This is a genomic window from Dysosmobacter sp. Phy, from assembly GCF_054476235.1.
Genome location: NZ_CM136997.1, coordinates 1867281 through 1922867, shown reverse-complemented (window position 1 = coordinate 1922867; position 55587 = coordinate 1867281). Strand labels below are relative to the sequence as shown.

53 protein-coding genes and 1 tRNA gene (2 of these 54 running past the window's edge) are annotated in these 55587 nt (G+C 64.0%); 13 read left to right on the top strand and 41 right to left on the bottom strand.

The genetic code is table 11. The features are described from left to right. The 3 genes in view from ACVDHE_RS09315 to ACVDHE_RS09305 are tightly spaced (at most 26 nt apart) and all read right to left on the bottom strand, a layout consistent with a single transcriptional unit that may run on beyond the window. Nucleotides 1–141: the 5' portion of a helix-hairpin-helix domain-containing protein gene (locus ACVDHE_RS09315; protein ID WP_458884403.1), read on the bottom strand. 114 nt of this gene lie to the left of the window's left edge; the window shows 141 of its 255 coding nt (coding positions 1–141); it begins with the start codon at nt 139–141; the stop codon falls past the left edge of the window. Between the two features lie 26 nt (nt 142–167). Further along, the gene (gene rimO, locus ACVDHE_RS09310) at nt 168–1493 is read right to left on the bottom strand and encodes a 30S ribosomal protein S12 methylthiotransferase RimO (protein WP_458884402.1); all 1326 of its coding nucleotides are present in this window, start codon (nt 1491–1493) and stop codon (nt 168–170) included. Nucleotides 1494–1509: 16 nt separating this feature from the next. Continuing rightward, nucleotides 1510–1743 carry a helix-turn-helix domain-containing protein gene (locus ACVDHE_RS09305; RefSeq protein WP_213039910.1) on the bottom strand — a complete coding sequence of 78 codons (234 nt, stop codon included), beginning with the start codon at nt 1741–1743 and terminating at the stop codon, nt 1510–1512. A 95-nt stretch (nt 1744–1838) separates the two neighbouring features. On the opposite strand from ACVDHE_RS09305, the gene ACVDHE_RS09300 reads away from it, so the two are divergent. Beyond that, on the top strand, nt 1839–2120 hold the full coding sequence (locus ACVDHE_RS09300) for a hypothetical protein (RefSeq protein WP_458884401.1): 282 nt from the start codon (nt 1839–1841) through the stop codon (nt 2118–2120). Here the strand turns inward: ACVDHE_RS09300 and ACVDHE_RS09295 are convergent. The 8 genes from ACVDHE_RS09295 to ACVDHE_RS09260 form a co-directional block, all read right to left on the bottom strand. Further along, the gene (locus ACVDHE_RS09295) at nt 2087–2713 is read right to left on the bottom strand and encodes a regulatory protein RecX (protein ID WP_458884400.1); all 627 of its coding nucleotides are present in this window, start codon (nt 2711–2713) and stop codon (nt 2087–2089) included. The genes ACVDHE_RS09300 and ACVDHE_RS09295 overlap by 34 nt on opposite strands. Then, nucleotides 2703–3809, bottom strand: a complete 1107-nt coding sequence (gene recA / locus ACVDHE_RS09290; RefSeq protein ID WP_213037811.1) for a recombinase RecA — start codon at nt 3807–3809, stop codon at nt 2703–2705. Before recA ends, ACVDHE_RS09295 begins: the two co-directional genes overlap by 11 nt. Nucleotides 3810–3864: 55 nt before the next feature. Continuing rightward, complete coding sequence (gene prmC / locus ACVDHE_RS09285; RefSeq protein ID WP_213037810.1) at nt 3865–4731, bottom strand: peptide chain release factor N(5)-glutamine methyltransferase; 867 nt, start codon at nt 4729–4731, stop codon at nt 3865–3867. Nucleotides 4732–4777: 46 nt separating this feature from the next. Further along, a complete protein-coding gene (locus ACVDHE_RS09280; protein WP_458884399.1) occupies nt 4778–5749 on the bottom strand; it encodes a DUF1385 domain-containing protein in 972 nt (323 codons plus the stop codon). 76 nt (nt 5750–5825) lie between these two features. After that, a complete protein-coding gene (locus ACVDHE_RS09275) occupies nt 5826–7268 on the bottom strand; it encodes an ATP-binding protein (protein ID WP_249539255.1) in 1443 nt (480 codons plus the stop codon). A gap of 266 nt (nt 7269–7534) precedes the next feature. Beyond that, entirely contained in the window at nt 7535–8221 is a 687-nt protein-coding gene (locus ACVDHE_RS09270) for a response regulator transcription factor (protein WP_458884398.1), read from the bottom strand. A 22-nt stretch (nt 8222–8243) separates the two neighbouring features. Continuing rightward, nucleotides 8244–9605 (bottom strand): FG-GAP repeat domain-containing protein, encoded by a 1362-nt coding sequence (locus ACVDHE_RS09265; RefSeq protein WP_325285107.1) that lies wholly within the window; start codon nt 9603–9605, stop codon nt 8244–8246. A gap of 187 nt (nt 9606–9792) precedes the next feature. Next, nucleotides 9793–10167 carry a helix-turn-helix domain-containing protein gene (locus tag ACVDHE_RS09260; RefSeq protein ID WP_256439403.1) on the bottom strand — a complete coding sequence of 125 codons (375 nt, stop codon included), beginning with the start codon at nt 10165–10167 and terminating at the stop codon, nt 9793–9795. A 237-nt stretch (nt 10168–10404) separates the two neighbouring features. Here ACVDHE_RS09260 and ACVDHE_RS09255 point away from each other — a divergent pair. From ACVDHE_RS09255 to ACVDHE_RS09235, 5 genes are all read left to right on the top strand, one after another. Beyond that, nucleotides 10405–10491: transfer RNA gene (locus ACVDHE_RS09255), tRNA-Leu, on the top strand. Between the two features lie 326 nt (nt 10492–10817). Further along, complete coding sequence (locus tag ACVDHE_RS09250; protein ID WP_458884397.1) at nt 10818–11198, top strand: DUF11 domain-containing protein; 381 nt, start codon at nt 10818–10820, stop codon at nt 11196–11198. A 280-nt stretch (nt 11199–11478) separates the two neighbouring features. Next, nucleotides 11479–12090: a hypothetical protein gene (locus ACVDHE_RS09245; RefSeq protein WP_458884396.1), complete on the top strand. Its 612-nt coding sequence runs from the start codon at nt 11479–11481 to the stop codon at nt 12088–12090. Between the two features lie 25 nt (nt 12091–12115). Further along, a complete protein-coding gene (locus ACVDHE_RS09240; RefSeq protein WP_458884395.1) occupies nt 12116–12982 on the top strand; it encodes an MSCRAMM family protein in 867 nt (288 codons plus the stop codon). A gap of 503 nt (nt 12983–13485) precedes the next feature. Next, the gene (locus ACVDHE_RS09235; RefSeq protein WP_458884394.1) at nt 13486–14895 is read left to right on the top strand and encodes an RNA-binding domain-containing protein; all 1410 of its coding nucleotides are present in this window, start codon (nt 13486–13488) and stop codon (nt 14893–14895) included. 79 nt (nt 14896–14974) lie between these two features. Here ACVDHE_RS09235 and ACVDHE_RS09230 read toward each other — a convergent pair whose 3' ends face one another. The 12 genes from ACVDHE_RS09230 to ACVDHE_RS09175 form a co-directional block, all read right to left on the bottom strand. Then, nucleotides 14975–17233, bottom strand: a complete 2259-nt coding sequence (locus ACVDHE_RS09230; RefSeq protein ID WP_418724668.1) for an S-layer homology domain-containing protein — start codon at nt 17231–17233, stop codon at nt 14975–14977. Between the two features lie 13 nt (nt 17234–17246). Continuing rightward, nucleotides 17247–18503: an ABC transporter permease gene (locus ACVDHE_RS09225; RefSeq protein WP_418724667.1), complete on the bottom strand. Its 1257-nt coding sequence runs from the start codon at nt 18501–18503 to the stop codon at nt 17247–17249. Next, entirely contained in the window at nt 18500–19204 is a 705-nt protein-coding gene (locus ACVDHE_RS09220) for an ABC transporter ATP-binding protein (RefSeq protein ID WP_418724666.1), read from the bottom strand. The genes ACVDHE_RS09225 and ACVDHE_RS09220 overlap by 4 nt, the downstream gene beginning before the upstream one ends. 4 nt (nt 19205–19208) lie before the next feature. Then, entirely contained in the window at nt 19209–20894 is a 1686-nt protein-coding gene (locus ACVDHE_RS09215; RefSeq protein WP_458884393.1) for an HlyD family efflux transporter periplasmic adaptor subunit, read from the bottom strand. 263 nt (nt 20895–21157) lie between these two features. Continuing rightward, nucleotides 21158–23206 (bottom strand): TRAP transporter permease, encoded by a 2049-nt coding sequence (locus ACVDHE_RS09210; RefSeq protein ID WP_458884392.1) that lies wholly within the window; start codon nt 23204–23206, stop codon nt 21158–21160. A 128-nt stretch (nt 23207–23334) separates the two neighbouring features. After that, entirely contained in the window at nt 23335–24357 is a 1023-nt protein-coding gene (locus ACVDHE_RS09205; protein ID WP_418724664.1) for a TAXI family TRAP transporter solute-binding subunit, read from the bottom strand. A gap of 254 nt (nt 24358–24611) precedes the next feature. After that, the gene (locus tag ACVDHE_RS09200) at nt 24612–28028 is read right to left on the bottom strand and encodes a pyruvate carboxylase (protein WP_458884391.1); all 3417 of its coding nucleotides are present in this window, start codon (nt 28026–28028) and stop codon (nt 24612–24614) included. A 286-nt stretch (nt 28029–28314) separates the two neighbouring features. Further along, entirely contained in the window at nt 28315–30252 is a 1938-nt protein-coding gene (thrS, locus tag ACVDHE_RS09195; protein ID WP_458884390.1) for a threonine--tRNA ligase, read from the bottom strand. 1073 nt (nt 30253–31325) lie between these two features. Continuing rightward, nucleotides 31326–32318, bottom strand: a complete 993-nt coding sequence (locus tag ACVDHE_RS09190; RefSeq protein ID WP_325285281.1) for an asparaginase — start codon at nt 32316–32318, stop codon at nt 31326–31328. 16 nt (nt 32319–32334) lie between these two features. Continuing rightward, the gene (locus ACVDHE_RS09185) at nt 32335–33432 is read right to left on the bottom strand and encodes a metallophosphoesterase family protein (protein ID WP_458884389.1); all 1098 of its coding nucleotides are present in this window, start codon (nt 33430–33432) and stop codon (nt 32335–32337) included. A gap of 13 nt (nt 33433–33445) precedes the next feature. Next, on the bottom strand, nt 33446–33934 hold the full coding sequence (locus tag ACVDHE_RS09180) for a YbaK/EbsC family protein (RefSeq protein ID WP_213037792.1): 489 nt from the start codon (nt 33932–33934) through the stop codon (nt 33446–33448). 38 nt (nt 33935–33972) lie between these two features. Further along, the gene (locus ACVDHE_RS09175; RefSeq protein ID WP_213037791.1) at nt 33973–34746 is read right to left on the bottom strand and encodes a TIGR00282 family metallophosphoesterase; all 774 of its coding nucleotides are present in this window, start codon (nt 34744–34746) and stop codon (nt 33973–33975) included. A gap of 181 nt (nt 34747–34927) precedes the next feature. Here ACVDHE_RS09175 and ACVDHE_RS09170 point away from each other — a divergent pair, with 181 nt between their 5' ends. Together ACVDHE_RS09170 and ACVDHE_RS09165 are read left to right on the top strand one after the other, a co-directional pair. After that, nucleotides 34928–35815 (top strand): LysR family transcriptional regulator, encoded by an 888-nt coding sequence (locus ACVDHE_RS09170; protein WP_213037790.1) that lies wholly within the window; start codon nt 34928–34930, stop codon nt 35813–35815. A 10-nt stretch (nt 35816–35825) separates the two neighbouring features. Further along, the gene (locus ACVDHE_RS09165) at nt 35826–36467 is read left to right on the top strand and encodes a trimeric intracellular cation channel family protein (RefSeq protein WP_213037789.1); all 642 of its coding nucleotides are present in this window, start codon (nt 35826–35828) and stop codon (nt 36465–36467) included. A gap of 35 nt (nt 36468–36502) precedes the next feature. Here the strand turns inward: ACVDHE_RS09165 and ACVDHE_RS09160 are convergent, their stop codons facing one another. The 4 genes from ACVDHE_RS09160 to ACVDHE_RS09145 form a co-directional block, all read right to left on the bottom strand. Beyond that, a complete protein-coding gene (locus ACVDHE_RS09160; protein ID WP_213037788.1) occupies nt 36503–36826 on the bottom strand; it encodes a hypothetical protein in 324 nt (107 codons plus the stop codon). Between the two features lies 1 nt (nt 36827). Further along, the gene (locus tag ACVDHE_RS09155; protein WP_213037787.1) at nt 36828–37121 is read right to left on the bottom strand and encodes a DUF2089 family protein; all 294 of its coding nucleotides are present in this window, start codon (nt 37119–37121) and stop codon (nt 36828–36830) included. Nucleotides 37122–37255: 134 nt separating this feature from the next. Further along, complete coding sequence (locus tag ACVDHE_RS09150) at nt 37256–38554, bottom strand: M23 family metallopeptidase (protein ID WP_458884388.1); 1299 nt, start codon at nt 38552–38554, stop codon at nt 37256–37258. Further along, on the bottom strand, nt 38499–39032 hold the full coding sequence (locus ACVDHE_RS09145; protein WP_213037785.1) for an RNA polymerase sigma factor: 534 nt from the start codon (nt 39030–39032) through the stop codon (nt 38499–38501). Before ACVDHE_RS09145 ends, ACVDHE_RS09150 begins: the two co-directional genes overlap by 56 nt. 191 nt (nt 39033–39223) lie before the next feature. On the opposite strand from ACVDHE_RS09145, the gene ACVDHE_RS09140 reads away from it, so the two are divergent. Beyond that, the gene (locus ACVDHE_RS09140; RefSeq protein ID WP_458884387.1) at nt 39224–39721 is read left to right on the top strand and encodes a GNAT family N-acetyltransferase; all 498 of its coding nucleotides are present in this window, start codon (nt 39224–39226) and stop codon (nt 39719–39721) included. Nucleotides 39722–39953: 232 nt separating this feature from the next. Here the strand turns inward: ACVDHE_RS09140 and ACVDHE_RS09135 are convergent, their stop codons facing one another. The 11 genes from ACVDHE_RS09135 to ACVDHE_RS09085 all read right to left on the bottom strand — a co-directional run bounded on the left by ACVDHE_RS09135 (nt 39954) and on the right by ACVDHE_RS09085 (nt 50166). Next, entirely contained in the window at nt 39954–41087 is a 1134-nt protein-coding gene (locus ACVDHE_RS09135; protein ID WP_458884386.1) for a TPM domain-containing protein, read from the bottom strand. 587 nt (nt 41088–41674) lie between these two features. Next, nucleotides 41675–42862 carry a toxic anion resistance protein gene (locus tag ACVDHE_RS09130; RefSeq protein ID WP_458884385.1) on the bottom strand — a complete coding sequence of 396 codons (1188 nt, stop codon included), beginning with the start codon at nt 42860–42862 and terminating at the stop codon, nt 41675–41677. Between the two features lie 42 nt (nt 42863–42904). Next, nucleotides 42905–43609, bottom strand: a complete 705-nt coding sequence (locus ACVDHE_RS09125; protein ID WP_213037782.1) for a 5-bromo-4-chloroindolyl phosphate hydrolysis family protein — start codon at nt 43607–43609, stop codon at nt 42905–42907. Nucleotides 43610–43751: 142 nt separating this feature from the next. Further along, nucleotides 43752–44285 (bottom strand): DUF6512 family protein, encoded by a 534-nt coding sequence (locus ACVDHE_RS09120; RefSeq protein WP_213037781.1) that lies wholly within the window; start codon nt 44283–44285, stop codon nt 43752–43754. 94 nt (nt 44286–44379) lie between these two features. Further along, nucleotides 44380–44715, bottom strand: a complete 336-nt coding sequence (locus tag ACVDHE_RS09115) for a branched-chain amino acid transporter permease (RefSeq protein ID WP_213037780.1) — start codon at nt 44713–44715, stop codon at nt 44380–44382. Beyond that, nucleotides 44712–45428 (bottom strand): AzlC family ABC transporter permease, encoded by a 717-nt coding sequence (locus ACVDHE_RS09110; protein WP_458884384.1) that lies wholly within the window; start codon nt 45426–45428, stop codon nt 44712–44714. The genes ACVDHE_RS09115 and ACVDHE_RS09110 overlap by 4 nt, the downstream gene beginning before the upstream one ends. Nucleotides 45429–45512: 84 nt before the next feature. Further along, nucleotides 45513–45782, bottom strand: coding sequence for a GNAT family N-acetyltransferase (locus ACVDHE_RS09105; RefSeq protein WP_458884383.1), 270 nt, complete (start codon nt 45780–45782; stop codon nt 45513–45515). 32 nt (nt 45783–45814) lie between these two features. Further along, the gene (gene argS / locus ACVDHE_RS09100; RefSeq protein ID WP_458884382.1) at nt 45815–47560 is read right to left on the bottom strand and encodes an arginine--tRNA ligase; all 1746 of its coding nucleotides are present in this window, start codon (nt 47558–47560) and stop codon (nt 45815–45817) included. A gap of 289 nt (nt 47561–47849) precedes the next feature. Further along, entirely contained in the window at nt 47850–48290 is a 441-nt protein-coding gene (locus tag ACVDHE_RS09095; protein WP_458884381.1) for a YwiB family protein, read from the bottom strand. Next, nucleotides 48277–49092 carry a glutamate racemase gene (murI, locus tag ACVDHE_RS09090; RefSeq protein ID WP_458884380.1) on the bottom strand — a complete coding sequence of 272 codons (816 nt, stop codon included), beginning with the start codon at nt 49090–49092 and terminating at the stop codon, nt 48277–48279. The genes ACVDHE_RS09095 and murI overlap by 14 nt, the downstream gene beginning before the upstream one ends. Nucleotides 49093–49239: 147 nt before the next feature. After that, on the bottom strand, nt 49240–50166 hold the full coding sequence (locus tag ACVDHE_RS09085) for a DDE-type integrase/transposase/recombinase (RefSeq protein ID WP_418724639.1): 927 nt from the start codon (nt 50164–50166) through the stop codon (nt 49240–49242). Nucleotides 50167–50406: 240 nt separating this feature from the next. On the opposite strand from ACVDHE_RS09085, the gene ACVDHE_RS09080 reads away from it, so the two are divergent. Further along, nucleotides 50407–50817 carry a hypothetical protein gene (locus ACVDHE_RS09080; RefSeq protein ID WP_458884379.1) on the top strand — a complete coding sequence of 137 codons (411 nt, stop codon included), beginning with the start codon at nt 50407–50409 and terminating at the stop codon, nt 50815–50817. Between the two features lie 89 nt (nt 50818–50906). After that, nucleotides 50907–52028, top strand: coding sequence for a DUF362 domain-containing protein (locus tag ACVDHE_RS09075; RefSeq protein WP_213037772.1), 1122 nt, complete (start codon nt 50907–50909; stop codon nt 52026–52028). Between the two features lie 65 nt (nt 52029–52093). Here ACVDHE_RS09075 and ACVDHE_RS09070 read toward each other — a convergent pair whose 3' ends face one another. Then, complete coding sequence (locus tag ACVDHE_RS09070; RefSeq protein ID WP_458884378.1) at nt 52094–52846, bottom strand: DUF4358 domain-containing protein; 753 nt, start codon at nt 52844–52846, stop codon at nt 52094–52096. A gap of 215 nt (nt 52847–53061) precedes the next feature. Here ACVDHE_RS09070 and brnQ point away from each other — a divergent pair, with 215 nt between their 5' ends. Then, nucleotides 53062–54357 carry a branched-chain amino acid transport system II carrier protein gene (gene brnQ, locus ACVDHE_RS09065; protein ID WP_213037770.1) on the top strand — a complete coding sequence of 432 codons (1296 nt, stop codon included), beginning with the start codon at nt 53062–53064 and terminating at the stop codon, nt 54355–54357. 22 nt (nt 54358–54379) lie between these two features. After that, a complete protein-coding gene (locus ACVDHE_RS09060; protein ID WP_325227020.1) occupies nt 54380–54775 on the top strand; it encodes a VOC family protein in 396 nt (131 codons plus the stop codon). Nucleotides 54776–54834: 59 nt separating this feature from the next. On the opposite strand, the gene ACVDHE_RS09055 is transcribed toward ACVDHE_RS09060, so the two are convergent. Next, entirely contained in the window at nt 54835–55587 is a 753-nt protein-coding gene (locus ACVDHE_RS09055) for a hypothetical protein (RefSeq protein ID WP_458884377.1), read from the bottom strand. After that, nucleotides 55584–55587, bottom strand: partial view of an ABC transporter ATP-binding protein gene (locus tag ACVDHE_RS09050; protein WP_325227025.1) — the end only. The gene runs 851 nt beyond the window's last position; the window shows 4 of its 855 coding nt (coding positions 852–855); its start codon lies off the right edge, out of view — the gene reads right to left on this strand; its stop codon occupies nt 55584–55586. Before ACVDHE_RS09050 ends, ACVDHE_RS09055 begins: the two co-directional genes overlap by 4 nt.

Below are 55587 nucleotides of genomic sequence, written 5' to 3'. Positions count from 1 at the left end.
CACGTACAGGGCGCAGCGGTCCTCCTGAAAGCCCTTGAGCAGGCACTCCTGCCGGTACAGCTCCTCCGGGTCCCGGCCCACGAGATCCGACACCTGACGGATGCCCAGGGCCTCCATGACGGCGGCAATCCGCTTCCCCACCCCGGGGATCTCCTCCAGGGGCGACCTCATTCCGCCAGCTCGCCGGTGAGCTCGCCGTCCATGGTGCCGGTGAGGCGCACGGTCACGAAGGTGCCGGGCTCCACCTCTTCCCCGGCGGTGAACCAGATGCGGCCGTCGATGTCCGGGCTCTCGGCGTAGCTGCGGCCGTAGCACATCTGCGCCTGACCGTCGAAGCCCTCGCACAGGACCTCCCGCTCCTCGCCCAGGAGGGACTCGTTGTAGTCGTCGATGATGTCGGACTGGACGTCCACCACCAGCTCCGCCCGGCGGCGGGCCTCCTCGGTGTCCACGTGGTCCATCTGGGCGGCCCTGGTGCCCTCCTCCGGGGAGAAGGGGAACACCCCGGCCCGCTCGATGCGGGTCTCACGCAGGAAGTCGCACAGCTCCTCCAGCTCCGCCTCCCCCTCGCCGGGCAGGCCCGTGATGAGGCTGGTCCGCAGCACCAGGCCGGGGATCCGGGCCCGGAGTTTCTCAAACAGCGCCAGGAGTTCCGCTTTCGTGTCCCGGCGGTTCATGGCCTTCAGGATGGCATCGTTGCAGTGCTGGATGGGGATATCCAGGTATTTGACGATCTTGGGCTCGGCGGCGATGGTGTCGATGAGCTCGTCGGTGATCTCGTCGGGGTAGAGGTAGTGGAGCCGGACCCAGTGGAAGTCCAGCTTGCACAGTTCCCGCAGCAATGCCGCCAGCTGGTGCTCCCCGTTGAAGTCTGTGCCGTAGCGGGTGATGTCCTGGGCAATGACCAGCAGCTCCCGTACCCCGGCGTCGGCCAGCTCCGCGGCCTCGGCCAGGAGCTCGTCCATGGGGCGGCTGCGGTACTTGCCCCGGAGAGAGGGGATGACGCAGTAGGCGCAGTGGTTGTCGCAGCCCTCGGCGATGCGCAGATAGGCGTACCAGGGGGGCGTGGAGAGGATGCGGGGCCCGCCCTGGGGGCAGGTGTGGATGTTGCCCAGGCGGCAGGGGCGCTCCTCCCCCGTCATGACCTCGTCGATGGCGGCGGCGATGTCGCCGTAGCTGCCGGTGCCCAGGATGCCGTCCACCTCCGGCAGTTCAGAGAGTATGTCTGTCTTGTACCGCTGGGCCATGCAGCCGGTGACCAGGATCTTTTTGATCTGGCCCGCCTGTTTCAGCGCCGCCATCTCCAGGATGTTGTCGATGGCCTCCTCGCAGGCGGACTGCAAAAAGCCGCAGGTATTCACCACCGCCACGTCGGCCCCGGCGGGGTCAGCCTGGACGGTGTGGCCCGCCGCGGTGACGGCGGCCATCATCTGCTCGCAGTTCACCTGGTTCTTGGCGCAGCCCAGGGAGATGAATGCAACACGATACTGCAAATAGGGTCCCTTCCCTTCATTCTAGCGGTCCGCCCCGCCAGGCGGGGTCGTCGGTGATGCCCAGGAGATAGTCCGTGGAGACGTGGAAAAACTCTGCCAGCAGCACCAGCTTTTCGATGGTGGTGCCCCGGCTGCCGCTCTCGATGGTGCTGATGGCTTTCTGTGACAAGCCCAGCGCCTCTCCCAACTCCTGCTGATTCAAGTTCATGGATTTTCTGAGGGCACGTACCCGGTCCTTAAAAACAATCATTGTTTTCATATTTACCTCTTGACTTATACCTTTTTGTAGTATACACTCATGTTATCGAAAATACTACAAAAAGGTATATTTAAGGAGGGTTCCACATGAACGATGCGTTCCTTACCCAGCTGTTCTACCTCTCCCTGGACGCGGTCCGGCCCCCGGCCAATCCCTGTATCCAGGCCGCCCGGCGGGAGCTGGAGGATCTGGAGCGCAAGTGGATGCAGACCATGGGCCGGCGCTTCATCGAGCGGTATCAGGCCGCGGAGTACCGGGCCAACAGCTGGCAGGAAGAGGCCCTGTTCCTCCAGGGCCTGCGGTGGGGCGTCCACCTGATGCTCTCGGCGCTGCCTTACAGCTCGCCGTCAAACCCCTCCGCGCCGTAGCGGTTCCAGCCCGCCTTCACGTCGCCCCAGTTGTAGCCCCGGCGCAGCAGGGCGTCGGTGAGGCGCTTTTTCTCCCTCGGGTCCGGAGAACGGCCCTGGAGCTTGGCGGCGAGAAAGCGGTCGATCTGCTCCGCCGCCTCCGGCAGGGCGTCCAGGGCGTCCTCCCACAGCTCCCGGGGCACGCCCTTTTCCCGCAGTTTTTCCTGGACGTACCGGGGGCCGTAGCCCATCTGGCCGTAGTGCCGGACCAGAATGGCGGCGTACTCGGCGTCGTTGAGGGCGCCGATGGCCTCCAGCCACTCCCCGGCGTACCGGGCCTCCGCCTCGCTGGCGCCCTTGTCCCGGAGCTTTTTCTCCAGACTGGCGCGGCTCATGGCCCGCTTGCCGATGAGGTCTGCGGCCGTCGCCTTGGTATCGGAGAGGCCCGCCGCCTCCTTCAGCTTCGTCAGCTGGGGGGCGGAGAGGTCATCCCCGCTGCGCAGGCCGAAGTCCAGCAGCTCCTGCTCCGTGATCTTCAGGCAGGCGCCGTCCTCCAAAAACACCAGCACCCGGCCCTTTTTATGCCTGGACGCTTCGATCCGGTCAATCCGCATCGTTGAAGTCGTCGGCGGACACGTCCACCGCGCGGCCCGCGGCTCTGGCCGCGATCCGGTCCTGGTTGCTCATGAGCTTGTCAAAGTTCTTGCGGATGTCCGCCTCCAGCTGCTCCGCCACCTCGGGATTTTCGATCAGATATTTCTTGGCGGCGTCCCGGCCCTGGCCGATGCGGGTCTCCCCCATGGAGAACCAGGAGCCGGCCTTCTGGACCAGATCCAGCTTTACGCCCAGGTCCAGCAGCTCACCCTCGTGGGCGATGCCCTGGCCGTACATGATGTCGAACTCCGCCTCCCGGAAGGGGGGCGCCACTTTGTTCTTGACCACCTTGGCCCGGGTGCGGCTGCCGATGATCTCACTGCCGTTTTTCAGCGCCTCGATCCGCCGCACGTCGATGCGGACGGAGGAGTAGAACTTCAAGGCCCGGCCGCCGGTGGTGACCTCGGGGTTGCCGTACATGACGCCCACCTTTTCCCGCAGCTGGTTGATGAAGATGACGATGGTGTTGGTCTTGCCGATGGCGCCGGTGAGCTTGCGGAGCGCCTGGCTCATGAGCCGGGCCTGGAGGCCCACATAGCTGTCGCCCATCTCGCCCTCGATCTCCGCCCGGGGCACCAGGGCTGCCACGGAGTCCACCACGACCACGTCGATGGCGCCGGAGCGGACCAGGGCCTCGGTGATCTCCAGGGCCTGCTCGCCGGTGTCCGGCTGGGAGATCAGCATATCCTCCACCTTCACGCCCAGGGCCCGGGCATAGGTGGGGTCCAGGGCGTGCTCGGCGTCCACAAAGGCCACCTCGCCGCCGCGGCGCTGGGCCTCCGCCACCACGTGCAGGGCCAGGGTAGTCTTGCCGGAGGACTCCGGCCCGTAGATCTCCACGATCCGCCCCTTGGGAAGGCCCCCGATGCCCAGGGCCAGGTCCAACGCCAGGGAGCCGGTGGGAATGAAGTCCACGTTCAGCTCCGCCCGGTCGCCGAAGCGCATGATGGAGCCCTTGCCGTACATCTTCTCGATCTGGGCCATGGCGGTGTCGATGGCCTTCTTCTTGTCGTCCGCCGGGCCCGCGCTGGGCAGCGGCGCCTTGTCTCTTGCCATATGTCTCTTCCTCCTGCAAACAATCTCGGTCTATGGGAATGGGCGTCCCCGCCCGTCAGATCTCCGTACAAAGGGTGCCGAACACCACCCGGGGCACGTCCCGCAGGTCCTTGACCACCTGGATGTCCCCGAAGCCCTGGGCGCGCATGATACGAAGCACCGCGTCCGCCTGGCCGATTCCCACCTCGAAATAGAGGCGGCCGCCGGGGACCAGGGCGTCCTTCCACTTCTCGGAGATGCTCCGGTAAAAGTCCAGGCCGTCGTCACCGCCGTCCAGGGCCAGGTGGGGCTCATAGTCCTTCACGGACACGTCCAGCCCGGCGATGTCGCCGCTGGGGATGTAGGGGGGATTGGAGACGATACACTGAAACTCCCCCAGGGATTTCTCCGGCTTTTCCCGGGCGTCGGCCCCCATGGGCACCACCCGGGCGGAGAGGCTGTTGCGGCGGATGTTCTGGCGGCAGATGCGCAGCGCCCCGTCGGACCACTCCCCCAGCACCACCCGGGCCTGGGGCGCCTGGGCGGCCACGGCCAGGCCGATGCAGCCGCTGCCGGCGCACAGGTCCAGCACCCGGCACTCTCCCAGCGTCTTGACGTAGCCGATGGCCTGCTCGGCCAGCACCTCCGTGTCCGGCCGGGGGATCAGCACGTCGGGGGAGATATCCAGGGGCAGGCCGTAGAACTCCCACTCCCCGATCAGGTACGCCACCGGCTCTCCGGCCAGGTGGCGGTCCACCAGGTCCCGCACCCGCTTCTCCAGCTCCGGCGAGGCGTACAGCCCGCCGTCCCGGACCAGCTGCTCCCGGCTCTTGCCGGTGCCGAAGCACACCAGCTCCCGGGCCTCCAGCGTGGCCTCCTCGATGCCGGCGCGCCGCAGCTGCTGGCGGATATCCAAATACAGATTGTTATAGGTAATGGCCATAATTACGCCTCGTTGTCGTTTTCTGTCTGCAAAAGCGGCCGGGCCGTCACCACGCGTCCTTGCCCTTCTCCCCCGGCAGCACCAGCTCCAGGGAGCGGATGGCCACCTCGATCATGGAGTCGTCGGGCTCGTTGGTGGTGAAGTTCTGCATCCAGAGGCCCGGCTTGGTCAGGAACTTGGCCAGGCCGCTGTCCTGCACATGGCGGCCCACCCAGCGGTTGAACTCGTAGGTGATACCCACCACCAGGGGCAGCAGCACGATGTGGGCCGCCGTCCGCAGCCACACGTTGGTGATGGGCCAGATGCCGAACACCACGCTGGACACCAGGATGGACACGAAGATCACCACGAACAGGAAGCTCGTGCCGCAGCGGGGATGGTGCCGGGGCTGGATGCGGACGTTCTCCACCGTCAGCGGCAGGCCCGCCTCGTAGCAGAAGATGGTCTTGTGCTCCGCTCCGTGGTACTGGAACACCCGGTAGATGTCCTTCTGTTTGGAGCAGAAGATCAGGTACAGCAAAAAGATCAGGACTTTCAGCACGCCCTCGATCAGGTTCCGACCCCACATGGGAAAGCCGGGGAAGAAGTGCAGCAGTCCGCCGGTGAGGAAGGTGGGCAGCACCATGAACAAAAACACGGACATTCCCACACCCAGCACCACCGCCAGGGCCACGATGGCGCTCTCCAGCTTCTTGCTGGTGAGGTGCTTTTCCAGCCACAGCTCGAATTTGGAGGGCTGGGCCGCCTCCTCGTCGGGGTAAAAGTCGGCGGAGTACATCAGAGCCTTGACGCCGTTGACCATGGCGGAGAGGAAGTTGACGGTGCCCCGGATCAGGGGCACGCCCAGGATGGGATAGCGGTCCTTGATGAGCCGCAGCTCCTCCACCTTTTCCACCAGCTGCCCCTCCTGGTCCCGGACCACGATGGCCTGCTTTTCCGGGCCCCGCATGAGGATGCCCTCGATCAGCGCCTGTCCGCCGATGCTGGTGCGGAAGGCGCAGGATTTCTGTTCTGCCATGAAAATTCCTTTCTAACGATTGAAGTATATCACAGACATTCGCAAAAAGCAAACATTTGTTCGATTATTTTCCGTCTTATTCCTGGATGGGCAGGCGGATGGTGACCTCGGCGCCGCCGCCGATGGCATTGCCGATGGTGAAGGTGCCGTTGTGGAGCTTGATGATCTCGTCGCACACGGCCAGGCCGATGCCGCTGCCCCGGGCCTTGGAGGAGCCCTTGTAAAACTTCTGCTTGATGAAGGGCAGCTCCGCCTCGGGGATGCCGGGGCCGTAGTCCCGGACCCGGACCACGGCGTCGTCCACCTCCCGGGTGACGGAGGTGGAGATCCGCTTGCCGGAGCCGCCGTGCTTGGCGGCGTTGTCCAGCACGTTGCAGAACACCTGCTTGAGCCGCTCCGGATCCCCCTGGATCATGGGCAGCTCCACGGTGCCGGTGCGGTACTCCAGCTCGATGCCCTCCTGCCGGAACAGCTCCCGGTAGGTGAAGATGGCATCCTCGAACTCCGCCTGGAGGTCTACCTCCTCGATCCGCAGGGTGAAGTGGCCGTCCTCCATCTTGGAGAACTCCAGCAGCTCCTCCACCATGGTGGAAAGGCGCCGGGACTCGTTGAGGATGATGCGGATGCCCCGGCGCAGCTGCTCCGGGTCGCCGGTGGGATCCTCCAGGATCGTCTCGCCCCAGCCGTTGATGGCGGTCAGAGGCGTGCGCAGCTCATGGGACACGGAGGAGATGAACTCCTGCTTCATCTTCTCGTTGCGGCCGATCTTCAGCGACATATCGTTGATGTTGTCTACCAGTTCGCCCAGCTCGTCCGGATATTTGTTCTCGATGCGAATACCGTAGCTGCCCGCCGAAATCCGCTTGGCGGCGTCGGTGACCACCGCCACCGGCTCCACCACATTGTTGATGAACAGCAAATTGGAGATGACCACCAGGGCCATGCAGATCACGGCGATGGCCAGAATGGCCATTACCGCCATGATGATCTGACGGTTCACCGCCCGCAGGGAGGTCACCAGCCGCATGACGCCCACCACCTTGCCGTTGAACAGCAGCGGATAGGACACGGAGAGGATGTTCTCCCCGGTCTCCGGATCCCGGCCCTGATAGGGCCGCATCTCCCCGTCCTGGATGGCCTGGCGGATGTCGCTGGTACCGGGGAAGGTGCCGGCCTTGAGGCCGGAGGTGGAGGTCTGGACGCTGCCGCTGCTGTCGATGAACTGCAGCTCAATGCGGTCCTTGTCCTCAAAGCTGTCGGTGGTCTGGACCGCCATCTGGTAATATTCCGTATAGCTGGTCATGAAATAGTCGTTGAAGGCGCCGGCCATGGCCTGGGCCTGTTTCTCCAGGCCGTCCCGGACGCTGCTGTAATAGTAGCTGGAGACGCCCGCGGAGAACAGCGTCACGATCAGCACCAGCAGCACCAGCACGGGCATGATGGTGTTGACGATCCAGCGCTGACGCAGGCCCCGGATCCGCAGGGCCTTCCATTTTTTCGTCTTTTCGTCCTCTGTCACGGCCTGTCCTCCTCTCTGTCGTGATCCAGCTGCGCCTCAGCGGCGGCTCAGAACCCCCACTTGTAGCCGTAGCCCCACACGGTGGTGATGTAGGCGGGGTTCTGCGCTTCCCATCCCGCGCTGCGGGACGGGAGCCCTGGTTTACCTGCGCGGCGGGAATGGATCCCGCCTGGCGCCAAGGTTTCCGCCTCCGGCGAAAACGCTTGTACGGGCCTGACGGCCCGCCCCGCTTTGCGGGGCCCCGGACAACGTGGGGTGAGCCTTATTCAGAATCCCCACTTGTAGCCGTAGCCCCACACGGTGGTGATGTAGGTGGGGTTCTGCACGTTGTCCTCGATCTTCAGCCGCAGACGGCGGATGTTCACATCCACGATCTTCAGCTCGCCGAAGTAGTCCCGGCCCCAGACCATGTCCAGAATCTCCTCCCGGGACAAGGCCTTGCCGGGGTTTTCCATAAACATCTTCATGATGGAATATTCCACCTGGGTCAGCTTGATCCGCTCGCCGTTTTTCTCCAGCGTCCGGTTCCGGGTATTCAGCAGGAAGGGCTCCTGACGGATCTCGCCGGTCTGCACCGGCTCCTCGCCGCCGGCCCGGCGGAACAGGGCGTCCACCCGGGCAGTCAGCTCCGCCGGGGAGAAGGGTTTGGTCACATAGTCGTCGGCGCCGGTCATGAGGCCCGTCACCTTGTCCATCTCCTGGGACCGGGCCGTCAGCATGATAATGCCGATCTTCGTGTTGGTGGCCCGGATGCGGCGGCAGACCTCGAACCCGTCGATGCCGGGCAGCATGATGTCCAGCAGCGCCACCTTCACATCGGGGTTCTCCTTCAGCTGCTCCAGGGCCTCCTCGCCGGTCTCAGCCTCGATCACGTCGTAGCCGCCCCGGCGCAGATTGATGACGATAAAACTGCGGATACTGGACTCATCCTCCAGAACCAATACTTTTTTCATACGCTCCTGTCCTTTCCGCCGGTCAGTTGTCCCCTGCCAGCCACTCTGTGGTGATCAGGTTGAACGCCTCCCGGACCTCATCCTCGGTCACGCCGTATTCCCAGGTATCGTTGGCATCCAGCAGCTCCGCGGTGAAGATCCGCTCCACCTGCCGCCGCAGGATGATCCGCCCGCCCCGAGTCGCCTTGATCTCCCGGCTGGAACCGGTCAGGGCGGTGATCTTCAAAAACGGCTGGGGCTCCTCCTCCGGGTCCTCTCCCAGGATGGAGAACACCACGGTGATCTCGTCCTGACCGGTGACGCGGCTGACCAGAATCCGGCCCCGCCACTCCTCCGGCATCTGCAGATACCAGCCGTCCTCCGTGTTGTGATAGGTGCTGACCACCTGCTTCTCGGTGCCGGCACTGTCGTAGCTGCGCCAGTTCACCCACTGGTAGGTGCTCCACTCCCAGCCGGTCCAGGCGGAGACACTCAGGGGCTGAGGCAGCTCCGTGACACCGTCTCCATTGATATCCGTGGGATAGAGGCCGCTGTATGCCACGATCTCTCCGGAGACGCCGGTGACATCGGACAGCAGCAGGTTGCTCAGCTCCCCGTCCCGAACCGTAAGGATGTCGGTCACGGACCAGGAGGCATCTTCCACGCCGGTGATGAACAGCGCCGGCGCGCCGCCGGACAGCGTTCCCTTCTGGACCCGCCCCTGCTGTCCGCTGAGCTCGGCCATGGTACTGGAGATCCGGGCATAGGAGCGCAGACTCAGGCTGCTCTCCTCCCAGCAGTAGTAATCCGCCAGGCCGCTGCCCATCTCATCGGGCCGCAGCACCACCAACTCCTTCAGCTGGTCCTGATCCAAGTCGGTAATGGCGTATTTGACGTAATTGGTTCGCATCAGCTCCTCCGGACGGCCGGTCCGCAGAGAGTAGACTGTCAAAGCCTGGGCGTCAGTGCTGACGCGCCAGCCCACGATCAGCTCCTGCCGGCCGTCGTTGTCCAGATCGCTGTACTCGATGCTATAAATGGCGGTGCCGCTGCCCTCGATGACGGCGGTCTGTTCATAGCGTTCCCCGTCCGCCGTGTAGATGCAGATTTTCAGCGGCTTTTCGTCGGCGGAGTTGCGGAAGAAGGCCACTGCCTCCTGCTGTCCGTCACCGTCCAGATCCTTCATCTGCACCGGCTGGATATTGGTGCCGGAGACCGGAGCGGCATATTCGGCGCCGCTGTCGATCATCTGGCTGATGCTGTTGTTCAGCTCCGTATATTCCGCCGGAAGGGCCGGCAGGCTGTACAGCTCCTCCGGGGAAAAGGCAAAACCGCAGCCGGTAGTCAGCAGCGCCAGCACGCCCGCCATCAGTCCCAGGCCGGCCACGCGAAGCGGATATCTCATGGGGGCGCCTCCCTTCTCTCGCGCCCAAAGGCGCAAATTCGCAGAATTTAACTCATATATCATAGCACGTCTGCACCGGTTTGTGTAGCATTTCTTTGGATTTTCCCGGCATTTTACGCTCTGTTCATTTTTCCAGGCAAACCGGTATCCTCCGGCAAACAGGCGCAAAAAAGGACGGGCGCGTTTCTCACTGCCCGCCTTCCCTGCTTTTCAGATCTCCGCCGTCATAAATCGCGTCCACATCCCCAGCCGCATACTGACGATGCAGACGGTTGAACGCCTGGTAAGTGGTCACCACATCCTGAATGGCATTGCGCTGCTTCGCCGTCAGGCCGCTGACATCGATCATACATCCGCTGCTCCGCCCCAGCAGGTTATCTGTGGTCACATGGAACAGATCCGCAATCTTCACCAGCACGTCGTAGGAAGGAAGCCGGGAACCGTTCTCATAAGCCGACACCGTGGACTTCGCCACGTTGATGCGGTTTGCAAAGTCCTCTTGTGTCATGCTTCGGGCCAGCCGTAAAGCGCGAATATGATTTCCAATATGGTTTCCTTCCACGGGAACTCACCTCCCTTTCCTGCATTTTACCCAATATGAACATACTATTGGTAAACTTCTGGCATACAATTAGTATTGGCAAAATTCCCGCAGCCATCCCCCTGCTCGCAGGAAAAGCCGCACAAAATGCAGGCACAGGCGGAAAAAAGCAGGGCGTTTCCCTCTCCGGAGATAGGCCGTGAAAAACAACACTTGAATTCCCATGCCGCTTCCTGTATAATGAAGGCCACAAGTTTTGCCGGTGTGATGGAATTGGTAGACGTGACGGACTCAAAATCCGTTGGTAGCGATACCGTGTGGGTTCGAGTCCCACCACCGGCACCACGTCGGAGCAAGCTCTGTATCGCTTGCTCCGACTTTTTTACAAAAGTCAGAGCGCGCTCACGCCGCTGCTCCTCCTTTCCAAATCGAATCCGCTGCGCGGGACCTTGCCGCAGCCCAGAGAGCGAAGCCATTTGAACCACAAGAAATTGAAAGAATGATAACATCGGCCGATTGGACATTCAGACTGCCCGTTGTTCAGAAACGTTCCCCTCTTTTTATACGCCAAGTTCGCCTCTCCCTCCGGCTCTCTGTTCCCGCCCCCTCAGATTCTCCCCGGCACCTTTCCAGCCCGGCCACATAGGATGGATGCGAAAGGATGTGATGCAATGGCTCTTATCAATCGGCTGGACAATAGCGCCAGCGTCTCCTTTGAGGGTACCAGCATCCTCAGCAACACCGTCTCCACTCTGCTGTCGCTGCCGCCCACTGTGTCCAAAGCTGTGGATAAGCTCTCCGCCAGCATCGGCGAAACCCTGACCTACACGGTCACCATCACCAATGTGTCTCTTACCGCTCTCTCCGACCTTCCCTTCACCGACACGCTGCCTCAGGGCTGTGCATATCTCACCGACACCTTCAAGGTCAACGATGTCTCCGCTGTTCCCACTGTGGCCGGCAGCACCCTCAGCTATACGATCCCCTCCGTTCCCGCAGCAGGGAGCGCCGTCATCACCTTTCAAGTGCAGGTTACAGGCGGCTCCGTTTAACTGTATCAACCGCTGCGCGCCTTGTGACTGCGGGCACAAACGGGCAATTCCCGCCCGATTCACCCATTTTCTGCACAACCGCGCTCAGGTGCGTTTTCAGGGCCGGCCTCTTTTCAGCAACACAGTTATCGTACGGCTGGAGGACCGGATCTTTCTTCTCTGCCCTCTGTGACAAAACGTCCGCGGCGACCTACGGGTCCTGCGGACATCTCCCGCCCATCTCAGAAAGGAGCGTCTCCATGTTCTTTCCCGCTCCGCCGGTACCGCAGGAGGTGCCCTTATGAGCCCCGCACCGGGCCGCTGCGGTCTCCGCGGCCTTCTGGACCGGATCCATCCTGTGGATAAGGGGCTGCTGGTATTTATGCTGGTGCTGCTGATCCAGTCCGCATACAGCATTTTCTGTCCGGCCGGCGCCGGACAGGCGGCAGAGGATATCGACATCATCGTCCGCACCTCCGCCGCGGCCATTTTCGGTTATTTCCTCAGCGCCAATTTCATCCGCCACACCGCCGGACAGACACCCGCCTCACTGCCGCCGCGTAAGCTGGAGACGGGGAAAGGCTTGCCGACGGACCCTGCCGCGCCCATGGACCGTATCGGTTTTTCCGACGGCGGCCAGGCCGCCGCGCCGGATACCGCCGGGACCGCTGACAGCACCCCGGATTCTTCCGCCGGAAATGACGCCGCCAACTGCCTGCAAGTGGCCGTGGCCACCTGTATCGGGCTGTTCAGCCTGGTGACGCTGCTGGTTCTGCGGAACCTGAGCCAGTGGGATCTGACTGCGGCGGAGTCTGACTCCGTGGCCGCCACAGTGGTCCAGTTTCGGGACTTCGTCTCCGGCTGCGTGGGCTTTCTCATCGGCTGCCCCACCCATACCGACAAACAATCATGATCTAACAGGTAACAGGAAGATTCTCATGGCCGATATCAAACAGGACCTGCTGAGCTTGCAGTACAGCCAGAATTTTGACATCCAGGGAATGCAGGAGGTCAACGTGGACCTGGAGCTGCCCCCTGCCGCCGCCTCCCTGGCCACGGTATACGGCGTGGTCACCGACGGCGCCGTCCCCGTGGCTGACGCCACTGTCAAGCTGTTCGACAGCGCGGGCCTGCCCTATCAGCACACCATGACCGACGCCTCCGGCGCCTATACCCTCTCCGGCATCCCCGCCGGCACGTACAGCCTGGGAGCCGTGAAGGACGGATACCTGCTCAGCGACGCGGCAGGGGTCACCCTCACCGCCGGCGTCACCACTCAGGTCAACCTGACCTGTACGGCAGACGCCTCATTGTCTCTGGGCACCATCGCCGGCGTGCTGACGGTGGAGGACCCTCTCCAGGGCACCTCCACCCCTCTGTCCGGCGGCAAGATCACCTTGCAGGACGCCCTGGGCACCACTCTGGCCGTCACCTATTCCGCCGCTGACGGCGAGTTCGCCTTCTATGACCTGGCCGACGGGGTCTACACCCTGCTCTCCAGCGCAGAGGGCTATGTGGCCGCCTCCACCATGACCGCCGTCATCGCAGGCGGCTCTATCGCCAACGTCACCATGTCCATGACCGTGGACAGCCGCACCTACAACGGCACTGTCAGCGGCATGATCCGGGACAACACCGGCGCGGCGGTGGCCGGATGCTTCGTGGGTTTGTACCAGGTGGTGACGGTGGCGGGCGTGTCCCAGGAGCTACTGATTGCCACCACCAAGACCAACGACGCGGGAAAGTACCTGTTCGGCGGCGTCACCGGCGGGGAATATCTGGTCAAGGCCAAGCTGGAGCAGTAAGACCCGACCGGGGCATCCAGGCAGTCCGCCGCTTCTGCCTCTGCGACGGAGGCGAGGCGGACGTTCCCCTGTGCCTGGAGGGCGGATGCCGCCGGTGCGGCATCCGCCTGCTCCTGGAGGATTTCCGTCCCGGAGACACCGCGGTCCTGCAGCCCGGCAGCGGCTGCAGCTGCTGGGCCCGGTCGCCGCTTTGTCAGGGAGATATCCTCTTTGGTTTCCTGGCACCGGGAGACTACGTCCTGACGCTGTATCGGAGCTGCGGCAGCCGCGTGACGCTGCGGGTGGTACTGCCGCCCGGCGGCAACGTGGAGATCTTCTGCCGCCGGGACTGCTGCCGCTGGCGGCGGGACAGCTGGCAGTACCTCTTCAACCGCTGCTGAACCGCCCGGACACCGGAAAAAGGACGCCCGACAGGCGTCCTTTTTCCCTGGGAAGTTTCCGTTGTGTTTTATCTCCGCCGTCACTATAATGAAACCAACAAAGCACACCGGGAGGGACGGCGGATGATCGACCTGCACAACATCCAGCGATACCGGGAAAACAACCGCATCGAAGCCAAGCTATCCACCGGCGGGCTGCCGGAGAGCCTGTGGGAGACCTACTCTGCCTTCGCCAACACTCTGGGCGGCATCCTTCTGCTGGGAGTGGAGGAGCTGCCGGACCACTCCCTGCGGCCGGTGGACCTGCCGGATCCCCAGTGGCTGATCCGGGAGTTCCGGGAGATCCTCAACGACCCCCGCCGGGTCAGCGTCAACATTCTCTCCGAGCGAAGCGTCAGCGTGGTGGAGGTGGAGGGCAGGCACATCGTGGCCATCGAGATCCCCCGGGCCCGGCGGTACGACCGGCCGGTATATGTGGGCGGCGACCCCATGACCGGCACCTACCGCCGCCGGGGCGACGGCGACTACCGCTGCTCCCGGGAGGAGGTCCGGCGGATGCTGGAGGCGGCGGCGGTCCGGTCCGCCGACACCCGGCCGCTGGACGGGGCGGATCTGGAGGCCCTGGACGGCGGGACACTGCGCCGCTATCGGCTGCGGCTGGAGCGGGAGCGGCCCGACCAGGGCTGGCGGGACCTGGACCGGGCGGAGCTGCTGACCCGCCTGGGCGCCGCGGCCGCCGATGAAGGCGGCGTCCTCCGCCCCACGGCGGCGGGTCTTTTGATGTTCGGCCGGGCGGAGGCCATCACCGCCGTTTTCCCCCGTTACCGGCTGGACTACCGGGACTGCCCCAAAGAGGGAGAAGCCATGGCCCTGGTCTCCTCCGCCGGGGACTGGAGCGGCAATGTTTTTGACTTCTATCTCCGGGTCCGCCGGGCTCTGACCTGGGACGCGGATCCCGCTGTGGCCGATGCCGTGGGGGAAGCGCTGGCCAACTGCCTGGTCAACGCCGACTACCGGGGTACGGGCGGTATCCTGGTCCGCCGGGAACCGCGGAGCATTCGTCTGACCAACCCCGGCGCCTTTTGCATCGACGTGGACGCGGCCCGCAGCGGCGGCGTATCCGATCCCCGGAATCTGGGACTGGTTCGGCTTTTCCAGCTGGTGAGCCTTGGACGCGGGGACGGCGGCGGTATCCCCGGCATCTATGCCGTCTGGCGCCGTCAGGGCTGGCCGGCGCCCCGGATCCGGGAGGAACTGGATCCGGAACGGACCACGCTGGAACTGGACATGGCACCGCCCACTGGGGCGGAGGCCGCCGCCCGCCGGGACAGCCATCCCGCCGTGCGCCGGCTGCGCAGCGACGCTGTCATCGATCTTCTGACGGAACAGGTATCCGCCTCCGCCGGGGAGATCGCGGACCGCCTGGGCCTGGAGCCCTCCATTGCCGCCGACTGTCTCCGCTCCCTGCTGGCGGAGGACATCGTTACGGCAGAGGACACCGGATCCGGCCGGGTCTACCGTCTGAGAGGGTGAATCACAAAACACGGGAAGCCCGCCGCAGATTGCGGCGGGCTTCCCGTGTTCTTGTCTTTTCCTGCGGGGTCAATCGCGCTCAGCGCACCTGGATAATCCGGACCGCGCCGTTGTGGACGTAGAGATCCGAAGAGGCCGCGTAGGCGTGGGCCTGGCTCAGCGTCATCCAATCCTGAGTGCGGACATTGTAGCACAGCACATCGGAGGGCACGGTATACGTCCGGCCGCCCACCGTCACCGCACCGGAGCCGCTCCAGGCGCTGTTGGGAACGTCTTTGAGCGCCGTGAGCCGGACCAGGCTGGCAATGTGCTGGTTGGAGCCGGTGCCGGTCACAGTGATGCCGATGCACTCGCCGGTGGTGACCACATAGCCGGTCTCGATGGGACCGAAGCTCTTGCCGTTGCCCTGGAGGATCGTCAGCTTGCCGGGAGCGTAATAGCTGCCGTCAGCGCCGGAGATCAGGTCTCCCCGCTCATACTTGGCGATACCGTAGATATACGTGCTGCCCACGGCGGAGCCCAGAATGATCAGATCCACGTCGCCTCTCCAGTTGGTGCGGGCATAGCCGATGTCGGACGCCGGGATGGTGCCGATGTTCAGATCGGACAGGCTGACGCTGCGCATGCCCTCGGGGGCGTTTTCAAAGATCATGACGTTGTCCGCCAGATCCTTGCTGCCCAGCTTCCGGGCCGCCACATCCAGTCCGCCGCTGACGCCGCCGGTCAGCTGCGTCAGATTCAGCGCGCCCTTGGCGCCGGAGGACACACGGACCATCTGGCCGGACAGACGCTCAGCGTCAGTGCCGGTGAGGCTGGAGGTGCCCTTGACAGTGAGGCCGCACAGGAGATTCACCTCGGCGGAGCCGGAGGAGACGCTCTTGGCGATACCCACGGCGTTGCCCTGGACGTTGCCGCTGCCGGCCTTGACCGCGCCGGCCACCTGATTGTCCTCGGTCAGCAGCACGGTGATCTGGTCACCGGGCTTGAAGTCGGACAGGGTCTCTCTGGCGGTGGGCAGCACCTTCAGCTCCGTATCCTCGAAGATCGTGATGGTGGTGGGCTCCTGGGCGTTGGGATAGCAGCTGCGGTAATAGGCCGTAATTCTGGTATCGCACACCCGAATGGAGTTGGTACTGCTGGAATAGGTGGCCACATCGTAAGGCCGCATATCGCCCGCCGTCACTTCCATGCCGTTTTTGAAGATCTTGTACGTGGTGGTGCCCGCCAGGGAGTCAAAGCCCTTGGTGGAACCCTTTTCATAGACGATGATGGCCGCGCTGGAACTGGTGCCGCCGCCCACAAACACGTATTCCACCTTGCCGGCGGTATTGAGGTACAGCGTCAGGGAGGTGCCGGGATTCAGCCAGGCGTACACGCCGCTCCAGGACTGCTGAGAACCCTGGTAGTAGGCGGACACGTCGCCGCTGACGGGATAGGTGACACCGAAGGTATCGGTGATCTCCGTTGCCTTGGCGGAAGCCAGGGTGATGGTCTTCTGAGAGCCCACACTGTCAGGCACAAAGGTCATGGCCTGGCCCTGGTCGTTGAGCACCAGGGTGCCCTTGGAGCCGTCCAGCATGCCGTTGGAGGTCTTGCCGCTGGCCATGGGATATACCGTGCCGTTGGCCAGCTGCAGCGCGTTCTCCCGGCCGTCCGCCCCGGTGGCCCGGGAGGAGACCAGCATGGCGTTCTCCACCACCGCGCACTTCATGCCGACGGTGACATAGGAGCCGCCCTCCCGCATATCTGCCCGGAGCAGGTTCAAAAACAGCCGGGCCGCCTGACCGCGGGTGAGACCGGCACTGGCGTCGGTGCCCACGCCGTCGGTCAGTCCGATGACGGCAGCCTCCGCCATATAGCTGTCGGGCCAGACGCCGCCGATGTTTTCATCCTTGTAGCCCAGCATCCGCAGCAGGATGGTCACCGCATGGCCCACAGTGACGGTGCGGTCCGGGTGGAACTGGCCGTCCACATAGCCGGAGATGATCCCCTTGCCCTTGGCCGCCATGTTGATGTAGGCGGCGGCCCAGTGGGAGGGCTTCACATCCGGGAACACCGTGACGGTGCGGTAGCGCCCCAGCTCCTCAGAGCCGTTCATGGCGTAGACCGCCATTTTGCAGAACTGGGCCCGGGTCAGGATGGTGCCGGGCCGGAAGGTGCCGTCTCCATAGCCGTCCAGCACGCCCAGCAGGCGCAGGGACTCCACCGCCACGGCGGTATTCCGGTCCCCCACATCCGAAAAGGTGACGGTGTCCTTTGCCGCCGCGCCGGCGGACACCGGCAGCAGCGACAGGACCATGCAGATCGCCAGCAAACAAGTCACAAGTCGTTTTTTCATGTTGATCTCCCTCTCATTCCGCCCGCAGGGCTTCCACCGGCTGAAGTTTGGATGCCTTGACGGCCGGATAAATGCCAAACAGAATTCCCAGCGCCACCGACAGCGTAAACGCGCAGAGCGTGATCCACACTGCCGGGAAAATGGTCATCTTAAACATCAGCCGACCCACCAGCAGACTGCCGCCGGTGCCCACCAGGATACCGAAAACGCCGCCGATGCCGCAGAGCATAGCCGCCTCGATCAGGAACTGGGTGATGATGGAGGCCCGCTCGGCGCCGATGGCCCGGCGAATGCCGATCTCCCGCGTCCGCTCGGTGACGGTGACCAGCATGATGTTCATGATGCCGATGCCGCCCACCAGCAGGCTGATGGCGGCGATGCCGCCCAGGATCATGGAGATCATGCCCATCTGCTGGTTCTGGTAGTCCTGCCAGGAGTTCTCCTTGTCCACGTTGAACCCGCCGCTGGCGGGATCCACCAGGCCCTTCAGAAAACCGCCGATCCGGGTGCTGGCCTCAATCATGGAGGCGCTGTCCCGGGCCTTGACGATGAACTGCTCCGGAGCCGCGCCGCCCAGGACCCGCCGGGCGGTATAGGGCACAAGGATGAAATTGTCCATGTTCTGGCCGTTGGGATTGTCCTTGCCCACACGGCTGCCATAGACGCCGATGACCTCAAAACTCTGCCCGTTGAACTGCATTTCCTTGCCCACGGGATCCACGCCGTCAAAAAACGCCTTGGCCGCCGTGGCGCCCAGGACACAGACCTGGTTATAGCGCTGGCAATCCAGCATGCTCAGGTCCCGCCCCTTGGTGACCGTCAGATTGTTGCAGATGCTGTACTGATCACTGACATAGTAGATGCTGGGGGGAAAATCGCCTATGGGGTTGCCCTTGTCATCGTAATTGTACTGCATATTGGCAGAGCTCTTGGTGCCGTACACCACCGTGGCTTCGCAGTTTGCCTGGGGCGTCACGCCCACCACATACTCCTTGATGGTACTGCAATAGTCATACAGAGCCGGGAAGTAATCCTTGCCCAGGCTGTTGCCCTTCTCATCATAGAGATAGTTCCAGATATAGACCGTCAGCTTGTTGCTGCCCATGGCGGCATACTGCTCCATGGTCTTGGTGGTGTAGCCGTTGATGGCGGAGACAATGGTCATGACCGCCGCGATGCCGATGATGATGCCCAGCATGGTCAGAAAGGACCGGCCTTTCTTGCCCCAGATGGACTTCCACGCCATTTTCATGGCCTGTCGGATATTCAAAACCAGTCCACCTCCTGCTGCCGGTCCTCCACCACCTTCCCGTCCTGAAGCCGCACACAGCGGCGGGCGGTGGCGGCAATGCCGTTGTCATGGGTAATGAGGATCACCGTGGTCCCCTCCCGGTTGAGCTGCTGGAGGAATTCCAGCACTTCATGGCCTGTGCGGGAATCCAACGCGCCGGTGGGCTCGTCGGCCATGATGATGGGGGGCTTGGCGGCAATGGCCCGGGCAATGGCCACTCGCTGCTGCTGGCCGCCGGACATCTCCGTGGGCCGGTGCTTCATCCGGCCTGCCAGTCCCACGCGGGCCAGGGCCTCTGTAGCCAGGTCGTACCGGTCGTCCACCCGGATCCCCTGGTAGATCAGCGGCAGCTCCACATTCTCCAGCACCGTCAGATCCTGAATCAGATTATACTGCTGGAAGATGAAGCCGATCTGCTTGTTGCGGATATGGGAGAGCTCCTTGTCCGTCAGTTCCCGGACGTCGGTACCGTCCAGAAGGTAGTCACCCCGGGTGGGGACGTCCAGGCAGCCCAGCACGTTCATCATGGTGGACTTGCCGGAGCCGGACTGGCCCACGATGGCCACGAACTCCCCCCGGTCAATGGTCAGGGAAACGCCGTCCAAAGCGCGGACCTCGCTCTCCAGGCCCTCGCCGTAGATCTTATAGACGTCCCGCAGTTCGATCAGATGTTTCTCCATGGCATCAACCATAGGCCTGGATGGACTGGATCTGGGTAAAGACCTCGGTCCCCTCCTCCACGCCGGACTTGATCTCCACATTGCTGTTGTCGGAGATGCCGATCTCCACCGGCACCGCCCAGAAGCCGCTGGGAATCTCCTCTTCCAGCATGGGCGTCTCGATGGCGTTTTCCGGCCGGCTCCCCTTGACGAACACCACATCCACGGTGGTCCCGTCCTCCTGGGAGATCTTTCGGACACACTGGAGCGGCAGCACCAGGCAGTTGTCGTTCTCGCTGGCTGTGATCTTGAAATTGATGTAGCTGTTGACCTGGATGGTCCCCTCGCTGTTGTCCACAGAGATGGTGATGGGATAGGTAGCCACGCCGTTGTTGACCGTGGAGGACAGGCTGACGGTCTCCACCGTACCGAAGGCCGGGGTGCCCCACTGGTCCAGCTCCACCGGCATGCCGGGCTTGATGTAACTGATGTTCCGCTCATCCACGTTGGCGCTGACCAGGATAGCGGAGGTATCGGAAATGGTGACCACGGCGGTGTTGGCGGCGATCTCGTCGCCGGGCTGCATGGTCAGTCCGATCACCATACCGTCAATGGGGGCGGTGGCCTTGCAGTTGGCCAGGTTCTTCTCTGCCGCCTCCAGATCCGCCTTGGCGGTCTCCAGGTTCTGCTGGATGGTGAACAGCTCACTCTCGCTCTGCTGCGCGTCAATCTGCAGCAGCACCTGACCGGCGGAGACCTGGAGGTAGTTCACCAGGTTGTTGGCCAGCACGGTGCCGCCCACGGTGGTGGTCAGGGTGGTGGAGCGGTAGTACTCCAGCTTGCCCGGCTCGTAGGGATACACGGTCTCGCCGCCCACAGTGACGGTGGCGGAGGCCGCCATCTCAGCCGTCAGGGAGCCCTCGTTGTTCACCACGATCTCCGCAGAGAACAGCTTGGAGCCCTCCGGCGTGATGCGGCTGACCATGTGGACCGCCTCCACGGTGCCGGGGATGGAGGTCATCAGCGCCGGGATGGACACGTTCACCGACTGACCCACATACAGGTCTCCGGCATAGGCATAGCTGTAATACTGCTCCAGGCGCAGCCTGGTATCGTCGTTGAGCTCCGCCACGGCGGCACCCTTGGCCACCTCATCGCCCACCTGCAGATCCGGGTGCTCATCCTTCAGCATGATCTTTCCGGCAAAGGGGGCGCTGAAATTCAGACCGGCCAGGTCCTTCTGGGCCTGGGCAAGCCGCTTTTCATAGCCCTCCACATTGCTGCGGGCCTTCTGGACAGCAGTCTCCGCCGCCGGGGATTCCACCACGAACAGCGGCGTGCCGGCGGTGACCTTCTCGCCCTCCGCCACCAGCACGTCCATTACCGTACCGGTGGTGGTCAGGGTGATGGTCTCGCTGCTCTTGGCCTTGGTGAGGCCGCTGTTTTCCACCACGGAGGTAATGGAGCCGTACTGGACCACATCGGTCACTACCTGGGCGTCGCCGCCCTTTCCGCCGAACACCTTGAGCAAGATCGCCGCCAGAATGGCCAGCATCAGCAAGATCGCGGTCCACCGGATGATCCGGCGGCGTTTTTTCCGGGGCATCGCCCGCCACCGCTCCTTCAGCGGCACCGCCGGGGTCTGGGGAGCCTCCTGTGCCTGCTCCGGTGCAGTCTCCGGCAGCTGTTCCAGGTCCTTGACTTCAGCCATGACTCGTTCTCCTTTTCGTCGAAACGTGATTTCACATAGTAACTGTATTGCTCATACTAGTACACTAAGCGCTGCAAAGCAACAACAAAACAGTTACAAATGACGGCCGCCTGCAATCCCCGTCTCAGAAGCGCAAAAAACGATCAGATACGGCCAAAAGCGGCAAAAACAGCTGTCACAAATTATAAAATTACGCAAGTAAAAAAGAGGCCGCCTCCTGTTCGGGAAGCGGCCTCTTTCAGCGGCACAGGGGGAGCAGCCACTCAGGCCGCGGTCAGGCGCCGGGCGGAGAAGCGCTGATACAGCACCACACCCGCCACCAGCAGAAAGCCCACAATATCGCTCCAGGTACCGGGGACCAGCATGCACAGTCCGCCGGCGGCGATGACCACCCTCAGCACCAGCGGGATATGCCGGTAGAGGAAACCGTTGAGGGCGGCAGCCACACCGAAGATACCCAGCAGCGCGCTGATGCAGATCTGGACCACCTGGAAGGCGCTGTCCACATCGATAAAGAGCATCTGGGGACTGAGGGCAAAGATGTAGGGCACGATGAAGGCGGCAATGGCCAGCTTGGTGGCGTTGACGCCGGTCTTCATGGGATCGGCCTTGGCGATGGCGCTGCCGGCATAGGCCGCCAGGGCCACAGGCGGGGTGATGTCCGCCACGATGCCGAAGTAGAACACGAAGAAGTGGGCCGCCATCATGGTCACGCCGATGGAGGGATCCATCAGGATGGGGGCGCAGGTGGCCGCCATGATGCAGTAGTTGGCGGTGGTGGGCACGCCCATACCCAGCACGATGCAGCACAGCATAGTCAGCACCAGGGCGATCATCATATGGCCGCCGGCCACAGAGACGATGGCGCTGAGCAGCTTGGAGGCCAGGCCCGTCACCGTGATGCAGCCGGAGATGACGCCGGCCATGCCGCAGGCCACGGCCACGGTGATGGAGCCCTTGGCGCCGCCCTCCAGGGCGCCGAATACCATGCGGCCAAGGTCCAGGCCGGAGCGGCGCGCGCCACCGGCATGGATACCGTCCAAAATGATGTCGGGCAGGCTCACCACGATGGTGGCTACGATGGCCAGGGCGGCAGAGTAAGCCATGGTGTAGGTGTTGGTGGAGACCAGAGCCACCAGCAGCACCAGGGGGAAAAGCAGGTAGATGCGCTTCATCAGGTGCCCAAGCCTTGGCAGCTGGTCCCGGGGAATGCCCTGAAGGCCCAGCTTTTTAGCCTCCAGATGGACGGCGATGTAAATGCCGGTAAAGTACAGTACGGCGGGCAGGATGGCCCGGACAGCGATCTGACTGTAAGGCTCACCGGTGAACTCCGCCATCAGGAAGGCGGCGGCGCCCATAATGGGCGGCATGATCTGGCCGCCGGTGGAGGCGGCGGCCTCCACTGCGCCGGCGAACTCGCCCTTGTAGCCGGTCTTTTTCATCATGGGAATGGTGACGGAACCGGTGGTGACGGTGTTGCCCACGGAGGAGCCGGACACCATGCCGCACAGGGCGGAGGAGATAACGGCCACCTTGGCGGGGCCGCCGGGGGCGGCGCCGGCCACGGCGTTGGCCAGACTGATGAAGAAGTTGGCGATGCCGGTGCGCTCCAGGAACGCGCCGAAGATGATGAACACCACGATGAACTTGGCGCACACGCTGATGGGTCCGCCGAAGATGCCGTTGGTGGTATAGAACATGGTGCGGATCACCTGGGACAGCGTCAGCGCCAGCTGATCCGCCGTCAGCGCCCGGGTGCCCATGAGGTTGACGAAGGTATACACCAGCAGCACGCCGGCCACGCACAAAATGGGAATGCCCACACAGCGGCGGCACAGCTCGATCAGGGCAATGATGCCGATAAAGCCGATCACCATGTACAGGGGTTCCTTCATGATGCGGCTGGACAGCTGGATGACTGTCATGGCGTTGGCGGCATAGAAGAAGTAGGCGCCGGAACCGCAGACGATCAGCAGCACATCATACCAGGGCAGGTGGTTGACTCGGTCGTCGCCCTTCCGGGCGGGAAAGGTCAAAAAGCCCAGCAGCAGCACCAGCCCCACAAACACCGGCAGACGGATTTCCGTCAGGGTGGTGAGAAAGACCGTGTCGATGATGCAGTACAGAGAGAACGCAGCCATCAGAATGCTGATCGCAACCTTGGGCGCGCCCTCCCACACCCGGGTGTTGGACTCCCGGTCGTATTTTTTCATGACGGCTTCCACGTCGGCGGCGGTGCCGGTGGAATCGTCGTGTACCTCATTTACCGGCAGCACCGGCTCCTGAGTCGCTTTTTTCTTGAATAGGCCCATGGGGGCTCCCCCTCACTTTGGAATATCTTGAACATCTCTTGTCAGGGCCTTAACAGCCCTTTATACCGCGGAAACTACGGCGGAGATCCTCCGCCGTAGTTTCCGGACGGTACAGATTCAGCTGCCCCTTACTTGGTGGGAACTTCGATGCCCTTCTCGGCGAAGTACTTGGCGGCGCCGGGATGATAGGGCACGGCGGTGCCGGAGGAGGCAAACTCCAGATTCAGCTCGCCGGCCTTGTCGTGGGCCAGGGAGTCGGCGTTCTCGAAGATGGCGGAGACGAAGTTGTACACATCGTCCTCAGCCACGTCGTCCCGGGCGATGACCACGGCGCCCACGGCCACAGTGGTGGTCTCGGCGACACCCTCATAGGTCCCCTCGGGGATCACGTACTTCTCATAGTAGGGGCACTCGGCCTTCAGAGCCTCGATGTGCTCGTCGTCCAGGCTAACCAGATACACGTCCTTGGCGGTGGCCAGGGAGGTCACGGCCACGGTGGGAGCGCCGGCCACCACAAAGGCGGCGTCGATCTTGCCGTCCTGCAGGGCGTCCACGCTGTTGCCGAAGTCCTGGAAGGTGGGGTTGATGTCCTGCTCAGTCAGGCCATAGGCGGCCAGCACGTCCAGAGCGTTGTAGTACACGCCGGAGCCGGAGGCGCCGATGGATACGTTCTTGCCCTTCAGGTCAGCCACAGACTGGATGGAGGGATCGCAGGTGACGATCTGGACCTGCTCCATATACAGAGCGGCCACGGTGGAGAAGTTCTCCACCGCCATACCCTCGAACAGGCGCTCGCCGTTATAGGCGTAGCTCATGACGTCGGACTGGACGAAGCCCAGCTGGGCAGTGTTCAGGTCCATCTGCTCAATGTTGTCCTGAGAGCCGTTGGAGACCACGGCAGTGACCTTGGAGCCGGTGTTGCTGGTGACATACTGGGCCAGCACGGTGCCGAAGCCATAATAGGTGCCCTGGTCGCCGCCGGTGGTGAACTTCAGCTCCACGCCGGAGCCGGTGGAAGCGGCGGTATCGCCGGTCTCGGCGGAAGCGGTGTCATCAGCAGCGGTATCGTCGCTGGCGGTATCGCCGCCGCAGCCGGCCAGCAGAGAAGCCGTCATGAGGACGGCCAGCAGCAAAGATAAATACTTCTTCATCATGGTTCCTCTTTCCCTTTTCATATTTTGCCGGGTTCTATTGAATACTTGCACATCATATCCCACTTGCCGTCATTTTTCAAGTCTTTTTTTGTGAATATCCCACTTTTTTGCAAGTTGATGCCAGTCGGGTTTCACTTTTCCTTTCCAGTCTCTGGAATATGACAGATATCCTGCAAATCCGCTCCCCTCCGGCGGAAATGCGGAGGGGCCGGCTCCCTCCCAAAGAAGGAACCGGCCCCGGCAGGCTATCCTCAGCGGATGGTCAGCAGCAGCTGGCCGCCCTTGACGGTGTCTCCCTCGTGGATCAAAATACTCTCCACCACGCCGCCCATGCGGGCGGTGATGGCGGTCTCCATCTTCATGGCCTCGATGGTGATGAGGGTCTGGTTTTTCTCCACGGTGTCGCCCACCTTGACGCTGATCTTGCTGACCGCGCCGGGGATGGAGGCGCCCACCTGGCTCTTGTCCTCGGGGTCCGCCATGGGGACCTTGACGATGTTCTTCTGGGCCGCCTCGTCGGGCACCTGCACATCCCGGCGGATGCCGTTGAGCTCGAAGCTGACGGTGCGCATGCCCTCCTTGTCCACCTCGCCCAGGCCCAGGTACTTGATGACCAGGGTCTTGCCGTCGGCGATGTTGACCTTGTTGGTCTCGCCCACGGCCAGGCCGTGGAAGAACACGTGGCTGCCCAGCCGCATGATATAGCCGTACTCCTTCTGGTTCTTGACGAAGTCCTCCACCACCTTGGGATACAGGCAGTAGCTCAGCACGGCCCGCCAGGTGGGATCGGGGTCGAAGGAGGCCATCTCCCGCTTCTTGGCCTCGAAGTCCACCGGCGGCAGCAGCTCGCCGGGCCGGCAGGTGATGGCCGACTTGCCCTTGAGGACCACCCGCTGGAGATCCTTGGGGAAGCCGCCGGCGGGCTGGCCCATCATGCCGGAGAAGTAGCTGACGGCGCTGTCCGGGAAGGCCAGGCCCTCGCCCTTCTCCACGATGTTCTCCGGCGTCAGATGGTTCTGGGTCATGAAGATGGCCAGGTCGCCCACCATCTTGGAAGAGGGCGTCACCTTCACGATGTCGCCCAGCATCTCGTTGACCTTGCGGTAGTTCTCCTTGACCTCCATGAAGCGGCTGCCCAGGCCCAGGGACTCCACCTGGGGCTTGAGGTTGGTGTACTGGCCGCCGGGGATCTCATAGCGGTAGATGTCGGCGTTGTTGCAGGTGAGGCCGCCCTCAAAGGAGTCGTAGCGCTTGCGCACGTCCTCCCAGTAGTCGGTCAGCAGCTGCAGCCGGTCCAGATCCAGGCCCGTGTCCCGCTCGGTGCCCTGAAGGGCCGCCACCACGGCGTTGAGAGAGGGCTGGCTGGTCATGCCGGCCATGGAGGAGATGGCGCAGTCCACCACGTCCACGCCGGCCTCCGCCGCCAGCAGACAGGCGGCCACCTGGTTGCCGGAGGTGTCGTGGGTGTGGAGCTGGATGGGGATGCCGATCTCCTGCTTGAGGGTGGAGACCAGCTTCTTGGCGGCATAGGGCTTGAGCACGCCGGACATATCCTTGATGGCCAGCATGTGGGCGCCCCGCTTCTCCAGTTCCTTGGCCAGATCCACGTAGTATTTCAGAGGGTATTTGTCCCGCTTGGGATCCAGGATGTCGCCGGTGTAGCAGATGGTGGCCTGGCAGATCTTATCCTGCTTGAGGACCTCATCCATGGCCACTTCCATACCGGGGATCCAGTTCAGGGAGTCGAAGATCCGGAACACGTCGATGCCGGAGCGGGCGGCCTCCTTGATGAACTCCCGGATGACGTTGTCGGGGTAGTTGGTGTAGCCCACGGCGTTGGCGCCCCGCAGCAGCATCTGCAGCAGCAGGTTGGGGGCCTTCTCCCGGATCATGTCCAGCCGCTCCCAGGGGGACTCGTGGAGGAAGCGGTACGCCACGTCGAAGGTGGCGCCGCCCCAGCACTCCAGGGAGAAGGCGTCCGCCAGGATCTCGCTGGTGCCCTCCATGCCCTTGAGGATGTCGCGGCTGCGGACCCGGGTGGCCAGCAGGGACTGGTGGGCGTCGCGGCAGGTGGTGTCGCAGATCAGCAGCTTCTTCTGGTCCTTCACCCAGTCGGCCACGGCCTTGGGGCCCTTGGCGTCCAGCATCTGCTTGAGCCCGTCGGGCCGGTTGCCCGTCACCGGCGGGAAGCGGCACTCGTCATAGAGCTTGTGCTCGCCCTGCTCCTTGACCACGATGTTGCCGATATACTTGAGCATCTTGGTGGCGCGGTCCTGGCTCTCGTCCAGCTGGAACAGCTCCGGCGTCTCGTCGATGAACTTGGTATGGCACTGACCGGCGATGAAGGCCGGGTTCTTGAGGATGTTGGTGATGAAGGCGATGTTGGTCTTGACGCCCCGGACGTGGACCTCGTTGATAGCCCGGGCGGCCTTGCGGCACACGCCCTCGAAGGTGTTGTCCCAGGTGGTGATCTTCACCAGCAGGGAGTCGTAGTAGGGAGAGATCACCGCGCCGGTGTAGGCGTTGCCGCCGTCCAGGCGGATGCCGAAGCCGCCGGCGGAGCGGTAGGCCGTGATGCGGCCGGTGTCGGGGGCGAAGTTGTTGGCCGGGTCCTCGGTGGTCACGCGGCACTGGATGGCGTAGCCGTTGACGTGGAGGTCGCTCTGCTTCTTGATGCCGATGCGGGGATCGCTGAGGGGGCAGCCTTCGGCAATGAGGATCTGGGAACGGACCAGGTCCACGCCGGTGACCATCTCGGTGACGGTGTGCTCCACCTGGATCCGGGGATTCATCTCAATGAAGTAGTGATGGCCCTCCTTGTCCACCAGGAACTCCAGGGTGCCGGCGTTGACATAGCCCACGTGCTTGGCGATCTTCACCGCGTCCTCGTACAGGGCCTGGCGGATCTTCTTGTCCACAGAGAAGGCGGGGGTGAACTCCACCACCTTCTGGTAGCGGCGCTGGAGGGAGCAGTCCCGCTCGAACAGGTGCACCACGTTGCCCTGCTCGTCGCCCAGGACCTGGACCTCGATGTGCTTGGGCTCCACCAGGAACTTCTCCATGAAGATGTCGTCGTTGCCGAAGGCCTTCTTGGCCTCGGCCTTCACCAGGTCGAAGTTGACGCCCACTTCCTCCACGGTGTCGCACCGGCGCATGCCCCGGCCGCCGCCGCCGGCGGCCGCCTTCAAAATCACGGGGAAGCCGAACTCCATAGCCAGCTTCTGAGCGGCCTGGCGGCTCTGGAGGGGCTCGGTGGTGCCCGGGGTGGTGGGCACGCCGCACTCCACGGCGATCTGCTTGGCGGAGAGTTTGTCGCCCATCAGGTCCAGCACGCGGGAAGAGGGACCGATGAACTTGATGCCGGCCTCCTCACAGGCCCGGGCGAAGTCGCCGTTCTCCGACAAAAAGCCGTAGCCGGGGTGGATGGCGTCGGCCCCGTGCTTCTTGGCCAGGGCGATGATCCGGGGAATGTCCAGATAGGCCCCCAGGGGGCTGAGGTTCTTGCCGATCAGATAGGACTCGTCGGCGGCGGTGCGGAACACGCTGTACATGTCCTCATTGGAGTAGATGGCGATGGTCTGGAGCCCCAGGTCGTGGCAGGCCCGGAAGATCCGCATGGCGATCTCGCCCCGGTTGGCTACCAGAACTTTCTTGAATTCTTGGCTCATGGCCGGTTCCTCCTTTCCCCCGGGCGCCTCCGTCCTTTTGGGACAGGCCCCGGCGGGTATCGTTTCTCTTGTATGAGTATACTCCCCCGCCGCGGCCGTGGCAACGCCTTCGCGGCGGAGGAAATGATTTTCAGAAAAGCATCCAGTTTTTTTGCGTAAGATTACTTCAGATTTTGTCTATTTCAGCAGGACTAATGTCCGCCATCAACGGTCATTTTCCCTGTTTTCCAGAAAAGGCCGCCCAGCGGGCGGCCTTTTCCAAATATTCTTCTGTGACGGGCGGGACTCAGCGCTTGGCCTTGGTATCCACCACTTCCCGCAGCTGGGCCGCAAAGTCCTCGAAGGACATGGCGCCCAGGTCGCCGTCGGCGCGGTGGCGGGGAGAGACAGTGCCGTTCTCCATATCCCGGTCGCCGATGACCAGCATATAGGGGACCTTGTCCATCTGGGCGTCCCGGATCTTGCGGCCGATCTTCTCGTTGCGGTAGTCCACCTCGGAGCGGAAGCCCATGTCGCCCAGCTTCCGGGACAGGTCCGCGCAGTAGTCGGCGGCCCGGTCAGTGACGGGCAGGAAGCGGACCTGCTCGGGGGCAAGCCACGTGGGCAGGGCGCCGGCGTACTCCTCGATCAGGTAGGCCAGGGTCCGCTCGTAGCAGCCCATGGAGGTGCGGTGGATGATATAGGGCAGGGCCTTCTCGCCGTTTTCATCGATATAGTACATGCCGAACTTCTCGGCCAGGAGCATATCGATCTGGATGGTGACCAGGGTATCCTCCTTGCCGTAGACGTTCTTGTACTGAATATCCAGCTTGGGGCCGTAGAAGGCGGCCTCGTCGATGCCCACGGTGTACTCCACGTCCAGGTCCTTGAGGATCTGGGCCATGACGGACTGGGCGTGCTCCCACTGCTCCGCGGTGCCCTCGTACTTGTTGTTGGGGTTGGCGGGATCCCACTGGGAGAAGCGGAAGGTGCACTTGTCCAGCAGGCCCAGGGTGCCCAGGCAGTACTTGGCCAGGTCCAGGCAGCCCTTGAACTCCTCCTCCAGCTGGTCGGGGCGGAGGATCAGATGGCCCTCGGAGATGGTGAACTGGCGGACGCGGATGAGGCCGTGCATCTCGCCGGAGTCCTCGTTGCGGAACAGGGTGGACGTCTCACCCAGCCGCATAGGCAGGTCCCGGTAGGACCGCTGGCGGTTGAGGAACACCTGATACTGGAAGGGGCAGGTCATGGGACGCAGGGCGAAGCACTCCTTGGTCTCATCATAGGGGTCGCCCAGGATGAACATGCCGTCCAGGTAGTGGTCCCAGTGGCCGGAGATCTTGTAGAGGTCCCGCTTGGCCATGAGGGGGGTCTTGGTCAGGAGGTAGCCGCGCTTTTGCTCGGTGTCCTCGATCCAGCGCTGCATCAGCTGGACCACCCGGGCGCCCTTGGGCAGCAGCACGGGCAGGCCCTGGCCGATCACGTCCACGGTGGTGAAGTACTCCAGCTCCCGGCCCAGCTTGTTGTGGTCCCGCTTGAGGGCCTCGGCCTGCTGCTGGAGGTAGGCATCCAGCTCATCCTTCTTGGGGAAGGCCACACCGTAGATGCGCTGGAGCATCTTGCGGTTGGAATCGCCCCGCCAGTAGGCGCCGGTGGCGCTGGTGAGCTTGATGGCGTTGCCCTTGATGCGGCCGGTGGAGTCCAGGTGGGGACCGGCGCACAGGTCCGTGAACTCGCCCTGCTTGTAGAAGGAGATGACGGCGTCGGCGGGCAGGTCGTTGATGAGCTCCACCTTGTAGGGCTCTTCCTTCTCCTCCATGAGCTTCACGGCCTCTTCCCGGGGCAGCTCGAACCGCTCCAGCTTCAGCTTCTCCTTGCAGATCTTGCGCATCTCGGCCTCCAGAGCCTCCAGATCCTCGGGGGTGAAGGGCCGGGGGGTGTCGAAGTCATAGTAGAAGCCGTTTTCAATGCTGGGACCGATGGCCAGCTTCACCTCCGGGTGCAGGCGCTTCATGGCCTGGGCCAGGACGTGGGAGCAGGTGTGCCAGTAGGTTTTCCGGTATTCGGGGTTTTCAAAGGTGTAGATGTTTTCCTCGCTCATGATGTTTCCTCCTTGTCTGAGGGGTGAACTCGAAAAACAGCGGACCGCTGTTTTTCTGCCATTCACCCCGGTTGCCGCTTCAGCGGCGAGGGGTGAGGCTGAGATCAGCTGCCATATTTTTGTTGCAAAACAAAAATATCCCACCCCTGACGAAAAATCAGGGGTGAGATACGAACAAACGTATTCCACGGTTCCACCCTGCTTGCGCTCCCAAAGGAGCGCCGCTCGTGTCCTCTGTAACGGGAGGTCCCGTCCCAGCCTACATATCGGTGGGCGGCTCCAAGGCGGTGGCTGGGGTCCGGTAATCGGCAAGAGCCGCTTGCAGCCAATGGCGGCTCCTCTCTGCTGTCTTTCCCGGTCAGCGTCCTTTTCGATGCCTTTTTTCAAATTCGAGGACACTATACCACGTCGGTGTGTCCCTGTCAAGGGGACATTCTGCCTGTTTTGGCGGCTTTTTGAAGGGCAGTTGTGGTGGTTTTTTGCCGGGGCCGGCAGGGTCCTGCCAGTGCAGGGGTCGCCCCTGCGGGGATACGCCCCCCATTCTCTTTTGTCTTGCCAAAAGAGAATGCGCCGCGCCCGGTGGAAGAGAAAACCGCCGGCGGCAAAACGCCCCGGGGGGGCGTTTTGCCGAAGTACGGGGGTCGTGCGAATCGGTGCGGCGGGTGTCGGGCGCCCCGTCGGCCTTGCGCCTTACCCCTGCACTTGAAGAGCCTGATTCCCGCATAACAACTGCGGCGGGTAACAGGGGTGGAAAACTGAATTGGCGAATTTCTACTCCCGCGCGTTCCGCTTCGCTACGCGCTGCTCTGGCGGACGATGCAGCCTTCCCGGTGGAATGTGGGGGCGGATGGAGGACCTGCCCGCCGCCCTGGCGCTCTCAGCAATCGCCCCGGCAGCGCGTAGCGAAGCGGAACGCGCGGAGACAGAAGTACAGGCACATCCGTCCACCACCCCGTCCCTCCACCGCACGGTCTATGTGGCTCCAGGGTCTTTCGACCGCCGGGGGAAGGCGCAGAGACGACGGGGCGTCCGACACCCGCCGGACCGATTCGCACGACCCCCGTACCACGAAAGGGCGGCCCGGATGGGCCGCCCTTTCGTCCAGGCATCTTTTCTTTTGACCGGCCGCGGCCGTTTTCTTTTCGATGCCTCGAAAAGAAAATGGGGGCGGATTCCCCGGGAACCTCCCGGCCCCCGGAGGCTCTCCGGCAAGTCTCTCACTCCGCCGGCCAGAGGATGTCTCTCGCCACCGGGGTGTAGAACAGCCGCTCCACCTCCGCCCGGTCCCGGGTCCGGCCCAGGATCCACATGAGCTTGGCCGCCACGGCCTCGCAGGTCATGTCGTAGGCCTCCAGCACTCCCAGCCGCCGCTTGAGGGCGTGGCCCACGTGGTACACCCCCAGGTCGCTGCCCTCGTTTTCCACCTGGGTGGTCACCACGATGATCCGCCCCCGGTCCATCCAGTCCCGGACGCACTCGTAGAACCCGCCGTGCTCGGGAAGTCCCCCCACGCCGAAGCTCTCGATGATGAGGGCGTGGTTCCGCTCCAGCAAAAAGTCCGCCGCCGCCCGGTCCATGCCCGGCAGCAGCTTCAAAAGGGCCACGGCGGTATCCAGCCGGTCGTAAAACACCGGTGCCCCGGCGCATTCCGGGCGGATATAGCGCAACAGCACCCCGTCCCGCAGGACCCCCAGATAGGGGAAGTTGATGCTGGAGAAGGCCTGGAAGCTCTTGGACCGGGTCTTTTTGGCCCGGGTGCCGGGGATGACCTTGCCGTCAAAGACGATGGCGACGCCCGGCAGGTCCTCCGCCGCGCAGCGCAAGGCGTCGGTCAGGTTCACCTTGGAGTCGGTGGAGTCGAAGCCGATGGGCTTCTGGGCGCCGGTGAGGACGATGGGCTTGGGGCTGCCCTGGATGAGGTAGCTCAGGCCCGCCGCCGTATAGGCCATGGTGTCGGTGCCGTGGGTCAGGACGAAGCCGTCGTAATCGTCGTAGTGGTCCCGGACACACCGGGCCATCTCCAGCCAGTGGGCCGGGGTGATGTTGGTGCTGTCCAGGTTCAGCAGCTGCAAGCACTCCACATCGCAGATGTCCGACACCGCCGGCAGGTGGGCCAGAAGCTGCTCCGTGGTCAGCTCCGGCATCAGGCCGCTGTCCGTGACCTCGGAGGCGATGGTGCCGCCGGTGCCGATCAGCAAGATCCGTTTCATGGCAGTCCTCCGCTCCTTATCCGATCTCCCTGTGGTCCAGGGCCGCCAGGCCGAACCGGGCCGCCTGCTCCGCCGCCCGGCGCTCCTCCTCCGTCTTTGCTCCGTCCCGTCTCAGCCGCAGCTGCCGCAGGAACAACCCCCGCAGGGAGTCCTCCTCCGCCCGGGCCCACAGGTCCTCGGCCATGCGGGTCCGGTCCCGGACCTCCAGGGCGTAGAACCGGTCTGCCAGGGCCTCCTCCAGCGCCGCCGCTCCGGCGCCGCCCTCCCCGGTCTCGCCGGTGAGGACGATGCGGTACAGGTCCCGGGCGGTGTCCGCGGGCAGCGCCGCCTCCACCGCGGCGCGGGAGTCCTTTCCGGTGACGTCCACCTCCAGGATCTCATACCGCCGCCGGGCAAAGGGCACGAAGGTCAACGACACCCGGCCGCTCTCGTCCAGGGTGCCCCGGTAGAAGCCCTTCTCCCCCAGCTCGTCGAAACCCCGGCCCTCGATGCAGCCGGGCCAGGCGCAGACCGTGCCGCCGATGCGCACCGGCTCGGTCCGCCGGTGGACGTGGCCCAGGGCCAGGTAGGCAAGGCCGCTGGCGGCAATATCGTCTTTGCGCAGGGGGCCGTACCGGTCCTCCGGCGCCTCGACCTCCCCGTGGAGCAGTCCGATGTGGACTTTACCGTCGTCGGGGGCGGTGAAGCCCCGGAGCGCGCTCTCCGCCTGCTCGGGCCCCGTGAAGGCCGCCCCGTGGACCACCAGGTTCCACTCCGGCAGCTCCACGGCGGTCAGGGCATTTTCCGAGAAGATATGCACGTTTTCCGGCCAGTCCACGGTGCGCCAGGGACTGCCGGGGCCGTACCAGTCGTGGTTGCCGGGGGCGATGAACACCTGCGCCTCCATCTGCCCCAGGGCCGCCGAGAGCTGCTCCCCGGTCTCCCGGAAGGCCGCGGCGCTGTCGAACAGGTCCCCGGCCAGCAGCACCAGGTCCACGCCCTGGCTGTTCACATAGTTGGAAAGGCGCAGCGCCGTCTCTCGGCTCTCCCGCCGGCGGGCGGCGGAGCGCCGCTGGTCCAGGGCGCCGAAGGCGCTGTCCAGGTGGAAGTCGGCGGCATGGATGAATGTCAGCATGGTCCGCCTCCCGTCAGTTCTGCTCCTCCGGACGCCAGGCCTTGCACACGTCCACCCAGGCCACGAAGTTGGAGGCGTACCGCTCCAGCTCCTCGCAGGTCATCTCCACGGCACTGTTGTCGCTGCCGGCGGCGGGGAACACGGTCTCAAAGCGCTTTAAGGACACGTCCAGGTACACCTGCACGTCCTCCGGCAGGGCGAAGGGGCACACGCCGCCCACGTCGTGGCCGATGAGGGTGTGGGCCTCCTCAAAGGTCAGCATCTTGGCCTTGGTGTGGAACTGGGCCTTGTAGCGGCTGTTGTCCACCTTGGCGTCCCCGGCCACCACGATGATGATGGGGTGGTCGTCCACCTTGAAGCTCAGGCTCTTGGCAATGCGGGCGCCCTCCACGCCCACGGCCACCGCCGCCAGCTCCACCGTGGCGGAGGACACGGTAAACTCCCGGATACGGTCCGCGATGCCCAGGGTCTCAAAATACGCTCTCACTTTCTGGATTGACATACTGCATTTCCTCTTTCTTATGTTGTAATTCTCCCAATTTACCGGACGTCCACCCGCTCCACGGCGGTGCAAAGGCCCGTAGCGGTATCCACGGTGAATACGGCGCCCTGCAGCTTGCAGGGCCCCTCGGGGCTGCGGTAGCGGCCCGGCAGGCCCCCCAAGAAATGCTCCACCGACTGCCAGGGCTCCACCCCCAGCACCGACTCCACCGGCCCGGTCATGCCCAGGTCCGTGATGTAGCCGGTGCCCTTGGGGTACACCCGCTCGTCGGCGGTGGGCACGTGGGTGTGGGTGCCCCACAGGGCGGACACCCGGCCGTCCAGGTAGTAGCCCATGGCCAGCTTCTCGCTGGTGGCCTCAGCGTGGAAGTCCACCAGCGTCACCTCCGCCGTTCCCCGCTTGAGCAGGGCATCGGCGGTGGTGAAGGGGTTCTCTCCCCCCCAGTGGAGGTCGCAGCGGCCGATGAGGTTGACGACCCGGACGGAAAAGCCGTTCCGCTCAAAGATCCCGCAGCCCCGGCCCGGGGCCCGACCGGTGTAGTTGGCCGGCCGCAGCAGCCAGGGCGTGTCCTCCAGGAAGTCCCGGATCTGCATCTTCCCAAAGGTGTGATTACCCAGAGTCACCGCATCGGCGCCGGCGTCGTAGATCCGGCAGGCCTGGTCCGGCGTCAGCCCCACGCCGGAGGCGTTCTCCCCGTTGACCACGGTGAAGGCGATGTCCTTGAGCTTCTGCAAGGGCCGCAGGTGCCGCTCCAGGTGCCGCAGGCCCGGCTCCCCCACCACGTCGCCTACCGCCAGAATGTGGATCTCCATATACGCGCCTCCCCTGTGATCGTTTGCTGATTTTATAGAGTATACCAAAAATGCCGGCGGTTGCAAAGCCGTCCGGGGGAATTTTTCCCCGGCGGAGGACTTGCCTTTCTGCCGGGGCTTGCTTATAATAGGTCTGCCTATGATAAGCAACACTGATTTTACGAAAACAGGAGGCGGCAGTATGGCGGTGAAGCTGGAACTGTACCGGGTGTTCAAAGAGGTGGCCGAAACCGGCAACATCTCCGTGGCGGCCCGGAACCTGTATATCTCCCAGTCGGCGGTGAGCCAGTCCGTCAAGCAGCTGGAGACGGCACTCCAGGCCCGGCTGTTCGCCCGCAGTCCCCGGGGCGTGACGCTGACCGGGGAGGGGCAGCTGCTCTATCAGTATGTCCGCAGCGCCCTGGGGCTTATCGCCACCGGCGAGGACAAGCTCTCCCAGGCCCAGCAGCTGCTGCTGGGCTCGCTGGTCATCGGCGCCAGCGACACCGTCACCGGCCAGTTTCTCACGCCGTATCTGGAGGCCTTCCACCGGCTCCACCCCGGCATCCGGCTGAAGATCGTCAGCGGCCGCAGCGCCAAGGTGCTGGCCCTGCTGCGGTCCGGGGCGGTGGACATCGCCTTCGCCTCCTCCCCGGCGGACCCAGGGCTTGTCACATGGCCGTGCTTTGCCACCCACACCGCCTTTGTGGCGGGCCGGGAGTATGAGTGCGACTTCGACCACGTCCACACCCGCCAGGAGATCGCATCGTTCCCCCTGATCCTTCTGGAGCGCAAGGCCAGCAGCCGGGTGTTTCTGGAGCAGGAATTTTTAAAGGCCGGCGTGACGCTGACGCCGGAGATCGAGCTGAGCTCCCGGCAGCTGCTGGTGACCCTGGCCCGGATCGGCCTGGGTGTGGCGGGCGTGACCCTGGAATTCGTGAAAAAGGACCTGGAGGCCGGGGACATCCGGCTTTTGCAGGTAGACTTCGACATTCCCGCCCGCAGCGTGGACATGTGCACCCTGCAGGACGTCTCCCCCACCGCCGCGGCCGCCGCCTTCATGGAGATGGTCCGGGGCGGAGAAGTGTGAGGCGGCGCCGATGGAACTGTTTTTCCTGATCCTGGAGCTGGCGGGGACGCTGGCCTTCGCCGCCTCCGGTGCCATTACGGGGCTGAAACGGGGCATGGACCTCTTCGGCGTGTGCACCCTGGGCCTGACCACCGCCGTGGGCGGCGGCGTCATCCGGGACGTGATCCTGGGCAACACCCCGCCCGCCACCTTTCAGGATCCCATCTATGCCCTGGTGGCTCTGGGCGCCTCCCTGGTGCTGTTCCTGCCGGGCATCCGGCGGGTGCTGATGTGGGACCAGCGGCTGTACGACCTGTCCATGCTGATCCTGGACTCCGCGGGCCTTGGCATCTTCACCGTGGTGGGCATCCGCATCGCCTACGGCAGCACCGGCAGCCCCACGCTGTTTTTGCTGGTGTTCGTGGGCGTGGTCACCGGCGTGGGCGGCGGCGTGCTGCGGGACGTGCTGGCCGGACAGACGCCCTACATCTTCGTCAAGCATGTGTACGCCTCCGCCTCCCTGGCGGGGGCCCTGGTGTGCGTGGGGCTGTGGCGGGTGTGGGGCGAGGTCCCCGCCACCCTGGGCGGCACCGCGGCGGTGCTGCTGATCCGCCTGCTCTCCGCACACTTCCGCTGGAACCTTCCCCGGACCCGCCCCCAGGAGGACCCGTGAAAAAAAGACCGCCTTCCGGCGGTCTTTTTTGTCTCTTACAGGTCGTCGATGTTCATTTTGTCGATCTGGTCCCGCACCCGGAACTTCTCCCGGACCGCCCAGTAGATGGCCAGCAGCACCAGCGTGGGGATGTTCCCCAGCAGGAAGGCAGCCAGGAGCGCCCCCCAGGGGAAGGCGCCGTCGATGGATGTGACGTTCAGCGTCAGCGCCAGGGCGTACAAAAACGTCAGCAGCGGCAGGATCAATCCCAGCCATTTGCTCTTTCTCCGGGACAGAAAGATCTGCAGCGCCACACCACCCACGATCAGCACCAGAAATACGATCAGCGCCACGGCCAGAAACCTCGATGCAATCGCCATGTCAATGTTCCTCCTTTGTCCTGCGGTATTCGGTGATCAGGAGCTTGGCGGTGTCGAAATCCAGCTTGTCGTCCACCGCCAGCCGCTTCACCAGCGACACATAGGGATCCGCCTCAGCGCTCTCCGTCAGCTGGATCTTCTGGATCAGCCGGTCCAGCCGCAGCCGTACCGTGGGGTAGCTGACGCCGTACAGCGCCGCCACCTCCTTCAGCGATCCGGAGGAGAGGAGAAACTTCTTGATGAAGGTCACATCCTCGTCCTCCAGCTCCGCCATCCACACCGGCATAGTTGCCATCTGCTCACGCCCCTTTCATAAAGTTAATATAAACTTTAATTTTATTAAAGTCAAGATTAAATTTTCATTTTCACAAAATTTATTGAACCGCAAAAAAGACCGCCCCAGGGGCGGTCTTTTCTGTTTGCGGCCGGTCAGCCCATGCGCAGGGTATCCCGGACGGCGCTGTCGAAGTAGGCCACCGGGTCCTGGGGCTCCCCGTCCAGGCGGGCCTCAAAGTGGAGGTGGGCGCCGGTGGCCATCCCGGTGGCGCCCAGAACGGCGACAGTCTCCCCGGCGGAGACGGCATCGCCCTCTGTCAGGCCCTCCGCGATCTCCCGGCACTGGCCGTAGAGGGTGGTCAGCCCGCCGTCGTGGTCCAGGACGATGTAGTTGCCCCGCTCGCTGTCAAAGCCGATCTCCGCCACGGTGCCGTCCGCCGCCGCCAGGACGGCCGTGCCCGCCGGGGCGGGAATGTCGATGCCGGCGTGGAAGGTGCCGTTCTCCCCTGCCCCGTAGGGGTTGGAGAGGCTGATGGTGCTGGCCCCCGGGACCGGCCAGAGGAAATAGCGCCCCTCGCTCTCAGACTCGGCGTAGACGCCGTAGACGTAGGACTCGTCGTCCCCGGCCAGCTGGGGCAGCAGGGTCCCGCCGGGGCCATCCCTGTCCGGCGCGTACCGGAGCCTGCCGGTGGAGAGGGTGTACGTCTTGCTCTGGGTGCTGCCGTCGGAGAAGGTGACGCAGACCGTCAGCCGGGCGCCGTCCAGGCAGTCGATGCTCTCGTGGGACGCCTCTCTCATGTCCTCCTGCCAGCGCTCCGCGTCCACTCCCGGGACCCAGAAGCCGTAGCTGGTCTCCGGGTCGTAGTCCTCCGTGACGGAGGTCTCCGGGCTGGTGATCTCCGGCATGGACCAGCTGCCGTCCGCCTCCTGGGTGATGGCAGCGGCGGCCAGGGTGCCCTCCTCCATGGCCCGGCGCGCCTGGGCGATCTCCGCCTCCGTCAGGTCCGTGCGCAGCCGGCAACGGTACAGCCCGCCCCGGTCGATGGAAAGGGAGACGGAGGCGATGTCCTCTCCCGTCACCTGGAACATACAGCCGGTGTAATAGCCACCGCTCTCGGTCCAGCCGCCCTCACCGCCGGTGCGGAAGGCCAGGGCGCCGTTGGCATTGGAGGGAGCATACTCCCCGGTGTCGGCGGCATAGGCCGTCAGGCCGAAGGAGAAGGCGGGCAGAGCCGCGCCATCCGTTTCACTCTCTGCTCCGGGGGAAAGACGCCAGGTGCCCAGCACCAGCGCCAGGGCACAGGCGGCGCACACGGCCGCCCGGACCCACCGGCGGGCTGGGCGCCGGGTCCGCTGTGGCGCGGCCGCGTCCCGGGCCGCGGCCAGCACCCGCCGGTCAAGTTCCTCCGGCGGACGGATATGGTCTGTCATCTTCTGATATCGGTTCTCCATCGTCACAACCTCCCAGCATGTCCTTCAATTTTTGCCGCGCCCGGTGGAGCCGGGTGCGGACCGTGGCCGCCGGGACGCCCAGCAGGGCGGCGATCTCCCCGGCGGTGTAGCCCTCGGCGTAATAGAGGTGCACCGGCGTGCGCAGCTTCTCCGGCAGCCGCCCCACCGCCTCCCACAGCTCCGCCGCCCCGTCCTCCGCGGCGGCGGTCTCCGACACTTCCTCCAGCGGCACCACCGGCCGCCGCAGGCGCAGCCGGTGCAGGTCCGCGCAGCGGTTCAGCGCCGTCCGCAGCAGCCAGGCCTTCAGATGCTCCGGCTCCCACGCCGGGCCGTCCCGCTGGTTCAGCAGGCGCAAAAACACGTCCTGATACACGTCCTCCGCGTCCGGCACCGACTGGGTCCGGCACAGGGCCAGCCGGTACACGGCGCCGCCGTGGGCCTCCATGGCCCGCCGGAGGAACCTCTCCTGTTCCGTCATGGGTCCGCTCCTTTCCTGGGGTTTGAAAAGCGCTTTCACTGTAAACACGCCGGAGGGGCGCGGATCGTTCCCTCCGGCAAAAACTTTTTTCTCCGCCGCCCCGGGCGGTGGACGGCGGCACGGCGGCGTGGTATACTGGGAAAAACGCCCGGCGTCCGCCGGGCGCGCTGGAAAAAAGGAGGCGGCGAGACGTGGACATCCAATTTCTCGACGGCTGCGCCCACCCGGAGGCGGTGGGCCCGCTGTTTCAGGAGTACACGGACATGCTGCTGGCGGAGAAGCCCGCCTTTGAAGCGTATCTGCAATTACAGAACTATGACCAGGAGCTCAGCCACCTCTCCGACAAGTACGGCCCGCCGGACGGGCGGCTGTACCTGCTGGTGACGGAGACTGGAGAGGCCGTGGGCACCGGGGCCATCCGGCCTCTGGAGGGCGGTCTGTGGGAGCTCAAGCGGCTCTACATCCGCCCTGCCTTCCGGGGGCAGGGACTGGCAGAGCGGACGGTCCGCCGCCTGATCGCGGATGCCCGGTCCATGGGCTGCCGGCGGATGGTGCTGGACACCTTCCCCTTTCTGGCGGGGGCCATCTGCCTTTATAAGAAGCTGGGCTTCCGGGAGATCGAGTCCTATAACGGCGCGCCCATGCCGGACCTCATCTATCTGGGGCTGGACCTGGCGGAGGAAGATTGAAAGAGCGGCGCGGCCAAGTGGCCGCGCCGTGAAGCCGTGAGCTCGTCTAAAAAAGGAAAATCTGCGCGGCGGGAAGGAAGAGAGCTACGAGAGGAACCCAGGAAGGATTCCTCTCGTTTTCCATCTTAAGTTTTTTGAACCTTTTGAAAGGGTCAAAAAACTTGCTCAGAGCGTTGAAACGTTTCGACGCTCTGAGCGGCGCGGCCACTTGGCCGCGCCGCTCACTGCGTATTTATCTCCGGCCGCCGCCCCGGAAGCCGCCGCCTCCGCGGCTGCCGCCGAAACCGCCCCGGAAGGATCCGCCTCCGAAGCCGCCCCGGCTCCCGCCGAAGCCGCCTCCGAAGCTGCCGCCGCCAAAGGACCCACCCCGGCTGCCGCCGAAGGATCCGCCTCTGCGGCTGCCGGAGGAACTGCCCCCGCGGCTGCCGCCCAAGGGTCCGCCGGAGCCGAAGCCCCCGCCGAAGAAGCCTCCGCCGCCAAAGCCGCCGGGGCCGCCGGGGGGCGGAGATCCGGGCGGTCTGGGAGGCCGGGGGGATCTGGGCGGTCTGGGAGGACGGGGCCGCCGGGGCCGTCCCCAGAAGATGGGATAGTACAGCACCGTGGGCCGCCCCATGCCCGGCAGCAGATACCGCCGCCGGTAGCGGTTGTAGCGGACGCCGTCCAGGATCACCCACACCACGAACAGCACCAGCATCACGCCCAGCAGATTCCCCAGCACGGTCCCGAAGGTGGGGGCGAAGTAGCCGGTGCTCTCGGTGTAGTAGGTGCCGCTGGAGTACGTCTCCGGCACGGCGGGGATGTAGCCCTCCCGGATGTCCACGCCGTAGAAGTCGGCGAACCAGGCGATGAAGGCGTCGAAGGCGGCCAGGACGCCGGCGTCGTAGTCTCCGGCGGCGAAGTCGCTCTCCAGATAGTAGGACTGCATGGCGGTGAAATCGTCCACGTGGCTGCCAAGGCCGTCGCCCACCACCACGCAGTAATCGCCCACCAGGCCGCTCTGGGAGATGTTCTCCAGAGCCAGCACCATCACCACGCCGTTGTTCCGCTCGGCGGAACCCACGCCGTAGGTGTTGCCCAGGTCCAGGGCGTAGTCCATAATGTCCTGCCCGTCGGTGGTGTCCACCGTCACGGTCAGGATCTGGGCGCCGGTCTGGGCAAAGAGAGAGGCGTTCATGGCGTCCATGTGCTCCATGGTCTTATCGGTGAGCACCCCGGCGTGGTCGTACGTATACGTATAGGTGCCCACGATGGCGGTGGAGGGGGCACTGGAGCCGTCGGGCTCGCGCAGCTGTCCCAGCGCCGCGCCTGTCACGATGGCCAGCACCATGACGATGGCGGCCACGCCTCGTTTGTGGAAAAATTTCATAGGCAATGATCCTCTTCTATGGATTCAGAGAAAAAAACTGCGGACCTTCTCGGAGAAGGGGCCGGGGAAAAACAGGCGGTTTTTCCCGGTGCTTTCGCCTCCGGCGAAAGCAGCATTTCCAATCATTTCCGCAGGGGCGCGAACTGCGTCTCCTCGCGGCACAGCCGCTGCGGTCTCCGCTAAAACTATGCCACCGGCATAGTTTCTTCACGCTGCGACCCGGCGAACATCCCCCGGCCCGCGCATCCGGGGGACGCGCAAACCGGTAACCGGCAACGGGACCCACGCCAAAACCGCGAAGAGGCTTTGGCGGGGAGAGGAAGAACAGGCGGGGCCGAACAAAGCGCAGCTTGTTCTGACGCGGTGGTAGGGGAGGTCGAGGGGGAAAGCGACAAAGCGCCGCCTGCGGCGGAAGAAGCAAGCCGCTTTCGAGGCAGCGGCGCGCTTGGCGGCCCCATCAGGGCCGGGAAGTGCAATGCCGCAACGGTGTCAGCCCGCTCCCCCTCGAAATCCGCCTCTCTCCACCGGACCCGCCGGGCCCCGGCGGGGACCCACGAAGCCGGGCCGACCGGGTGTTCCGGGTATGCTTACCCCCGCAGTTCCATCAGCTTCTGCTTCAGCTCACCCTCGATCCGGCCCAGCTCCGCCTCGGCGGCCTTGCGCTTGGCGGCGCCCTCCTTCTGGATGTTCAGCACCTCGTCCAGGGTGGAGATCAGCTGCGCATTTGTGTGCTGGAGGGTCTCGATGTCCACGATGCTGCGCTCGGCCTCCTTGGCGGTGGCCACGGTGCCCATCTTCAGCATGTCGGCGTTCTTTTTCAGCAGTTCGTTGGTCATCTCCGTCACGGCGCTCTGGGCGGCCGTGGCCTGGCGGCTGTGCTCCAGACCCAGGGCCAGCACCATCTGGCTCTTCCACAGGGGAATGGTGTTCACCAGGGAGGACTGGATCTTCTCCACCATCAGCGTGTCGTTGTTCTGGATCAGCCTGGTCTGGGGACCCATCTGGACGGAGATGATCCGCGTCAGCTCCAGGTCGTGGAGCTTCTTTTCAAACCGCTCGCACATCTGGGCAAGGTCATTGTAGGCCTGGGCGTCCTCCTGGGCGCCGGTCTGCTCCGCCTTGGCCTTCAGGGCGGGCAGCTCCTGGGCACGGACCTGCTCCAGCTTCTTCTTGCCGGCCAGGATATACATGGTCAGCTCCTTGTAGTACTTGAGGTTCAGCTCGTACATCTGGTCCAGCATGGCCACGTCCTTCAAAAGCGTCACCTGGTGCTGCTCCAGCTCCCGGGCGATCTTGTCCACATTGGACTCCACCTTGGCGTACTGGGCCTTCATGGCCTCGATTTTGCTGCCGGTCTTTTTGAACAGGCCGAAGAGGCCCTTCTTCTCCTCTTCCTCGCCGAAGCCCTTCAGCTCCACCACCAGCTCGCTGAGGGACTTTCCCACCTCGCCCAGGTCCTTGGTACGGACGGAGTTCAGGGCGTTTTCGGAAAAGCCCGCCACGTTCTTCTGGGCGGCGGCACCGTACTGCAGGATCATGTTGGAGTCGGTGATGTCGATCTTCTTGGCGAACTCCTCCACCGCCTGCTTTTCCGCGTCGCTGAGCAGCCGGTCGTCCAGCTGCACCGGCTCCGCGGCGGGCTTTTCGGGTTCCGCCTGCGCCTGGGGCGCGGCGGGGGCGCTGGGGTCCAATGTCAGCTGGGGCACCTCTTCCGCCGCGGCGGCCTGGGTGGGCTCCAGGGTCAGCTCCGGGATCAGGTTCTTATCTTCCGTCATGGTCATTTCCTCCGTTCCTTCTGGCGGTCAAATCTTGCGTGCTTACAGTTCCAGCTTGATGTCCGGGTCGTCCCCGGGGCTGCTCTGGGCCTTGAGGGGCTGGTCCGTCAGGCCCTCCCGGGCCATCATGTTCTCCAGGACGGTGATGTCCGTGGAGATGTCCAGGGCCTCGGCGCCGTACAGGCTGTCCAGCTGCTTTTCAAAGGCGGCCACGATGGTCCGCATCATGCCCTCCACCTTTGAAAGCGTGGTGTCGATGTTCTCCCCTGACACGCCGGCGCCGCTCATGCGGTCGTAGGCGTTGAGGAGCTTGAGGGTGGTGGGCAGGTAGTAGTCCATGAACTTACGGATCTGGGGCAGCTTCTTCGGATCCCGCTTCACCTCGTCGAAGATCTTCTGGGACACCTGCTCCAGCCGGACGATGTCGGCGGAGATGCCGGGGTCGGCGATGTTGTCGTCCAGACGCTTCATCTCCGCGATAGCCAGCGATCCGTCTTTGAGCATCTTGTCCAGCTCCGCGTTGCCGGTGGAGGGCTCTGCCTCTTTTTTCGGCTCCGCCTTCCGCTCCGCCTGCTGTCCCACGGCGCCGGCGCGGCACAGGGCGCTGACGATCACGAATACCGCCGCCGACGCCGCTGCCGCCAGGACATAGTGCAGTGGCTCGTACAGCGGCGCCAGCACGCCCCAGGCCAGCCACAGCGCCGCCACGGCGTAAAAGGGCGCCACAGACCTCCGTCTGGTCTCCATAGCAGGACCTCCTCCTGTCAAATGTTAAGAATAAAGAATGAGGCTATTATACCCCCTGAACAGAAAACGGTCAACGTAAAATCCCTATGAACGGCAGAGGCGGGGACCGGACCGGTCCCCGCCTCTGGCCGCTGTTTGATTGTCAGGGGATGCCGTAGCCGCCGGTGACCGGGTCCTGCCACAGGCCCAGCATCGGCGGGCGGAAGGTGAAGTACACGAACAAAAAGGCCAGGCCCCAAAGCACCAGCAGCCCCGCCACCTGCTGCCAGCCGCTGTTCCACCGTCCCCGCCGCAGCAGCCGGAAATCCAGCCCGAAGGCCGCCAGGGCCGACAGGATAAAGATGGTCACGTCCACCCACGCCACATCCCGGCCCAGCACGCCGGTATAGGTATAGAACAGCACCGGGATCAGCGCCAGGCCCACCGCGGTGCTGACGGCCCGGACCGCCAGGAAATTGGGATACTGCCGCCCCAGGGCGATCACCTGGACCACAGAGAACAGGAACATGGGGAAAAACAGCAGCTTCATGTGCTCCCAGGTGGATTCGTTGACGGCGGAGAAGGCCGCCGCCAGAGCGCTGCCGCCGCTCCAGTCGTAGACAAAATGCAGCAGCGATCCCGCCGCCGCGGTAAACAAAAAGCCCGCCAGTTCCCACCAAACCAGTTGTCTGCGCATGGCGCCCCTCCTATCGATTCCAAAAAAAAGGACCGCGGCACAAGCCGCGGTCCCAGTTTATGCAACCTCTGGAAGGTTTATGCATCTGTGCGCTCTACGCAAATACCAGCTGCACCAGCAGCATGTACACCGCCGTACCGCCGGCAATGGACACCAGCACATTGCCCCGCCACCAGTGGAGGGCGGCGGTGACGGCCACGGCGATCAGCTCCGGCGCGCCGTGGGGCGCGGCGGTCCAGCTGACGCCCTTGAGGCAGTAGACCACCAGCAGTCCCATCATGGCCGGCGGCAGCACCCGGCCCAGGTAGGCCACCACCGGCGGCGGGTCCCGCTTCTCCGGGAACAGCCAGAAGGGCAGCCACCGGGTCAGCTGGGTCCCGGCGGCCACCGCCAGGATGATGCCAAGGGTCTGTATGGGTGTCAGCGTCATGACGCCGCCTCCTCTCCGCGGTCCAGCCTGGACCGCAATACCAGCAGCAGCACCAGGATCAGCGCCATGGCGGGGATCACCAGGTTGTCCGCCCCGAACACCGCCAACGCAGCCGCGGCGCAGGCCATGCCCAGCAGCCCGGCGGGGCGGTTGGCCCGCTTTTTCCACTGCTCCAGGAACAGCACCACGAACAGCGCCGTCAGGGCAAAGTCAAGGCCTGTGGTGTCGAAGGTGATGAGGTTCCCCACCAGGCCGCCCAGGGCGGTGCCGGCGATCCAGTAGGAATAGTCCAGCAGGGAGACCCAGAAGTAGAAGTCCTTCCGCTCCACTCCCTCCGGCGGCTCCAGGGTGGACACCAGGGAGAAGGTCTCGTCGCAGAGCACATAGATGAGGAAGGGCCGCACCTTCCCCAGACCCCGGTACTTGTCCAGCAAACTCAGCCCGTAGAAGATGTGCCGGGCGTTGACCATGACCGAGAGCAAAAAGGCCTGGAGGGGATCGAAAACAGCAGTCAGCAGCGTGATGGCCACGAACTGCATGCTGCCGCCGAAGGCGATGGCGCTCATGAGCACCGACCACGGGGGCCCGTACCCCTTGGTCTCCATCAGCACGCCGTAGGCGATCCCCAGGCACAAAAACCCCGTCAGCACCGGCACTGTGGCTGGAAAGGCCGCCCGCAGCGCTGCCCGGCGGGCAGAAGCTCTCTGTTCCATATGATTCCCTCCTGTCTCTCTAAGGAAAAACGGCGGAGATCGGACGTCTCCGCCGTTTTGATCGGTCTTTCCGCGCCTGGGGCCTCAGCCCTCCAGCAGGTCCGCCTGCTCCGGGTGGCGGTCAAACCAGGCCCGGGCATAGGTGCACACCGCCCGGGCTTTTTTGCCCTGGTCCCGGATCTGGTCCGCGGCGGCGCGGACCAGCTGGCCCGCCACCCCCTGGCCCCGCAGGGAGCCGTCTACAAAGGTGTGGTCGATGACCGCCACGCCGTCCTCCTCCGGGAAGGTGATCTCGGCGATCAGCTGTCCGTCCCGTTCCGCGTAGATGCGGCCGGTCTCTCTTTGAAACTCCATGGACTCGTCCTCCTGTCAGGTCCGAAAGGCCGTCACATCTTCTCCGGCGCGTCCACGCCGATGAGCCGCAGGCCGTTTTTCAGCACGATCCGGGTCTCGTCCGCCAGCTTCAGGCGGGCCGCCATGACCGCCGGGGCCTCGCCCTTGATGCGGCAGGCGGTGTAGAAGCGGTGGAAGCAGCCGGCCAGCTCCTGGAGGTAGCGGTTGATGTGGCTGGGATCATAGTCCCGGGCCGCCAGCTTCACCTCCTCGCAGAACTGGGCGATCTGCTTGATGAGGGCCTGCTCCGTCTCGCCGGAGAGCAGGGAGAGGTCCACGTCCGCCTGGGCGGGGACGGAGGCCCCCTCCTCCTTCAGCGTCCGCAGCAGCGAGCAGATCCGGGCGTGGGCGTACTCCACGTAGTAGATGGGGTTCTCGCTGTCCTCCCGGACGGCAAGGCCCAGGTCGAATTCCATCTGGGTGTCGGGCTTGGCGTTGAAGTACCACCGGGCGGCGTCCACGCTGACCTCGTCCAGCAGGTCGTGGAGGGAGATGGCCTTGCCGGTCCGCTTGGACATGCGGACCACCTCGCCGTCCCGCAGGAGCTTGACCAGCTGCATGAGGACGATGTCCAGCCGCTCGGACCCGTTCAGGTCCAGGGCGTCCAGCGCCCCCTTCAGCCGGGCCACGTGGCCGTGGTGGTCGGCGCCCCAGACGTTGATGACCTTGTCGAAGCCCCGGACGGCGAACTTGTTGCGGTGGTAGGCGATGTCGGCGGCGAAGTAGGTGTAGAAGCCATTGGCCCGGCGCAGCACGTCGTCCTTCAGGTCCAGCTTCTCGATGTCCGCCTCCTTCTTCCCGGCCCTGCGGTAGTGGTCCCGGAGGATGTCGGCGGTCTTGAGCCAGAGGGCCCCGTCCTTTTCATAGGTCCAGCCCTTTTCCGTAAGCAGGTCCACAGTCTCGGCAACATACCCGCTCTCATGGAGGGTGGACTCGTAGAACCAGTTGTCGTAGTGGATCTTGTAGCGCTCCAGATCGGTCTTCATCCGGGGCAGGTTCACGCTCAGGCCGAACTGGGCCAGCTTTTCCTGGCGCTCTTCCGCCGGGACGTTCAGCAGTTCCTCGCCGTGCTGGTCATAGTAGGCCTGGGCCAGCTCCCGGATGTCCACGCCCTGGTAGCCGTCCTCCGGGAAGGGGACCGCGTCCTCACCCTGGATGATCTGGAGGTAGCGGGCCTCGATGGAGTGGGCGAACTTGTCGATCTGGTGGCCGGCGTCGTTGACGTAGAACTCCCGCGTCACGTCGGCGCCGCAGGCGGAGAGGACGCTTGCCAGGGTGTCACCCAGAACGCCGCCCCGGGCGTTGCCCATGTGCATGGGGCCGGTGGGGTTGGCGGAGACGAACTCCACCATATACTTCTTCCCCTTGAGGCCGTCGTTGGTGCCGTAGCTGTCACCCTCGGCCTCCACGGCGGACAGGACGCCGCCGTACCAGTCGCTGCCCAGGCGGAAGTTCAGAAAGCCGGGGCCGGCGATCTCGGCGGAGGTGAAGTAGCTGCCGCTGAGGTCCATGTGGTCCAGCAGGGCCTGGGCGATGGCCCGGGGGGGCTGGCGCAGGGCCCGGGCGGCGGCCATGGCAAAGGTGGTGGTGAAGTCGCCGTTGGCGGTGTCCTTGGGGATCTCCACCGGGGCGGCGGGGACCGCCGCCTGGGGCAGGGTCCCGTCGGCCGCGGCGGCGCGGTAGGCGGCCATGGCCAGGGCCGCGGCCTGGTCTTTTGCGTTCTGGATCATGTTGATCATGAGTTTGTTCCTCTCCTTACGCGGCGGCCATGCCGCCGTCATTCTTTCGTTGATCGCCCCGAAGGGATCCTCCGCGGCGCATTCTCTATTCTGCCCGCTGTTTCTCACTTCCGCTTTACCCGGATCTTGAAGCAGTTCCGGCCTGTGACGGTGTGCTTCCCACGGGGCAGGCCCCGCGGGAGCCCTTTTGATTAAAATCCTCAGGCGAAGTAAATTCGCCTTCCGGCAAGATTCCGGCTGCGCCGAAATGCTTGGACGCGCTGCCGCGCGAGCCGCCGGCGCCCCTCTCTCACTTCCGCTTTACCCGGATCTTGAAGCAGTTCCGGCCTGTGACCGTGTGCTCCACGGCGATGGAATACTTGATCTCCATGACGCCGCCCCGCTCCGTCAGGTTGTGGCGCAGGCGGCTGGTCTGGATGTCCACCGACAGCTCTCCGAAGGGCGTCTCGTACAGCGACGTGTGCTGGCGCCCCTCCTCGAAGATCATCTGGGAGTTCACCGCCCCGCTGCGGGTCAGCGTCACCCGGGGGCCACGCAATTCAAAGGTGGTGACGGTGCCCTCCATGCCGGTCAGGGCGCTCTCCTGATAGCGGAGGGTCAGCCCCTCCTCCGACAGCTCCATGGTCCCCTCGGTCATCAGCTCCGTGGCGTCGGGGTCCACGCCGTCGAAATACTGCTCGCCCCGGATGGACAGCAGGACAGGCAGCGAACGGTTCTCAGTACTGGTCAATGTCGATCCTCCGTGCGGCGTGGCGCAGGTCCTGGCGCAGGAACAGCGTAGCCGTCTGTTCAAAGTCCTCCACCCGGTCGCTGACGTAAAACTCCGTCTGGCCCTGGCGGTCCTCCGGTGCCCGGAGGCCCCGCTCTTTCAGCATCCGCTTGAGCTGGAAGGCGGACTCCTCACCGGCGGAAACCAGCTCCACCCCGGGGCCCATGATCTGGGCGATGACCTCCAGCAGCAACGGATAATGGGTGCAGCCCAGAATCACCGTGTCCACTCCGGCTTGGCGCAGGGGCTCCAGATACTCCGCCACCACCGTCTCGATGACCACGTCGCCGGGGCGGATGCGGCCGTTTTCCACCAGGGGCACCAGCAGCGGGCAGGCCCGGCAGAACACCTGGATCTCCGGGTCCAGACGGCGCAGCGCCGCCTCGTAGGCCCCGGAGCGGACGGAGGCCGCCGTGGCGATCATCCCCACCCGCTTGTTTTTCGTCACCAGCACCGCCCGCTGACAGGTGGGCTCCACCACGCCCACCATGGGCAGGTCGTTTTCCGCCTGCAAGGTGGTGAGGGAGGTGGTGGTGACCGTACCGCAGGCGATCAAAATGGCCTTGAGATCAAAGGACCGCAGGAACCGCACGTCCTGGCGGGCGTATTTCAAAATCGTCTCCGGGGAGCGGCCGCCGTAGGGCACCCGGGCCGTGTCGCCGAAGTAGATGAGGTCCTCCTCCGGCAGGATGCGCCACAGGGAGCTGACCGCCGTCAGCCCGCCCAGGCCCGAATCGAACACGCCGATGGGTCGCATATCCATAACTGTTTCAAACTCCTTATCCGTCTGCGCCGCCCTTCCGGCCCGGCGGGCACGAAGCGCATCGCATCTGAATTACATATTATACTATGCAACCCCCAGGGCCGCAAGACAGATTTTAGTCTTTTTCCCCGCTTTTTTGTAGGTTTGTCAAACATATTGGACGGCGAACTCTAAGGGGGAACACCAGTTGAGGGGCCTCATGGGGAAGTTGTTGGAGCGGCGGTTGTGAACGGCGAGCTGCTTTGCGAAGTCATCCAGGGAATAAAAGCTGTGGCAGGAATAGAAGCGTTTCTGGTCCTCACGGTGGCTGCGCTCCACCTTGCCGTTGTGGCGTGGGGTATAGGGACGGATGAGCTTGTGGCGGATGCCAAGCTCGGCGGCAGTTTTCTCAAATAGGGAAGGGCTGTCTTGTCTACCTGTGAGGAAGCGGTTGGTAAACTCTGGGCCATTGTCGGTCTGGACGCATTCCACCCGGATGCCCCGGCGGGCATACCAGCGGACCAGCTTTCTTAGAAAATCAGCGGAGGAAAAGGTGGACTGCTCGGGATAGGCGGCCAGGAAGCGCAGACGGGTAAACTCGTCAATAGCGGTGTACTGGAACAGGCGCAGCTCCGGGTCGGCGACGCAGCGGCGGGGCACCACCTTCACATCCACCTGGACACGCTGGCCGGGATAGGTCATCTGCTGGTAGGGCTTTGGCTTGTATGCTTTCTTCTTCTCGGCCGCAGGAAACAACCCCAGCTTGCGCATGACACGGAACAGGCTCTCCGGGCGGCGGGTATAGCCCCGCTGCCGCAACCGGTGCCACAGCTCCACCATGCCAAGGTTGGGATTCCTGCGGCGCAGGTCCCGGATCAGCTTCAGCTCCGCCTGTGTGTGCTGGTTGGGATGGTGGTGGGGCCGCCGGGACTGGCAGGCCAGGGATCCCGGTGTACCATCCCAGCGGTTCTTCCAGAAGTAGATGTACGACCGGCTTTTGTTGTACTTCCGGCTGGCTTTAGCTACTCCATATTTCTCCGCGTACTTCATCAGGGATTGCCTGTATGCCATGTCCTGTGTTATACTCTTGCTCATGAAGGATATGGCCCCCTCTCGTTCAGTTGTTGTCTGCAACTCCAACTTTAACCGATGAGGCCTTATCCTTCATCCTTTTTTATTCACTTGTCCAATATGTATTGTAGTCCTACAGATTTTAGTCTTTTTCCCCGCTTTTTTATATGGCATTTCCCCTGCGGCTTTGCTATAATCATACTGTACCAATGTGCGCCGCCGGGGACGCCGGCGGCAGAGAACTGACAGGGAGGTGTTTTCCCCATGAAGATCGAATTGACGGAGCAGCAGTTCCGGTATCTGCTGGATCTGGTCTACATAGGCAACTGGGTGATGAACTCCACCCGCGAAAACGACCGCATCAAGGAGTACGACGAGGTGGAGAGCCTGGTCTTTTCCCATTGCCTTCAGCACAGGATGAGCAAGCTGGTGGAGCTGTACCGGGGAGAGCTGATCCCCTCCCGAGCCTTTGCCGACGGCGGCATCCACGAGGCCATCGAGCAATACGAGGACATCGTGTTTTATGAGATCCTGGCGGAGGAGCTGGCCCTGCGGGATATGGACGGTGAGCCCCTGACCCGGGAGAATTACAGCCAGCTGATGGACCGTATCGACGCCTACCTCTCGGAATTCGACGAGCACGGCACCGACAATATCACGGTGGACCTGCCCTGAGGGGCGGGGGGCAGGCAGGCCCCCTTCGTCCGCCGGACCCCAGGCGTTTTCAAGGGAACAAGGAAAAAAGAGGAGAAGGAGTACCGCATATGGCAGAAAAAGCAAAGGTCTATTTCGCAGATTTCCGCTGCCCCAGCTGGCGTGAGAACCTGCCCCAGAAGCTGGCCCGGCTGATGATGACCGCCGGCTTCGGCGAGATCGACATGGAGGACAAATTCGTCGCCATCAAGATGCACTTCGGCGAGCCGGGGAACCTGGCGTACCTGCGGCCCAACTGGGCCAAGGTGGTGGCGGACCTGGTGAAGAGCCAGGGGGGCAAGCCCTTCCTGACCGACTGCAACACCCTGTACGTGGGCGGCCGCAAAAATGCCCTGGACCACATCGAGTCCGCCTACGTCAACGGCTTCACCCCCTACTCCACCGGCTGCCATGTCATCATCGCCGACGGCCTCAAGGGCAACGACGAGGTGGAGGTGCCCGTGGAGGGCGGCGAGTACGTCAAGGCCGCCAAGATCGGCCGGGCCGTCATGGACGCCGACGTGTTCGTCTCCCTGACCCACTTCAAGGGCCACGAGCAGGCCGGCATGGGCGGCACCCTGAAAAACATCGGCATGGGCTGCGGCTCCCGGGCCGGCAAGATGGAGCAGCACAACTCCGGCAAGCCCTTCGTCAAGCAGAAAAAGTGCATCGGCTGCCGGGCCTGCGCCAAGATCTGCGCCCACGGCGCCCCGGAGTTCGGTCCCGACGGCAAGGCCACCATCAACACCGACAAGTGCGTGGGCTGCGCCCGGTGTCTGGCCGTGTGCCCCAAGGACGCCATCCAGTGCCTGTACGACGAGGCCCCGGCCATCCTCAACAAGAAGATCGCCGAGTACACCAAGGCTGTGGTGGACGGCCGCCCCTGCTTCCATGTGTCGCTGGTGGTGGACGTGTCCCCCAACTGCGACTGCCACGGGGAGAACGACGTGCCCATCGTCCCCAACGTGGGCATGTTCGCCTCCTTCGATCCCGTGGCCCTGGACCAGGCCTGCGCCGATGCGGTCCTGGCCCAGACGCCGGTCCGCAACTCCGCCGTCTTTGACCAGGACTGCGACTGCGCCGACAAGGACTTCTTCCACGCCGTCCACCCGGACACCGAGTGGCAGGTGTGCCTGGAGCACGCGGAGAAGCTGGGGCTGGGCACCCGGCAGTATGAACTGGTGAAGATCTGAGCAAAACAGCACACGGGACCCGCCGGCGGGCGGGTCCCGTGTTTCCTTTTCTGATTTCCGGCTGCTCAGGCGAACTGGGCGTTGAAGCTGTCCACCACGCCGTCGGCGTTCTCAAAGACCACCAGCATCACATAGTTGCCGTTGGAGACGATGCGGGCGTTGTTCTGCCACAGCTCCACGGAGGCCGGATACAGCAGGCCGCCGGGGTTCTCCCCGTCGCCCAGCTGATAGTCGATCCGGGACTGGAAGATGCCCTTGACGGTCTCCACATCGGCGCTGGAGGCCACCTCCACCAGGGCGATCTCCACGGCGGAGGCGGAGATCATGGCCATCTGTACCACGCACTGCTTGGGGGACAGGGCGGACAGGCCGGGATAGTAGGTGTCCAGCGCCTCGCCCTCCAGGGCCATCATGCCGGGCCAGTTGGTCTGGGAGGCGGCCAGGTCCGCGGCAAAGGCGGACAGGTCTGCGGAGGCCGCGGGCTTCTGCTCCTGGGCAGGCTTCTGCTCCGTGGAGGGCTTTTCCACCGGCTGGCTCTGGGGCTTCTCGTTGGTGTCGGCGGGACTGCTGCCGGTCTGGGGCTTTTCAGTGGTGTCGGCGGGCTGCTCTCCCAACTGGGGCTCCTGCGCCTGCTCGTCCTCCGCTTCCTCGGTGCCGGTCTCCGTCATATCCTCGCCGGTCTCCGTCTGGGCATCGTCCACCGTCTCCTCCACGCTCTCCTGCGCGTCCTCTTCGCCGGAAGGCTGCTCTCCGCCGCAGGCAGTCAGAGCCAGGGTCATCGTCAGGGCCAGCAGAAGGGCCGTCCATCTCTTTTTCATGGGTTTCTCTCCTGTAACAAAAAATTTTCGGGCGGTATTCGCCCTGGTTTTCAACTTTTGGACGGCGGCTAAGCAAAAAAGTTCCCCTTTCCTCAAAAATTTTCTGCTGCCGGCGGATGGCCCCGGGAAAGCGTTTGCCCTTTTGGAAAAAATCGTATATAATAGATTCTGGCAATATCGGGCCGCCCGGCGGCGAATGGGACAAGGAGGTTTTTATGAAGCGTATCTGGAAGGACATTTTTGTAATCGGCTTCGCCCTGTTCTCCATGTTCTTCGGCGCCGGAAACGTGGTCTTCCCCCCCTATCTGGGACTGGAATCAGGACACCAGTGGTTCCTGGGCTTTCTCTGCTACTATCTGGCGGACATCGGCCTGGCGCTGCTGGCTCTGTTCGCCATCCTCCGCCAGGGCGGCAGCGACGGCATCACCCGCCCTCTGAGCCGCGTTCCCGCCACGGTGCTGATGAGCGCCATTGTGCTGTGCATCGGGCCCATGCTTGCCATCCCCCGGACGGCGGCCACCACCTATGAGATGGCCCTGTCGCCTCTGGTGTCCGGGTTCAGTCCGGTGCTGTTCTCCATTTTGTTCTTCGCGGTGATCTTCCTGCTGTGCGTGAAGGAATCCGCCGTGGTGGACATCGTGGGCAAGGTGCTCACCCCGGCGCTGCTGCTGGGACTGCTCATTCTGATCGTCAAGGGCGTTATCGACCCCATCGGCCCCGTGCCTGCCAGGACCCTGGTGGACAACGTCCCCGCCACCGGCATCGAGGCCGGCTACCAGACCATGGACGTACTGGCGGCCATGGTGTTCGGCATCATCGTGCTCAAAAGCGCCGAGGCCAAGGGCCACACCGCTCTGAAGGACAAGTTCACCGTGGTGGCGGGCGCCGGCGCCGTGGCCGGAGCGGCGCTGCTGGTGGTATACCTGGGCCTGACCTACCTGGGCGTCACCACCTCCCGGTTCTTCGATCTGACCGTGAACCGGACGTATCTGGTGGTATCCATCGTACGGAACCTCTTGGGCTTCGCGGGCGTGGTGCTGTTTTCCATCGTGGTGGCCCTGGCCTGTGTCACCACGGCGGTGGCGCTGGTCAGCTCCGCCGCCTCCTACTTTTCCGGCCTCACCGGCGGACGGCTGTCCTACCCGGTGACGGCGGCGGTAATCTGCGTGTTCAGCGCCGTGGTGTCCAACTTCGGCCTGGATCAGATCGTTGCCATCGCCGGACCCATTCTGGACGTGGTCTATCCCCCCACCCTGGCCCTGATCCTGCTGGCTCTGGCGGGCCGGCGGCTGCGGCGGGTGTGGGTATACCGGCTGGCGGCCCTGGGCGCCCTGGCGGTGAGCCTGCTGAAAACCCTCTCCACTTACGGCGGCGTGGAGCTGCCCTTCCTGGATGCGCTGCCCCTGGCCTCCATCGGCTTCGGCTGGCTGCTGCCGGCGGCGGTGTGCGGCGTCATCGGCGCGCTGATTCCCGGGGAGCTGCCGGAGAGCGCACCCCCATCCCACCCGTGAACTACCATGAAGGAGGATCCATATGAATATGAATGAACACTATCAGGGCCTGGGCCACATCGCCGTCCGCACGGCAGACATGGACGCGAGCATCGCCTTTTATGAGCGCATCGGCGGCAGGCTGCTCCAGCGTGCCCCCGCCTGTCCCCCGGCCCAGGCCAACGAGCTGGCACTGGTGGAGCTGGCGGGCTTCACCGTGGAGCTGATCGCCTCGAATCCCGGCGGTGAGGGCGTTATCCCCCACATCGCCATTTACGTGGACGATGTGGACAAAGCCGCGGCGGACCTGAAGGCCCTGGGTGTGGACACCTTTATGACCGGGGAGAAAAACGTCCTGCCCAGCACCTTCGGCGGGCTGGAGAACTGGTTCTTCACCGGCCCCTCCGGCGAACAGCTGGAGCTGCTGAAAATGCTGTAAAAAGCCGTACATCAAAAGGGAGAGCGGACGGCCGTCCGCTCTCCCTTTTTGTCTTGTATTCATTTGGCGCCCCGGATTACCGCCCGGCGGACCAGCAGCCAGCTGAGGGCAAAGCTCACTGCCGCCACCGCCAGAAACACCAGAGCGGCGTTCCACACAGAGCCTATAAAGAACCGCCCCAGAGCCGCCAGCACCCGGACAATGGCCTCCCCCGCCGGTGTGTCGCCCACAGCGGTCAGCACCGCCGCAGGGCCGAAGATCAGCACCAGGGGAATGGCGATGGAGACGATCACCGTCCAGAACTTGCTCAGGCGCCAGTACAGCACCGACCAGAACTGGCCCACCCCCGCCAGGGAAAAGGCCATGGCGGCGGAGAACACCGCCGTCCGCAGATAGCCGGCGGGGCCCATGTCCGCCCCCTCGTAGAGCAGCTGGTACACATCCGACACCTCCACCCGAGCCATGAGGCCGGGGAGGGCACGATACACCGCCAGCACCGCCGTTGTCCCCAGGGCCACCAGCACCGCCACCACTGCCTGGCTGACGATCTCTGCCAGAAAGGCGGTGCGGCGGGAGACACCGTTCTGGTTTAACATCCGCAGGTTTTCCCGGATGCCCACCATGCCCAGCACGAATCCGAATACCCCCACCGACAGGGAGTAGCCGTTGAAATTGCTGCCGCTGCCGCCCAGCATCGCCAGCATGACCCACAGGGCCAGGGGGATCAGCAGCATCACCAGCAGCAAAATACCTGCCGCCCGGAGGTAATTGCGGATCCCGTACCGGACCGCCCGGTTCAACGCCACGCTCAT

Coding starts and splice junctions, on each gene's coding strand:
- ACVDHE_RS09245 (WP_458884396.1), top strand. CDS start 11,479: ATGAGCCCCGCACCGGGCCGCTGCGGTCTCCGCGGCCTTCTGGACCGG.
- ACVDHE_RS09190 (WP_325285281.1), bottom strand. CDS start 32,318: ATGAAACGGATCTTGCTGATCGGCACCGGCGGCACCATCGCCTCCGAG.
- argS (WP_458884382.1), bottom strand. CDS start 47,560: ATGATCAACATGATCCAGAACGCAAAAGACCAGGCCGCGGCCCTGGCC.
- ACVDHE_RS09305 (WP_213039910.1), bottom strand. CDS start 1,743: ATGATTGTTTTTAAGGACCGGGTACGTGCCCTCAGAAAATCCATGAAC.
- ACVDHE_RS09170 (WP_213037790.1), top strand. CDS start 34,928: ATGGCGGTGAAGCTGGAACTGTACCGGGTGTTCAAAGAGGTGGCCGAA.
- ACVDHE_RS09180 (WP_213037792.1), bottom strand. CDS start 33,934: ATGTCAATCCAGAAAGTGAGAGCGTATTTTGAGACCCTGGGCATCGCG.
- ACVDHE_RS09055 (WP_458884377.1), bottom strand. CDS start 55,587: ATGAGCGTGGCGTTGAACCGGGCGGTCCGGTACGGGATCCGCAATTAC.
- ACVDHE_RS09215 (WP_458884393.1), bottom strand. CDS start 20,894: ATGGCTGAAGTCAAGGACCTGGAACAGCTGCCGGAGACTGCACCGGAG.
- ACVDHE_RS09200 (WP_458884391.1), bottom strand. CDS start 28,028: ATGAGCCAAGAATTCAAGAAAGTTCTGGTAGCCAACCGGGGCGAGATC.
- ACVDHE_RS09135 (WP_458884386.1), bottom strand. CDS start 41,087: ATGAAATTTTTCCACAAACGAGGCGTGGCCGCCATCGTCATGGTGCTG.
- brnQ (WP_213037770.1), top strand. CDS start 53,062: ATGAAGCGTATCTGGAAGGACATTTTTGTAATCGGCTTCGCCCTGTTC.
- ACVDHE_RS09165 (WP_213037789.1), top strand. CDS start 35,826: ATGGAACTGTTTTTCCTGATCCTGGAGCTGGCGGGGACGCTGGCCTTC.
- ACVDHE_RS09075 (WP_213037772.1), top strand. CDS start 50,907: ATGGCAGAAAAAGCAAAGGTCTATTTCGCAGATTTCCGCTGCCCCAGC.
- ACVDHE_RS09220 (WP_418724666.1), bottom strand. CDS start 19,204: ATGGAGAAACATCTGATCGAACTGCGGGACGTCTATAAGATCTACGGC.
- ACVDHE_RS09265 (WP_325285107.1), bottom strand. CDS start 9,605: ATGAGATATCCGCTTCGCGTGGCCGGCCTGGGACTGATGGCGGGCGTG.
- ACVDHE_RS09175 (WP_213037791.1), bottom strand. CDS start 34,746: ATGGAGATCCACATTCTGGCGGTAGGCGACGTGGTGGGGGAGCCGGGC.
- ACVDHE_RS09085 (WP_418724639.1), bottom strand. CDS start 50,166: ATGAGCAAGAGTATAACACAGGACATGGCATACAGGCAATCCCTGATG.
- ACVDHE_RS09105 (WP_458884383.1), bottom strand. CDS start 45,782: ATGGAGTTTCAAAGAGAGACCGGCCGCATCTACGCGGAACGGGACGGA.
- recA (WP_213037811.1), bottom strand. CDS start 3,809: ATGGCAAGAGACAAGGCGCCGCTGCCCAGCGCGGGCCCGGCGGACGAC.
- ACVDHE_RS09185 (WP_458884389.1), bottom strand. CDS start 33,432: ATGCTGACATTCATCCATGCCGCCGACTTCCACCTGGACAGCGCCTTC.
- ACVDHE_RS09280 (WP_458884399.1), bottom strand. CDS start 5,749: ATGGCAGAACAGAAATCCTGCGCCTTCCGCACCAGCATCGGCGGACAG.
- ACVDHE_RS09270 (WP_458884398.1), bottom strand. CDS start 8,221: ATGAAAAAAGTATTGGTTCTGGAGGATGAGTCCAGTATCCGCAGTTTT.
- ACVDHE_RS09145 (WP_213037785.1), bottom strand. CDS start 39,032: ATGACGGAACAGGAGAGGTTCCTCCGGCGGGCCATGGAGGCCCACGGC.
- ACVDHE_RS09250 (WP_458884397.1), top strand. CDS start 10,818: ATGGCTCTTATCAATCGGCTGGACAATAGCGCCAGCGTCTCCTTTGAG.
- ACVDHE_RS09295 (WP_458884400.1), bottom strand. CDS start 2,713: ATGCGGATTGACCGGATCGAAGCGTCCAGGCATAAAAAGGGCCGGGTG.
- ACVDHE_RS09235 (WP_458884394.1), top strand. CDS start 13,486: ATGATCGACCTGCACAACATCCAGCGATACCGGGAAAACAACCGCATC.
- ACVDHE_RS09115 (WP_213037780.1), bottom strand. CDS start 44,715: ATGACGCTGACACCCATACAGACCCTTGGCATCATCCTGGCGGTGGCC.
- ACVDHE_RS09160 (WP_213037788.1), bottom strand. CDS start 36,826: ATGGCGATTGCATCGAGGTTTCTGGCCGTGGCGCTGATCGTATTTCTG.
- ACVDHE_RS09070 (WP_458884378.1), bottom strand. CDS start 52,846: ATGAAAAAGAGATGGACGGCCCTTCTGCTGGCCCTGACGATGACCCTG.
- ACVDHE_RS09125 (WP_213037782.1), bottom strand. CDS start 43,609: ATGGAGACCAGACGGAGGTCTGTGGCGCCCTTTTACGCCGTGGCGGCG.
- ACVDHE_RS09150 (WP_458884388.1), bottom strand. CDS start 38,554: ATGGAGAACCGATATCAGAAGATGACAGACCATATCCGTCCGCCGGAG.
- ACVDHE_RS09080 (WP_458884379.1), top strand. CDS start 50,407: ATGAAGATCGAATTGACGGAGCAGCAGTTCCGGTATCTGCTGGATCTG.
- ACVDHE_RS09300 (WP_458884401.1), top strand. CDS start 1,839: ATGAACGATGCGTTCCTTACCCAGCTGTTCTACCTCTCCCTGGACGCG.
- ACVDHE_RS09155 (WP_213037787.1), bottom strand. CDS start 37,121: ATGGCAACTATGCCGGTGTGGATGGCGGAGCTGGAGGACGAGGATGTG.
- ACVDHE_RS09120 (WP_213037781.1), bottom strand. CDS start 44,285: ATGCGCAGACAACTGGTTTGGTGGGAACTGGCGGGCTTTTTGTTTACC.
- ACVDHE_RS09210 (WP_458884392.1), bottom strand. CDS start 23,206: ATGGGCCTATTCAAGAAAAAAGCGACTCAGGAGCCGGTGCTGCCGGTA.
- prmC (WP_213037810.1), bottom strand. CDS start 4,731: ATGGCCATTACCTATAACAATCTGTATTTGGATATCCGCCAGCAGCTG.
- ACVDHE_RS09110 (WP_458884384.1), bottom strand. CDS start 45,428: ATGGAACAGAGAGCTTCTGCCCGCCGGGCAGCGCTGCGGGCGGCCTTT.
- ACVDHE_RS09230 (WP_418724668.1), bottom strand. CDS start 17,233: ATGAAAAAACGACTTGTGACTTGTTTGCTGGCGATCTGCATGGTCCTG.
- ACVDHE_RS09060 (WP_325227020.1), top strand. CDS start 54,380: ATGAATATGAATGAACACTATCAGGGCCTGGGCCACATCGCCGTCCGC.
- ACVDHE_RS09205 (WP_418724664.1), bottom strand. CDS start 24,357: ATGAAGAAGTATTTATCTTTGCTGCTGGCCGTCCTCATGACGGCTTCT.
- ACVDHE_RS09130 (WP_458884385.1), bottom strand. CDS start 42,862: ATGACGGAAGATAAGAACCTGATCCCGGAGCTGACCCTGGAGCCCACC.
- murI (WP_458884380.1), bottom strand. CDS start 49,092: ATGGATATGCGACCCATCGGCGTGTTCGATTCGGGCCTGGGCGGGCTG.
- ACVDHE_RS09240 (WP_458884395.1), top strand. CDS start 12,116: ATGGCCGATATCAAACAGGACCTGCTGAGCTTGCAGTACAGCCAGAAT.